We start from the raw sequence: 57,671 nt of genomic DNA, 5'->3' as shown, positions 1-57,671 counted from the left end.
TGTGGCCGGGCACCTCGAGACCGAAGCCGCCGTGCTCGCCGTCGATGGCCACGCGCCGTCCCTCCGGTACGGGTGAGGCGGGCCCCACGTACTGGTGGAAGTCGACGACGTCACCCTTGCCGGAGTCGCCGAGCGAATTGCAGCAGTTGACCCCGGAGTGGGCGTTGACCAGGCGGCTCGGGTCCTGCTTGGCCACGTCGTCGGCGATCCGGCCGGTGGCCTCACGGCTCCATTCGCCCCACCCCTCGTTGAACGGTATCCAGCCGATGATCGAGGTCCAGCTGGCGTGCTGGTCGACCATGGTGTGCAGTTGCCGCTCGAACTCCTGCCGGGCGTCCTCGGGCGGGGTGTTCTCGGCCCGGGACTTGGAGAAGTCGACCTTCATCGACGGCATGTCCTGCCACACCATCAGGCCGAGTTTGTCGGCCCAGTAGTACCAGCGGTCCGGCTCGACCTTGATGTGCTTGCGGACGGTGTTGAAGCCGAGCCGCTTGTGCTCGGCCAGGTCGAACTTCAGGCCCGCGTCGGTCGGTGCGGTGTAGATGCCGTCCGGCCAGAACCCCTGGTCGAGCGTGGACAGCAGGAACGTCTGCTTGCCGTTGAGCGTGATGTGCATCCTGCCGTCGGAGCCCTTCGCGGTGCCGATCTCGCGCATCCCGAAGTACGAGTGCACGTCGTCCACCGGCTTGCCGCCGCGCAGGAGTCGGACCCGCAGGTCGTACAGGAACGGTGAGTCGGGGCTCCACAACTTGGCATGCGGGACTGGCACCTCGAGCGTCGACCCGGCCGGTCCCGTGACCTTGCCCACGGCCTCGTCGCCGTCGTACGCCGTCGCCTGCACCGTCATGCCGTCCGCGCCGGTGAGGCGCGGTGTGACGGACACGGTGCCGGTGTCGAGGTCCGGCGTGGTGCGCAGCGAGTCGATATGCCCGGTGGACACGGGCTCCATCCAGACCGTCTGCCAGATGCCGGAGTTCGAGGTGTAGAAGATGCCGCGGTCGGCGACATTGCGCTGCTTGCCGACCGGCTGCCAGGTCTTGTCGGTCTCGTCGGTGACGCCGACTACGACCTCCTGCGGACCGGCGCCCTTCAGCGCGTCGGTGACGTCCGCGGAGAACGCGTCGTAGCCGCCTCGGTGGGTGGCGACTTGGTGGCCGTTGACCCAGACCTTGGCGTCGTAGTCCACGGCCTGGAAGTGCATGAGGAGTCGCTGACCGGGCACAGCTGTCCAGCTGCGCGGGACGGTGAAGGTCCGGCGGTACCACATCCGGTCCTCGTGGCGCTTGATGCCGGACAGCGCTGACTCCACCGGGTACGGCACGAGGATGCGCTCGTCCAGGTCCTTGCCGAAGGGCGGCGCGTCACCGGCCTGGGCGCCGGCGAACTGCCACACGCCGTTGAGGTTCTGCCAGCTCTTACGCGTCAACTGCGGTCGCGGATACTCCGGGTGGGCGTTACCCGGGCCGACCTCGTCCGTCCACGGAGTCGTGAGCGGTGGCGTCTTGGGCGTCCAGCCTTGGGCGGCCGCGCCGGAGCCGCTGTCAGGACTGGCCGCGGCGGGACCCGCGAATAGCGCGCCGACGAGGCCCATGGCCGCTGCCGTCGACGCCAGCACGCGCCGTCGCCGGCGACCGGGACCCAGGGTGTGCCATGGCTTACGTCGTCTCACAAATCCTCCTGTCACTGCGTCTCAGCGAGTACGGCCGGGCGGGCGGCTATCGCTGTCCGCCTGCCTGACCGGTGGTGCGTGAGCGTCGAGGGCCTACCGGGGCTAGAGGTGACTTACAACGTTGGAAACGTGGAACCGGAAGCATGACAGCACGCCCCCGGGAGCGTGTCCAGACCTCGTGCGTCACTCAGAGCACGCCAAGGGCCTCCAGTCGCCGGGCCGTTGTGGCGGGTTGTCGCATCGGCGGCACAGCGCCCTTGTCGTTTACGCGCTGGTCGGGGTGGGAGCGGTTGTCCTGCGGATCCGCCGGGAAATTCGGGGCGGTATCCCCCAGGCTTTCCGGCGGCTCGACACGAGGAGAGTCCCGATGGCGATCTGTGTATCGAGCCCTGCAGCCCACTCGGCGCGCCCCAGGACGCTGGGGGTGACGCTGTTCCCTGCGTCATCGGCGACGCAGATGAGCCCCCTCGGAGCGATGTCACTCACGGCTGTGCCTTCGTCGGCGAGTGCCGAAAGATCGTCCCACCGTCGGAATGCGCCGTCCGCCCCTCGCGCAACGTGGGAGACGCCCCCCTGGGACGGCTATGACGGGCCCGAAATGTCGTTGACCAGCACCGCTGCTCCGTCGAACCGGCCCGTCTTCAAGTCCCTCAACGCGTCCGGTGCTTGGGACAGGGGATACGGGTGGGTGGTGGCGCGGACCCCGTAGCGCGCAGCCGTCGCCAGGAACTCGCTGCCGTCAGCTCGGGTGTTGGACGTGACGCTGCGCAACTCCTTCTCGTAGAAAAGCTCTCGCTGATATTCCAGAGGCGGTGTGTCGGTGAGATGGATACCCGCGACCGCCAGTACTCCGCCGCGATCCAGGGCACGCAGCGCGATCGGGACCAATTCGCCGGCCGGTGCGAAAAGGATCGCGCTGTCGAGCGGTTCCGGCGGCATGTCGTAGGCTTCGCCGGCGGACGCCGCGCCCAGTTCGAGCGCGAGCCGCTGCGACGCCTCGCCACGTGTCAGAACGTGCACCACCGCGCCCTGCGCGAGCGCCACCTGGGCGCACAGATGGGCGCTGCCTCCGAACCCGTACAGCCCGAGTCGGCCGCCCGGGGGCAGCGAGGCCCGCCGCAGCGCGCGATAGCCGATGATGCCCGCGCACAGCAGTGGAGACTGTGCGACATCCCCGACACCGCCGGGCAGCGGATAGGCGAAAGCCGCCGGAACGGTCGTGTACTCAGCGTAGCCGCCGTCGGCGTCCCAGCCGGTGTACTGCGAGTCCGGGCAGAGGTTCTCATTTCCGCGCAGACAGTACGCGCACGTGCCGTCCGTGCGCCGGAGCCAGGCAACACCGACCCGGTCCCCGGCCGCGTACCCGGTGACTGCCTCACCCATGGCCATCACCAGGCCGACCACCTCGTGACCTGGTGTCACATGGTGCCGGTGCACCGGCAGATCGCCCTCGACGACGTGAAGATCGGTCCGGCACACGCCACAGGTGCGCACTTGTACAAGGAGTTCGTCGGGGCCTGGCACCGGCACGGGTTTCTCGACGAAGCGCAGCGGCGCCGCCTCCACGGGGCCCGGCTCCGCCACCTCCCACGCCCGCATAGTCTCCGATATGTGCCTCGCCATGTGTCACCCCGTCCCGACACGCGTCGTTGCCTTCAGGACCTGGTATCTCTCAGTCTCGTGCGCAGCCGGAAGCACTGCCACACAACCGGGGCTTGACACGTGTACAACAGTGCACCGGGAGTCCGCCGCCGGCGAGGAGAGCCGACCCGGTGATGTATGAGGCGGCCGGGCTCTCCACACGGATCGGCGGCCTGGTGACGTCGCCCGGAGCTACACGAAGAGCGACCGGGCGGCCGAGCTGCTGGGATGGACGCCGATCCTCGGCAGCGACGTTGCAGACCACCGGCAGGGCCTGGTGACCCCGGGCCGGTCAGGTCGTCGGCGGCCGGTGCGATGGCGTCCTCATCGGTGTCGGCCGGGACACTTCCGCGCTTTCGGCAGCGAAGGCCGCCGCGTTTGCCAGGCCCATTCCCGCGCCGGCGCCGGTTACCGGCGCCATCTTTCCCGAGAAAGGATCACTCATTGTCCTATCTCTTTCGATAACGGATCTTGCGTGTACTGCGGATTGGTGCTGGGTTCCCACGCTTCGGGGCGATGGGCACCGCCCGTGCGGGGCAAGATCAGCGCGGCGGCGAGGGCCACGACGGCGGCCAGCAGGAGGCTGATGCGCAGGCCGTGCCCGAACCCGGCCGAGCCGGACAGCAGGGCGCCGAAGACCGCGACGGCCAGGGCTCCGCCGACTTGCCGGCTGGTGTTGAACACGCCGCTGGCCATCCCGGTCCGGTGGCCGGAAACGTGCTCCAGCAGCAGTGCGGTGGTCGGGGACATGACCAGCGGGCCCGCCAGACCGACCGGATGAGCAGCAAGGCGGTCAGCCACACCGGCGCCGACGCAGGTGCGGTCAGCCACACCGGCGCCGACGCCGGAACCACGGCCAGGACAACAGAGCCGGCGGCGATCAGGACCAGGCCAGCGATGACCGGGACACGCGGCCCGGTGCGCTCGGCGATCCGCGCCGAGAACGGGGGCAGGCAGGCGCTGAGCAGCATCATTGGCACGAACGCGATGCCGGCTCCCAGCGCGGACAGGTTGTGCTGCTGGAAGTACAGGCTGAACAGGAACGGCAGCCCGTAGAAGCCGACCATGAACGCGAACCCGATCGCGGTGGCGATCAGCATCACAGGCGAGCGGAACGGCTCCAGCGGCACCATCGGGTGCGCCACCTTGGCCTGCGCGATGACGAAGACGGCGAACGCTACGACCGCCAGGCCCAGTGCTCCGAGCACCCGCGGCGCCGCGAACCCGGCCTCCCCGGCTTCGATCGCACCGAAGGTTCAGCCCGCCCATCGCGATGACCGCGGTGATCTGTCCGATCCAGTCGAACGGCACCGGCCGCGTCGGAGAGTGCGGAGTACGGGTGAGCAGAAGGAGCGTGACGAGCCTGCGGCCGGTACCGTCCGTTGGGGGCACAAGGTCAGCCGCACCCGTGCCCTCGGCGAGGGGCGCCACGAGGTGACGTTCGCCGACGGCACCACCGTCGTCGCCGGCCTGTTGGTCGGCGCGGACGGCGCGTGGTCACGGGTACGGCCGCTGCTGTCCGCCGCCGCACCCGAGTACGACGGCACGTCGTTCGTCGAGACCTACCTGTTCGACGCCGACACCCGGCACCCCGCCGCCGCGCAAGCGGTCGGCGGCGGGTCGATGATCGCGCCTTCGCCGGGCAAGGAGATCTACGCTCCGGGAGAGCGGCGACACCCTGCACACCTACGTGGCGCTCACCAAGCCGCAGGACTGGTTTGCCGCCATCGATGTCACCGATGCCGCCACGGCGACTGCGCGGATCGCGGCGGAGTTCGACGGCTGGGCACCGGAACTCACTGCTCTGATCACCGACAGCGACACCGCGCCGGTCCTGCGCCCCCCACTACGCCCTGCCGGTGGAGCACCGGTGGGACCGGACGCCGCGGGTGCCCCTGCTCGGCGACGCCGCCCACCTCGCAGCCCCGAACGGAGAGGGCGCCAACCTGGCCATGCTCGACGGCGCCGAACTCGGCCAGGCCCTCGTCGCGCACCTCGATGACATCGAGGCCGGGATCACCGAGTACGAGCAGACCATGTTCCACCGCAGCACCCAGGTTGCCGCTTTCGAAGGTGCCGAGGTCCACCGGATCGACTCCGGCGACAACACAGCCCAGGGTCTGATCAACATGTTCACCGAGAAGGGCGAATGAGCCACTCCAGATCCGAACGAACGCCCTCCTTACCGCCCGCCGGCCGTCTGCGGGCCTGCAGAGCAAGGACGGCCGCTGCCGCTCCGGGCGGTCGCCACCCGGTACGGCAAGCGCGGCCACGTCCACATCGGCACCATCGCATCGGCAGCCTGGTCATTCGGCTCCGCACATGATCGGCGGGACAAGTCCTCTCGACGGGCTGGTCCTAGTCGTCGGTCAGGGCGGATTCGTGCACAGTGTGCAGCGTCGCGTCCGAGGTGGTGCGCTGCAGACGGAGGTGGGCCGAGCGGTCGCGCAGAGTCAGGGTCATCAGCTGGTTGCCGAACCAGGGGCCGCCCTGCTTGCGCCAGCTGACCGGAGGCCGGGGACAACGGCCGTGCCGGGTGAGGAGGCGTCCCAGCAGACGGGCCGGAGAGCTCCAGCCGAAGCGGAAGCCGATCCGCATCATCAGGGACACGGAGTTGTGCACGGGTGAACAGGTGAGCTGGACGACGGGGAAGTGGGGGCCGCCCGACCGCCAGGACGCCTTGGCGAGGTAGCCGTGGTGGACGTCGCCCGACAGGACGCACACGGTCGCCGGGGCGGCGGGGGCGGACCCGGCCTCGACGATGAGGTCGGCGAGGCCGGCGAAGGAGCGGGGAAAGGCCGCCCAGTGCTCCAGGTCGGCTCCGCGACGCAGCCATTCGCCGAAACGGGCCCAGCGCTTGCCGCGTTCCCCGGCACACAGGGCGGCGTTCCAGGTTTCGGTGTCGTGGACCAGGTGCGGCAGGAGCCAGGGCAAGGAGGTGCCGATCAGGAGGTGGTCGTAGGTCTGCTTGTCGGACAAGACCTGCTCGCGCAGCCAGGCGGCTTCGCCTGGGTCGAGCATGGCGCGGCGTTCCTCGGCGAGGACTCTCGCGGCCCGGGAGTCCACCATCACGATCCGGACCCGGCCGAAGTCGCGACGGTAACTGAAGCGGACCGAGGCTGAATCGGCGTCGGCTCGCTCGGCCAGCGCGCGCAGTGCCGGCGTGCCGTCCGGCGCGGCGTGGACGGCGGCCCAGGCGGGGTCGTCGGCCAGTTCCGCGGGGGAGAGGTTGCCGAGGTGCTGGTGGACCCAGTAGGACATCAGCCCGCTCAGCAGCCGTTCCTGCCACCAGTCGGTGGTGCGCATGTCGGCGAGCCAGGCGGCGGAGGTGTTCCAGTCGTCTACGACGTCGTGGTCGTCGAAGATCATGAGGCTGGGCACGGTGGACAGCAGCCAGCGGATCTCGGGGTCGAGCCAGGATTCGTAGTAGAGGTGACAGTACTCCTCGTAGTCGGTGACCTGGCCTCCGGGTGGCTGGTCGAGGTCGCGGCGGCCGGCGAGCCAGCGCCGGGTCTGCTCGGAGGTCTCGTCCGCGTAGATCTGGTCGCCCAACAGGAGCAGGACGTCGGGGCGCTCGGCGTCGGGGTCGGTTGCCAGACGGGTCGCGAGGGTGTCGAGGGCGTCCGGTCCGATCGGATCCTTGCCCCGGGCCGGGGGCGCGGCCCAGCGGCACGATCCGAAGGTGATGCGGACGGTGCCGTCGGTGGCGGGCGAACGGATGACCGAGGGCGGGAAGGAGGAGTCGGCAAGGGGCCACACCGTGGTGTCGTCCAGGAGCACCTCGTAGGACGGGGACGCGCCGGGACGCAGGCCGGTCACCGTGACGAGCGCGTAGTGGTGCCCGGCCACCTGGAAGGTGGGGGCCGTGCCCACCGCGCCGTCGGAGCAGCGCACCTGTACCGTGCAGGACTCGCTGGTCTCGACCCACACCGTCGCGAACGAGCCGTCGGTACACCTCAGCAGTGGTCCCAGGCGCAGTTCGGCCACTTGATCGCCTTCCTGATCTCGCGCATAGGGCAAGGAACGACCTTGACATCCTCGCCCACCTAAAGGAGGGCGATTCCCGTCTGCCGCACCGTTGTCGGGTGCGGCTCCGGGCGGGTTCCCGCTTCGCCGCGCTGTGCGGGGACGGGTCCCCGTCTTGCCTGCGCTCCACGGGCTGACACGGCCAGTCCGGCCGCCTTGGCGACGTTGACCGCCGCGTTGATGTCCCGGTCCAGGACGGCCCCGCATGCCCTGCACGTCCACACGCGCACGTGTAAGGGCTTGGGGCCGTCCTGGACGCCGCAGGCCGAGCAGACCTGCGAGGTGGGCTCGAACCGGCCGATCTTCACGAAGGTGCGCCCGTACCGGCTGGCCTTGTACTCCAGCATGGTCACGAACGCCGACCATCCGGCGTCGTGAATCGACTTGGCCAGGCGCGTGCGGGCGAGTCCCTTCACCGCCAGGTCCTCCACGGCGACCGCTTGGTTCTCGCGGATCAGCTTCGTGGAGAGCCGGTGGTGGAACTCGCGGCGCGCGTCCGCGACCCGGGCGTGTGCCCGGGCGACGCGGATCCTGGCCTTGTCCCTGTTCCTACTGCCTTTCTCCTTGCGTGAGAGGGCGCGCTGCGCCTTCTTCAAGCGCTTCTCGGCCCGGCGCAGGAACCGCGGGCTGTCGATTTTCGTTCCGTCCGAGAGGACCGCGAAGTGTCCGAGCCCGAGGTCGATGCCGACTTCTGGTGTCGCCTTTGGCAGCACCTCGCACGGGCCGGTCTCCACCACGAGGGACGGCAGCCCCTCGCTGCGGGCGGTCTCCCGGGCCCTGAGGGCGTCGTTGTAGACCACCCGCGCGCACCCGAACGCCCTCGCCAACGCCATGCGCTGACCGGCACTCGGGTACAAGCGGAAGCCGTACCGAAGCTGCACGCGGGCCATGGTACGTACTGGCGGGTGCAACGCCTATGGTCCGGCTCGTACTTCGCCGAGTCGGTCGGCCGTGCGCCGCTCAGCATCATGAAGCAGTACATGGAGCAGCAGAACCGGACGCTCCCACGCCGGCCGAGGTGACAAGTGCAGATCCATGCCCATAGCTGAGGTCAGAGCAGGCTGAAGATTCGCTTCACCACCGGGCTGAAGCCCGGTGCACTGCGAATAGACCCGGTAGCGCAACAGGGGCAGCCGGGGCCCGTGTCCGTGCCACCCCTGGCACTGGGGCCGAAGTGGCGGTCCCGCAGCATCCTCCGCCCCGGGCGACGCGGCCACGGGCGGACACAAGCGCCCTTTCCCCAGGCGCGGGTGTACGGGACCGCGGGGCGGGGACCCTGCTCCATGAGGGCGGGCGCCTGACGTCGGGGGGCCGGACCGGGGTGACGTCAGCAGAACAGGCCGTCCTGGACCCAGCCGTGGCGGTTTATGTCTCCGTAGGCGAAGCCGTACGCCCAGCCGCTCGTCTTGCTCTCCACCAGGAAGGTCTGGCCCTTGTACAGCGTGCCCATCCAGGCGCCGACCGGTTCGGTGCGGACGTAGAGGTCGGTGGCGCACACTGTCTCACGCACACCGACGGTGCCGTTCGAGTAGGCGAGCGCCGGTCCGGCGCCGAGTAGCAGCGCGGTGCCGACCGCTGTGATGACGGCGGCCGCACGGCCGCCACGGAAGACGGGCATCGAGGAAAGTCCTTTCACTGCCGTTGCCGAGAAGGGCGGCCGTCACCGCTCACCAGGAGTCGTAGCCGCCGATGCACTCGCAACGCACATAAGCCCAGTCGTTGGGGCCGTAGTCGAAGGTGGCGGCCCAGCCGTTGTAGACGGGATGCGCGCCCTGAGTGTGGCCGACTTTGTTGCCGTAGGTGAGGGTTCGCAGGTAGCCGACCGGGCCGGATGCGCTGTCGTAGTTCGCTTAGAAGCTCGCGGTCCGGCACACGATGATCGCGTGCTGCGGTGGGACGTCGGGCCCTGGCCACAGACTGCTGCAGGGCGACGGTGGCGACGGCGGCCACCGTCACGGCGAGGGTCCTGGCAAAGGTTTTCACCGAACATCAACTCCCGTTGTCACAAGGGGGGCAGGGGCTGCTGTGCTCCTCTGGGTCGTGTGCTCCCGTCGATACGGGGCGGAGGGAGGAATCACACGACGCCGCTCTCCCACCACCACGAGCCGGAGCCGTACGAGGGGTACTGCACCCGGCTGTCCGTGTGCTGCCGAGCGGAGGAACCGTCGCTGTTCTCCAGGCTGTTCAGCATGCTCTGCGTCTGCGGTCCGACGACACCGTCGGACGTCAGCCGTAGGCGGACTGGAACCGCCTGACCGCGCTCTCGGTGGCCGGTCCGAAGGCGCCGTCCCAGGCGACACAGGTCTGCTGGGCGCCGGATGCCGCCCACCCGCACCTGCAGTTCCGTCACGTCGGCACCGCTCATGCCCTGCTGGAGGGTGCGCGTTCGGAGACCATCGCCGAGTCCGTCGCCCATCTGCGGGCCGTCGGCGGGGCCGAACCGGACGACTCCAGGTTGGTGGGTCTGGTGAGCGAACTCCAACTTGAGTCGCCTGAGTTCGCGTCCATGTGGGAGCGCTACGAAGTGCGTGAACGTGGAGGCGGCACAAAGCGGTTCGCGCATCCGGAGGTGGGGGACATGACCCTCACGTACGAGATGATGCGACTGGCTCGCACCGGCGGGCAACGCCTGGTCGTCTACCAGGCCCGGCCGGGGACCCCGGACGAGAAGGCGCTGCGGCAGATGGACGCTCTCTGAGGTCGGCCGCCGCCGCGCGGCCGGCGCGGCTCGACGTCGTGCTGGGTGCCGCGGTCGCTGTAAGTAGTGCTTGGGGGGATGTGACGGGACCAGGAACGCGCCGCCCCCGAACCGCGCGGTCTCCTACGGGCGGCTCGCGCGATGCAGGCTGGACGTCGCCAGGCTGCGAGATCCCGTACCGCGGCCGCCAACCGAGCCGTGCGCGTGTGCGTTCACGCGGATGTGCTCGCAGAAAGGACGTCCATGTCGTACCCGACCACGCCTTCAGCCGACCCTGCGATCGAGCAGGTGCCCGTGGCCGGGCCGCGAACCTCGCGGTACCAGCACCGCTCACCAGCGCCGACATGGTGGGTGTGGCTCGCGGCCTGGCCCGTCACCGTTGTCTTCATCCTGTCCAACATGGCTACGCCGCTGTAGGGGCTGTGGCAGGGGGAGATCGGCTTCTCCAAGGGCACCCTGACCGTCGTCTTCGCCGCCTACATCGTCGGGCTCACCCTCTCACTGCTTACGTCCGGAGTGGTCTCCGACCGGCTCGGCCGCAGGAGCGTGATGATCCCGGCCCTCGGCTCGGCCGTGATCGCGTGCGTCGCCTTCGCGACCGCGTCGTCCGTGGCCGCGTTGCTCGTGGCCCGGCTCTGCACCGATATCGCCGTCGGCACCATCGTGTCGGCCGGAATGGCCGCGGTCAGCGATGTGGCCGGGCCAGAGCGCAGGCGCCTCGGCGCTCTGTTCTACGCCCTGGCGCTCACCCTCCTGGCGGTGGCCGGTGGCGCCGTGGTGATCGCCGCCAACCGACGCACCGCGGACCGGTCGCGCTGAGTGAGGTACGCGGTGCCGCGGGCCCCCTCCTGGCAGCCCCTCTACCGACGGCGCACAGCGAGGGGTGTGCGGGAGAGAGCGTGCGGGACTCTCGTCATCATCCCTCAGGTCGGCAGACCTTTTGGTCCGGGCGGTCCGGGCCGGCCGCTCGTGACCCGCCGCATGACACTGCTCCGTCAAGCCCTCCGCCGAAGGCGACTTCAACTGCTCGGTGTGAGCACCGGCAGCACCGCCGTCGGCGACGGGATGTCATCCGTGAGTCAGGCGAGTGATCAGTGGCGAAGCCCGTCGTGGGGCCGCGCGGATGGTCCGGCTGCTGGCGCGAAGGCCGTGATGGCGTCGACGAGGTCAGCCGGGGCTTCCAGCGGGATCAGGTGACCGGTGTGCGGGATCACCATGAAGTCGGCTTGGGAAAGATAAGGGACCAGGTTGCAACGGAGCACATCGACAGGCTCGACCTGATCGTTCTCTCCGGCGACTACGAGAGCGGGAACGCTGACCATGCGCGTGTGCTCGGTGATGTCCTGCGCGATGCCGTGCAGCGGCCACTCGGTGCGGGCGGCTTCGGTGACGGTCCGAGAGTCGGTCACGATCTGTGCCTCGACCGACGCGGGCAACTTGGTCGCGGTGAGGATGTGGTCCCGTGCCCCGGCGACGGACTCGGTGGAGTCGTAGGCGTGGGAAAGTGCTTCCTGGTACTCGTCGGTGATCTGTGCGGCGGGCTTCGCCGGACCGGAGCCGACCAGGACGATGCCGCGCAGGCAGGCAGGCCTGGTTGCCGCGACCATCTGTGCGACCTTGCCGCCCATCGAGTGCCCCACCAGGACGTAGTCGGTGATCCCCGCGTCGGCCAGCACGGCGAGCGTGTCGTCGGCGAGCTGACCGAGCGTGTAGGGGCCGGGCAGGCCGCTCGAACGGCTCCACCCGCGGAAGTCGACTGTGAGCGTGTCACGGTCCGCGAGGCGGTCGACGACGAGGTCCCAGGTGCGGGCGGAACCGCCCCAGTAGTGCAGGAACACCAGGGTCGGCCCGGCCCCGGGCCGGTGGTCGTAAGCGGGCAGGTGCGTCTGCTGCGTCGTGTTCACAGTGGGCTCTTCCATTCGACAGGCTGGGCGATTGCCCCTTGCCTTCATTGCACTCTCCGTACCCGGGCGGGGCATCGGCGCGACTGGTCGACCGATGGTGAAAAATGGACTCGTGAGCGCGATCCGGCAGATGACCTACCAGCCCGCGGGGCACCGCGCCGCCGCGGTTGAGACGTTGACCTTCGACCGCCTCCGCGAGCTGAACGACGGCGGCACACAGCGCGCCGACTTCCATGTCCTCGCCGTCGTCGACGCCGGGCACGGCACGGTCACCGTGGACTTCCTCAACCACCCGCTCAAGAAGCGGTCCGTAGTGTGGATTCCACCCGGCGCGGTACACCGGTGGGACGCCATCGCCGGTGTGGCGGGGCACCTCGTGCTGTTCCTGCCGACCGCGCCAGTCACCCACGCCTCCCGGGACCTCGTTGCGTCCCCGGACCTCGTCGCGCACTGGAGCGTCCCCGACGCCGACTGGCCCTTCGTCGAAACAGCGCGCGACCATCTCCTCCTGGAGGCGTCCGCTCCACCCGAGAACGCCCCGAGCGAGCTGCCTCAGATCCTGCTCTCCGCGCTCATCGCCCGGCTGCGGCCACCGCACGCCCAAGCACGGTTCACTCACCCGGTGTTCGTATTGTTCCGCTCCAGCGTCGAAGCGCACTTCAGGGAGCACCACACCGCTGGCTACTACGCCCGTACCTTGGGATACGCGCCCCGCACCCTTTCACGAGCGGTGCAGCAGGTCACCGGCCGCACCGCGAAGGCATACATCGTCGACCGGATTGTCCTGGAGGCCAAACGACTCCTCGCGCACGACCGCCTCACCGCGGCTCGCTGCGCCGCCACGCTCGGCTTCCCCGACGCATCGAACTTCTCGGTCTTCTTCCGCACGGCGACAGGCATACGCCCGGGTGCGTGGCAGGCGGCGGTAGCCGCCGAGTAGGAGGTGCACTCGAGAACCGCGCTTACATTCAGGGCGCGGTCAGCGGATCCTGCCAGAGTTGGCTTGTGCACAGCAGCCGCGCAGAACCGGGGCCGGGAACAGGGAGAGGTGCCCGCAGAGGTTGATCGGAGACCAAGCAAGCTCGCCTCACGGTCAGGCCCCTCAAGGGTCCACGCAGGTTCGAATCCTGCCTTCTCCGCCGTAATCCCATCTCGGGCCGTGCGGGCGGCCAGGGTGGTCCATCAGCCCTCGAGCGGCGGAGCCACGCCATGGCTGACTCACTTTCGGGTGAACACGATCACGGCAGTGGGGCGGCGGGCCCCGGCGGACGGTTCCCTCAGGCCCGTAATCTTGCTGCTGCTAAGCCTGATACCCCGTCAGACTGGTGTGCCGGGCTTCTGAATGGTTGTTACATGCCCTTTGGAGGTCACCGGCACCAGCAGCGGGGTGATCGCCGAAGCGTTCGGGGCCCCGGAGACGGAGGACGTGAAGGTGACCGACGTGGAACGGAAGCCGAAGCTGGACGCGCCCGCATCCCGTCCCACGGAAGGTAAGCAAGAAAGGGCTTCCGGCGATGCGACACGTGCCGCGCCCGCCGGACAACGGATGACGAGCATAAGGCGGGAGCCGCGTTGGTCCCCGAGCCAGCGCGCGCCCAGCTCCACCATGGGCTGCTCGGTGCGGTGGTCGGTGCGGGGGATGAGCGCGGAGACGAGATCGACGCAGCGGGCGGCTCTGTCGAGGGCGGTATCGAGGGCGGGCATCGGCTGCGGCGGCCGAGGGTGGCGATGGGTGCAGCGGATCCCACGCTCGGATCAACCCTGGCAGGTTTGTCACTCTGTCACCGGCCAGTTGAGTTCGGTGTGCAGGTCACGCGGGTCCATGTCGGGGGACGGCTGCGTGACGTAGGTTTCCCACCTGTCCTCTCCGGCGGACAGACCCCGCTCCTGGATCCAGGAGCCCAGCCGTTCCCAGGAGGACCGGAGACCGTCGAACGATCCGAAGTGCGTCAGCCGGGCGACCCGGCCTCCGGGCAGCGAACCGACCACTGCCCCGGCCTCCGGTCGCACCGTCCGGTCCGTGACGAACCCGACCTCCAAGTTCAAGAACTCTCCTGGCGAACCGTGGTACAGGCCGAAGGCGGGGCTCAGCGTGGTGAGCCGTTGTGTCTCGATGGCCCGGGCCAACACACCGAAAGACGCATCGAAGAAGTGCCGCAAGTCGGCCACCGGGACGACACCACGGACGACCGCTGTTGTCGCCGGGGCCAGATTCACGAGTTCTGGCGAGGCGCTGGCCCCACCATCAGATCTACGACTGTGCATGCCGCTCCCATCCAAGTTCCAGGGCTGCTCATGACGTGTAGACCTGGCGTGCGCCGAGAACTCATCGTCCTGCGTTCAGCGGCGTCTCCTCAGGCCCCGGGCCGGCTCGACCAGCACCGGATCCAGCAGCGCTCCGCCACGACCACACGCCGCGGCGCAGTTGCTCGACGAGTGCGGCCGGACCCTGGCGGCTGGTGACTCTGAGTCGGCGCACATGGTCAAGCTCCTGGCGTCCGACGTCAATGACGGGCTGTCCTTGACCTCCGACTGTCAGTCAGTCGAGAGCGTCCGCAGGGGGACGGTTGCGAAGGCGTGCAGTCCAGGGGTCACCTCGCGCCCGCGAGGGCGGTCCAGCTTGAGACGCTCGTCCGCTCCGGTTAGTTCAGCAGGGCAGCCGTGAAGGTCTTGCGGTGGTCCACCAGCCATGTCTGCATGCGGTCCCAGCGTTCCCATCCACCACGCTCGGCCAGCGCCTGGAGGTAGACGGGGTTGCCCTCGGCAACGCGGCGGGCGACGAAGGCCCGGCAGACCTCCGTGGCTTGCTCGATGACGCCGGGCAAGTCGGCGCGGTCCCCCGCCGAGAGGCCGTAGCTGCTGGCGAGGATCCGCAGCCGTGCGGGCGCATCCAGCCCGGAGGGGTAGAGGCCGGCCGCGGATCCGGGGTCCAGCATGGGCACCCAATAGCGGGCGGTCATGGCGATGTCCCAAAGGGCACGGCCCGGGGCCGCCATGTCGAAATCGATCAGGGCAGCGGCGCGGCCGTCGCGGAAGACGACGTTGTCCGGGCACACGTCGTTGTGGCACAGCATCGCTCCCCCTTCCGGGTCGGCCAGGTCCTGGGGCCACTCGGCACGGGTGTCGACCGCGACGGCCGCGCTGGTCTCATGCAGACGCCGAAGCAGGCTCCCCACCGATTCGAGGGCCGAACTCGTCATCGCCCAATCCGGGAACGGGGGCAGAGCCACGTTGCCGGGGATGAAGGTCAGGTGCTCGCAGCCGTCCGCGGTGAGACCGACGGGGGCCGGCGCCGCGTCGAAGCCGTGCTCCTTCAGTGCAAGGAGATAGGCGTGCAGGGCGCGCGCGTTGCGCGGTGCCGGCCGCTCCACCAACTTCCCCCGGCGGAAGACCGCCCCGGCGTTCACCATCCCGCCGACCAGTGCTTCGCCCTCAGTCGTCATGCCGAACACGCTACTGCCAGAGCGCCCCCGCGCGCGGCTGTCCCAGAAGTCGGCGCGAGGAAACGCCGGGGCCTGCCTCACGACCTGCAAAACAGGGCATGCGGGGCCGTCCTGGACCGGGACATCAACGCGGCGGTCAACGTCGCCAAGGCGGCCGGACTGGCCGTGACAGCCTGTGGAGCGGGGGTAAGACCGGGACCCGTCCCGGCACCGCGCAGCGAAGCAGGAACCCACCCGACACCGCAGCCTTCAACGGCGCGGTAGGCGGGAATCTCCCTCCTTCAGGGGGGAGAGGACGTCAACAGCCTCGAACCACGTCGCCCTCCGACCGCGCGAGCCTACTGAGTATGAGTGGTCTCGGGGTTGCCTATTTCCGCTGCCTGCCCGTTGAGGACCTTAGATCACCGATGACCAAGGCTGTGCAACCTAAAACGCCTCGTGCTGTCTAAGCCTGTCCCCGGCCCGTGAGGCCGCCCACAGGGCGATCCGGGTACGGGAGCGCAGGCCCAGTTTGTCGCGGACTTTGTCCAGGTGGGTGGCGACGGTACGTTCCGAAATGTTGAGGCACTCCGCGATCTGGCGGTTGGTCAGTCCCTCGGCGACGAGTTCGGCGACCATGAACTCTCGTCTTGTAAGGGGGGAGTGGTCTGCGGCGAGCGCAGTGGGTTCCGTCGTCGTACGAGGGTTGCCGCTTCCCCTCCGCAGGGCGTACGCGACGAGCCGGTCCCCGCGTAATTGGCGACCACTGCTGACAGCCGCGTCCCGCGCGGCTGATGACAGCCGGGTCCGCGCACGAGCCGCGGTCAGTTCTACCCGTCGGCGCCATGGGTCCTCCGGCTCGGTGTCCAGCCGGCGGCGGGCTTGCGTGCTCGCCTCGTACAACCGCACGGCTCGGCGCATGTCACCGCTCTCGGCGGCCACGAGGGCCAGGCCCTCGATCGGGTACAGCGCGTGGAAACTGGTCTCGGGGACAATCCGAAGCACCTCGTCAAACAGTGCCGCGGCACTATCCAGACGCCCCAGGGACAGCCGGACTGCACCGGCGGTGTGCAGTGCGGCAGCCGTCCGGCTCCAGTGCGCATGTGCCCTGAGTACCGGAAGGCAGCTGGTCATGAGCACATCGGCCTCGACCTCTTCTCCGGCCTGGAGCAGGGCCCAGGCCAAGTGATGGGTGCACCATGCGGTGTCCTGCGGTCGGCCGAGCGCGGAGACGACGCGCAGGCACTCGCGCAGGTCCGCGACGGCGGCAGGGAACTCGCCGCGGCACAGCCGTGCCGCGGCCCGCGCGTCCAGGGCGTTGGCAAGACCGGCGGAGTGGTCGCGCATGCATTCCTGGTCGACCGCCCGCTCACCCAGGTATAACGCCGCCCTCAGGTCCGCCTGTTGACAGGCGACGCGCGTGGCGAGCGCCGCCGCGCCGGCGAGTTCAAGCTCGGGAGGCTTCTGCAGAAGTCCGTTCAGTAGCGCACTAGCTGCCGATGGCTGTTCTAGCTGGTAGTGCACGCGGGCCAGTTCCAGGGCCAGTCGGTCTCGCAAGGCGCCGCCGCAACCGGTGTCGGCGAGGACCGACGCGAGATTGTCCCGTTCGGCGGTGAGCAGTCCGCCGGCCTGGTCGGCGAACACTTCGCCAACGGCACGTTCCGCGAGGCCGTTCAGCCACTCCAGGGCCCGCTCCCGTACGGCGTCCAGCTCACCCGACGCCACCAGACGCTCCATGGCGCAAGCGCGCACGGTACTTAGCTGACGGAAACGCGCGGGATGTGCGTCGCCAGGCAGCCGCACGATCAGTGATTTGGCCTCAAGTGCGAATACACTACGCAGAATGTGGCCGGGAGCGAGGTCCCCCTCGGTGCAGACCGCCTCCGCTGCACTCGTGTCGAATCCGCCGACGAGTACCGCGAGACGCCGGAAGACCGCCTGTTCTGCCGGTTCGAGCAGTCGATGGCTCCAGTCGATGGAGGCGGTCAGTCCGTCGTGGCGGCGGGGGCCAGTCCTGCTGCCGTCGGTCAGGAGGGACAGCTGAAAGAGCCGGTCGTCCAGTCCTTTGAGGATGTCGCCAAGCGGGAGCGCGCCGACGCGGCGCGCCGCGAGTTCGACGGCCAGTGTCAAACCGTCGAGCCGACGGCATATCTCGGCAACGGCCGCACCGTTGCCCCGCTGGAGGGTGAAACCGGGTGCGCTGCTGGTGGCACGCTCGACGAACAGTCGGACGGCATCGGAGCGCAGGAGGGCAGCAGGGTCGTCCTCGGTGCCGGTGGGCGGCAGGGACAGCTCCCGGACCCGGAACACGGTCTCACCGGGAACCCGCAGCGCCTCCCGGCTGGTGGCCAGGATCCGCATGCGGGGGCAACGGCTCAGCAGGGTTGCGACGAGCTGCGCGCACGGCTCCGCCAAATGTTCACAGTTGTCCAGGATCAACAGACGGGAGGTGTCATTGATCGCGCGGACTAGAGCGTCGGGGCCAGTCCGCCCCGCCTGCTTGCCCACGCCCAGCGCGGCGGCCACGGACTGCGCGAGCGGGGCGTTGTCGTGCAGCGAATCGAGTTCGACCAGATGCACCCGAGCGTGGCGCTGGGGCAGCCCTTTGGCGAGCTCCAGCGCCAGCCGCGTCTTGCCGACGCCGCCGGCACCGGTCAGCGTGAGCAGACGCGACGTCCTCAGCAGAGTGCGCAGCTCGGACAGTTCCTGCCACCGCCCCACGAAGGAGTCGAGCGCCAGCGGCAGCCCGCGGCCCGGTTCCGGTGGAGAGGCAGCGGGCGTGGTCAGCCGCTGCCTCCCCTGTTTCGAACGCTCTCGGAACGCCCGCTGGCGGCACGCATTGGAGCAGTACCGGGCCGGCCGACCGCCGTGTGACCCGGTCGACAGGCCGGCTCCGCACAACTCACACGTTTGATGCCCTGCCATCCTCGATTCCTGACCGCTGGCTTCCACGGCGAAACCACCCGGTCTCACCGGTTCGGCCCTCATAGGGCGTGCGTCAGGGCGTTGCGGCGGGATCGACTCCGAGTACGACGGTGCCCGTCACCCCCTTGCTGAGATCGCTGCCATTCTGCGTGATGGCCAGCAGGGTTGAAGATCCGCCGTTGCGGTAAATGCCGTCCCGCGCGTTGAGAGTGCGGGTGGACGTGTTGTTGCGGTAGGGGGTCAGAGCGGCGATCTTGGCGTTGAAGGTCTCGGGGAAGTAGAGCTGGCCCGTGTGCGAGACGTGTCCTCCGTGGTAGGTCCCGTTGGAGACGGTGCCGCCAGCATGGGTCTTGACGTGGATGTGGAGCGCGCGGCCGACGTACCAGCCGGGGTAGACGGTGGTGAACTCAGCGACGCCGGCGGAGTCGGTCAGCTGTACGCCCCGCAGGAAGGTGGTGTCAGGGGTGGAGCCGCCCGCGACATACCCTGAGTAGATGCCGAGCGCGTCGCACTGCCAGATGTCGACCGCCGTGTTCGACAACGGCAAGCAGGTCGCGGCGTTGACGACTGTCACGCGGAGGGTGAGTGGCACGCCCGCCTTGCCCTCGGTGATGTTCTTGCGGACCGTCTCCAGGTCCAGATAGTAGGGACCCTCGGTCTGTTCGGGCGTCAGGACACAGGCAGCAACGACCGGTCCGCCGGCAGCACGGGGCGTACTTCCTCGGCCCTCGGCTGCGGCCTGCGAGGCTGTGAATCCGAGGGCTGCCACGCCGAGAGTCGCGCCGCCCAAGGCGGCGATGACGGATCTGCGGGTGGCGCCGGCCTGCTCCGCGGAGTCGTGGTGGGGGGTATCAGTCATGCCGTCACGATGACGCGCCCAGCGCATGTTGGGATCGGCCATACGATCGGCGAATCGAGCGCGTTACGAAACCCGCCGCGTGGCCGTTCACCGCCCCGGATGGGCGAGCGCGGCGCCGGCATAGGATTCGCCGCGGCGGGGAAGGCGAGCACTTCTCGATGACCTGGAGCTCTACCAACCCCCGCAGCGTGGGAACGTTGAGCCAACGTGTCCTACGCGCACGACGTGCGCCGGTCTGAAGGGCAATCAGCGTCTGGACGGAGGTGGCGGTTCTGCGACGGTATGCCTGCGGGACCAAAGGGCGGCGAGGCCGAAGGCCAGTCCTCCGGCGATGAACCAAGGGTTCCAGAGGGCCAGCGTCCAGGCCCGCTGCCCCGCGCTCACGGAGGTATCCAAGCGTGTTGGGTTGGTCACCAGTAGCACCTCGACGCCGATGCCACGGGACAGTAGGAGGGCGCTGACGCCCCACCCCAGCCACCTTGCCAGCTGAGCGGGAAGCCTCCGGAGGCTGGACCGGGCAAGCAGCCATGCCAGTAGGGCGCCGAGGAGGCAGAGCGCACCCACACCCCACAAACCGGCTACCACGAACCACAGTGGGCGCTCGATGGCCAGCGGACCGGCGGAGATGCTCAGCCCCACATCACCGCCGACGGCCCAGTAGAAGTGCAAACCGGCGAACGCGGCCGCCCACACGCATGCGATACGCCCCCATAGCGTGGACGGTTCTGCGTCCGCCCCCTCCTGTTCGCGGTTCACCGCCGGCCCTCACGGGCATCGCGCCTGTCAGCGCACGGGCTGTCCGCTTCCTGTGGCAACACGATGAACGCGGTGCCTTTGGTCAGGTCGATGCTGGAGCGGGGTGGCGCACCGTCGCTCTCGTCGTCCCGCAGCAGCAGCTCCACCCGCCGCTGCTCCATCTCCACCGTCTTGTTTCCGTTCACGGTCGCCGTGAATTCGTCGAAGGCGATGCTCGACAAGGACCGCCCCGTGCGCCTGCGCAGCCACGGGATCAAGCCCAGCCCCGTGAACCATCGCCACGCGCTCTCCATCAGGGCGAACATGATCAGCAGACACGCTAACGCCGGAAACGACATGGCCCACATCGCCACAGCTGGCCCCCATCAGCCTCAACACGGTTGACTGCCGGAAAACGGCGGGGGCGTCGGCGTCGTTCCCGTCACAGGTGCGGACTGGGAGAACTCGAGGCCCCCGACGTGGGTCCGCGCATGGACCGCGCGCACAGATCTCGCGGGCAATACGCTCCGCCCAGAGCGGCACAGGTCGGCCGGTCCCCTCGACCGCCGTCGTTGGACTCGTCTCGCTGATTGCCATGGGATCACTGTTCCGGATCCGCAGCGCGCAGGGATCAGGCCGGCGTATGACCCGCTTCCCCCATGCGGCGGAGGCGCCGCCTTGGAGATCCACCGCATGGCGGAGTGCCGTGGGAACAGGCCGGATTCGGTAGATGTGTCGGACAGCACATCTAAGGGCTGTCTGGCGGATCACTGACGGATCCACAGCCGGATCGCGGCGACGGTGACTGTGCCGTGAAAGACGAACGCTCTCTCGTCGTACCGGGTCGCCACAGCTCGGAAGCCCTTGAGCGCGTTCATGCTCCGCTCAACTTCGTTGCTGCGGGTATAGAGCGCCCGGTCAAAACCAGTGGGACGACCGCCTCGGCTGCCGCGCCGCCGGCGGTTGGCCTGCTGGTCCCCGCGCTCGGGAATGGTGTGCCGGATCTGCCGCCGCCGCAGGTAGATGCGGTTCCGACGGGAGCTGTACGCCTTATCGCCGCACAGATGGTCAGGGCGGGTCCGCGGGTGCCCACCAGCTGGGCGTGGGACACGGATGCGGTCCAGGACCGGGATCAACTGCGGCGCATCACCCCACTGTCCGGGAGTGATCAATATGGACAGCGGGCGGCATCCGCCGTCACCCGCCAGGTGGATCTTGGTGGTGAAACCCGCCGCGTGAGCGGCCCACCGCCTCGTCAGGCCGGTGCTGGACTGGCGGCCTGGGGCATCCAGGTGCCCATGCCGGCCGGTGACGGGCCCCAGCGGCGTGCTGTTGGCGGTCGACTCGCGATGTCGGACGAATCCGCAGAGCTGCGATTCGTCTTGGCGGAGGAGCTAAACGAGCTGCCCATGCACCACACGCAGCGTCTACGGCTTCAGCACTTTCTGGAGCACCGAGAGCGACCCTATCTTGGCTGATCGCACCGGCGCCCCTGTCCTACCGTGCACGAGCTCGTTGGTTGTGCATCTTCAGAAAGGTCCGCACCCCAGTCACCGGGGTGCGGGCCGCTGGCACCCCACTGCGGTGGTGAGGCTGAGGGCTCTGGCCGATCGCTTGTCGACCCGTTTCCGCAGGCACTAGGTTGGCGTATTCACCGCATGTGGTTCAGGGGGTTTGCAGCGTCGTGCAACGCCGTGCATTGCCAGGAACCGTACTCGGCCTGCTGCTGGCCGTCGCGCTCGGCGCCGGCGCGAGCGCGTGCCGAAGCAGTCCGGAGCAGGATGCCAAGGCGGTGGCGACGGTGTGCGATGGGCTGCTGACGAAGGCCGTGGCGGAGGCGTACACCGGCGCGAGCAGCGCCGGCGTGCGGCCGGAGTCGGCGGGTGGCACACCAGCGCCGCGGCAATGGTGCACGCTGTCCCCGACCACACTCGTGAGCGTCACGGCCTCCGGTCGGAAAGAGTTCCACAAGACGAACCCCGGCGACGTGTGGGGTATCTCGGGCGCGCAGGGCTCTATCCCGCTCGGCCACGGCTGGCTAGGCGGCTACTACTCGTTCAACAACGGAGTCGGACCCTCGGGTGACCAGTTTCGGACCGAGGTAGCGGTACTGCTGGACTGCCCGCAGGTGGCCGGTGGCGGACTACTCGTCGCGGCGAGGGACTCGGTGACAGCGCACGGCGAGGTGCCCGCCGTCTTCCGCACGAAACTAGCCGGGCTGGCCGCCGACGCGGCCCGCCACACCGCGGCCCGCTGGCACTGCAGGGGTGGGCTGGGCCGTACGCCGAGCGGGATTCCCGCGGCGGAGCCGCCCCCGACGGACTTGACGCACACGACCGGTGTCTGCCGGGGCGTCATCACGCCGGGCCTTGCGGAAATGACCGGGGCAGTCCAGGCGCAGGGCTCGACCCCGGGGCTGGCCCTCAGCGAGGGGTGTGCGCTCAAGGGCGCCAAAGGCAGCCTGGTTCTGTCGCTGCGGGCCCGTTACGGGCCTGCGGCCAGTGTGGCTCGAAAGGCACCGGCCAGGTTCCCCGAACCGGGCCGGACCGAGTCCCCGTTTCCGGGGCTGGATGCGGACCTTCAGGACGGCACCGCCGGTCTGCAGACGGTGCTGTGGATGAGCTCGCGGTGCGAGCGCGGGCAGGGCACGGCGCACTACACGCTTGGGCTTCCCGGCTCGTACAGCAAGGCACCGGTCCCCGACACCCACTGGGCTCAGATGCTGCGGACCTTCGCGCAGAGGTCCGCGACCCGGCACGGCTGCTCCCTGCCCGCCGAATTGTCGACGGTGGGCGAACCGTGACTCAGCCCGCTCCCGCCGAGGTGCGGAACGGAGGCGAACATCACGCTCCACCCCAACAACTTCACCACTCGTTCGGCAGCGCGACGCCCATGCTTAGGTTCACGACGCACCCCGGCCCGGGAAGACCAGATTCCCCGCAGACAGATAGGCCATGACCGCCGCGGCCTGGCTCCCCCTGATGATATTGTGGAAATCGGTCCTGCCTGGCATGTTCCCAACGAAGGCTGTCCTGGTGCGGCCGAGGGGGAGGCGTTCACTTATATGCCCGATGGGCTGATCGTGTTCTTCGACGAGAGTCTCGCAGCTTCCTATAGGATCCCAGCGAGTGATACTTCTTCACGCGGATATGTTGAACCGAGTCAGGGGTTTCGGTAAGCGCCTGGTGCGGGACGGCTAATAGCCGGGCATCTCCATTTCTCGGGAAAATAGATCAAACAGGCCCCGCCGGAGTGATCTCCGGCGGGGCCTGGCGTCTTGTGACGGCAATGGTGACGGCAACGTCAGCGGACGATGACTGCCGAGGGCGGCGGCTCTTCGGAGTCGTCGCCCTCAGTCAGGATGCTGCCCAGAGTGTCGATGGCTTGGTGTTGGAGGCGGAGTCGTACGTGGGCGTACGCCGGCGGTGACGCCGATGTGGGCGTGGCGGAGCAGTTCTTTGATCACGACGAGGTCGATGCCCTCCTCGCCGCGCTCGGCGACCACGGGCAAGGCGCTGCCGAAGCCATCGTGGCCCGAGGCTGCGCAGGCGACGGTGGACTTGTCACAGTCGGCTCCTGGCGACCCCGGGACACGCCGCCCGCTTGGGCCCACCCGCTCGGCCCGCCGCCACCCACCCGCACCCCCCCGCCGCCGCCACGCCTGGGTCACCACCGCCGCGCTCGTGGAACTCTGGCGTACCCGCCATGCCATCACCGCGGTGCCCGGACTCGGCCCGCGCCCCGCCGACCCGGATGGCGCCGCCGCCTGGGACGGCCTGGACGCCCGGGTGCGCGCCCTGACCGGACGCCGCCGCCCGCTGCACCTCCCGCCACCCGACGCCCCCGCCTCGGGCGTCATCGCCGCGGCCCTCAGCCACCTCGATACGCTGCCTCCCACCGGACCCCTGCCCGACCAGCCGGCCCTGCGCGACTCCCACGGCGTCGCCCGCATCTCCTATGGCGCCCTCCACGCACGCCTTGCACAGCGCGCCCTGGCCGCCGTGCTCGCCGGCCAAGGCCTGCCCGAAGGCTGGATGGAGGAGATCACCGCCCCCGCAGGGGACGACGAAGACGAACAGCACACTTACACCAGGCTCCTGACCGCCATCGGCCACTACCGGCGCCGCCACCACGGCGCCGGCCCCGACGTCCTGGGCCCGCGCCCCCAAGGCCTCGACGGCGACGAGTGGGAGCACCTCACCGACGCCATCGACCTCTACACCCACGCCCGCGTCCAACGCCGCCGGGGCCAGATCCGGGCCCGCACCGCCGCCGAATGCGCCACCCTCCTGCAGCCCACCTCGCCACTGCACCGGCAGCCTCGCACGCCCATCCACGGCCCTGGCCACCGTCCCCCAACCCGGTGGCAGCGGAGCCACGTCGCCAGCGCGTCTTGCTCGGCCGGTGTCCGGGGCCCGGTGCGCCGCCGAAGCTCGGGCCGGCAACGCTGCATCCGATCAAGGGGCGCAAGGCCGCTGCCGCCGCCGCGACGCGGCGTCCGGAACGGCACCGGCGGCACTGCGGGCAACCGCCTGATGGTCAGGCCGGGGCGTGTGTTTGGATGCCGCGGTGGACGGCTTCACGTGGACTGCGGCGCACCGCGCGGTGGAACTCGAGGACGCGCAGACGCTGGCCTAGCAACGTGTACTACGGCGTTATCTGTTGCATCAACGGCGCAGCTGGTCCTGAGGCAGTCATCGGTCATGGGAGTGGCCAGGAGCGTCGCCCGGGCTGCTGGCCCACGGCACCGAGGCAATGTCATGCCGCGATCGCCTGATTCCGGCCTCGCCTCGCTGCGGCATCCGAACGCGATGACCACAGTAGGTCCCGGGCATCTCCGCGTGGGCGGAGCAGATGCCACTACGGTAACGCCCATGACTGGCAACGGATTCTGGACTGTCCCCGCAGACCGCATGACGACCGGTAGTGGGACCCGCTACGAACTCACCGTCGTGCGGCCTCCGGTCAGCGTCGATGTCGGGGGCCTGCCGCCCAACGACGCTGCGGCGGCTCTGGAGTTCGCTCGCTCTCTTGACATGATCGATGAGGTGCTGGAGGAGCTCGGGTCGCGCCAGGGCAGCGACAGGCTCACCGTGCGCACACGTGCCGACCTGGACATCGTGCAGGTGGGGGTATGGGGAAACGTCATGTCGGTATCGGACCCCGGCTTTGCGGATGACGGCAATGACACCCCGATGCTGTATCAGGCCGAGCTGCTGCGTGAACGCTTCCCCGATGCACTCGTCGTGGGTCGAGTGGAGGTGCACTGCGGGGCCGAGCACACCGAAGACCTCGTGATGCTGCCGGGCGGCCCCATGTTCCACGCGTGCGGATGGCCGGGCGATGAGCCGTTCGTCGTATCGGGTGATCCGGCCGCCGTCATGGCGGCCTGCGGTGTCACCGCCGAGCGGCTGGAAGACCTGGACGTCATCTTCGACCTGGACGACGACCCGAACCTGAACGACTGGGGCGCGCTGGCGACGGCGTGCCTGGGCGAGGCGGATCCGTGGGGGCGGTCGGGTCTCTTCTCGTCGTCGCTGCGGGTGAGGCGCACCGACGTGGCGACCAGCCGCATGGAGTCCTTGTTCTTCAACCGCTGACATACCGTCAACTCCCTCTGTACCGTCGGGGTGACGCACCGACACGGCCTTAACTGCTTCTTAGGTGACGGCAGTTGAGGCTAGGGTGGCAGCGCGACGCGTACATGCCACGGGGGCCCCATGACGTCGCCCACACCCCTGGCCCCACCAGAGGGAAGACCACACTTTTGAATACAGCACTGCGCATACCCGAGCGGTGGCGCCTGGCGGGCCGCGTCCTGGCCGCGTTCGGGATCGCCTCGGCGGTCACCGTGACCGGCCTGCCCGGCGTCGACACCACTGGCACCGCAGTCGCCGCCGGTCCCGCCGTCACCACAAAGATCCGTCCCGGCGCGAAGCGCTGCGACGAACGCAACCTGGGCAAGACCTACGGCACCACGCCGCGCGACTCCGGGTTCCCCAACGACCCACTGGGTGGGAACTTCAACGCCTCGTCCAGCCTGCCGAAGAACTTCAACTACAAGCTCCCCGGACGAGCGTACGACGGGCTCAGGCCCCCGACGGCGGCGGACAAGGCCAAGGCCATGTCCAAGTTTCCCAACAACACGGAGAAGAACTACAAGGCGTGGCAGAAGGTCGCCGACGCGTCCGGTGACCCCGCTGACCGGGCCATGGAGATCTATGCCCGGTTCTTCAACAACAACGAGGGCCTGACCTTCGACCACTGGTTCGAGAACCGGTACATCCGCAATCAGACCAACAACTCCAAGGGCTCTGCGTTCGAGCGCCAGTTGGTCAAGGACTTCCGTCTCATCGGTCCGGACTGGCTGTGTGAGGTCACCGTCGACCTCATCGACGCGCAGGGCAATGTGGTCGACTCGCGCCGCTATGACGCCTACAACAAGAAGTCCAAGGAATTCAACGAGTTCAAGTCCAACAGCGAGCTGACGAACAAGCAGCTCGGCAAGGACCGCAAGATCGCACGCCTGATGCCGGACCACAAGTTCCGCTTCACCGGCGCCAAGCCTTTCACCGACGGCCAGAAAAAGAAGATCAACGACTTCAACCGGTACGTCTCCCGGCTGCGTCCCGGCGCCGTCAACCCGGTCCGCGGCAATCAGCGCCTGTACAACTCGATCCCGCAGACCACCCCGATCCGCGGCTACTCCCGCTACGACCGGTGGTTCGCCCCCGGATGCCAGGGCGCCGGCACCACCACCCTCGCCTCCCTCGGCTCCGCGTCCACCTGCGGAACCCGCGGCCCGCTGAACGAGCGCATCAACAACTCCGGCCGCACCCTGAACGAGGCCAAACAGATCCAGGCCGGAGCACGCCGCTTCGACCCGCGCGGCACCCTCCCGCGCGGCGGCCCGGGCGGCGTCGACTTCACCACCATGGAGCTCCGGTACGTCGGTGGCCTCGGCAAGGGCAAGGGCATGCAGTACTCCATGCGCGCCGACCAGATGCCCGACCCGGACAACAACCCCGGCTACGGCGGTCAGACCCGCATGAACCTGTCCTCCGACGCCCTGTTCACGTGGCTGGCGCTCACCCCGGACAAGTTCTGGGTGAACCTGAACCCCGACCAGCCGGACAAGGTCATGGACGCCACGTTCGGCAAGACCGACGCCGGCCGCGTCCTCCTCGAAGCCGACCTCATGATGAAGTACGACTTCGCCGAGGCCCTCAACCCGGACAAGCACGTGGAGGGCAAGCGCTACTGGGACACCGCACCCCGGCGTAACGGCATCCCCTGCTTCCCGGGTACCCGCTTCTGGATCGAGCCCGAGCCCGCCAAGGTACGCGAGCAGGACGGCGGCATCTACATCCTCGACTCGCCGATGAAGGTCTCCGACCAGTGGCTCGATGTCGACTACCACGTGCCCGGCTCGACCGAGTGCACCGACCTGACCAAGGCCGAGAAGACCGCGATCGAGGACAGCGTCCGCCTCAACGTGATCCCGCTCATCCAGGACCGCGTGAACAAGGACCCCAAGTACGCCGACCTGCGCGCCGTCTACAACGCCCGCGTCGCCGCCGAGTACATCCGCCAGCAGGACGCGAAGTCCCCCAACGACTTCCACAAGATCATCAACTCGAACGACGTGTCTGCGTGGCCGTTGCGAGCCCCGAACCAGAACTGGACCCGCGAGCAGGTCTGGAACCGGTACATGGACTCGATCAAGAAGGGCATCGAGTGGTTCGAGCTGAAGTACGGCGGCAAGGTCTACCAGCAGGGCGTCGGTGGCGTCGACTTCTCAAAGCAGCCCAAGCAGAACATCACCCGCACCCGCTTCAACGTCGAGAACCGCGACCTGGACAACACCACCCGCAACTCCACCAAGTCGGATGACACGTCGTACCGGGACACCGACACCCTCTACCTCGGCGGCGGCCCGGCCAAGGCCACCAGCAGTGACCCGGGCGGCGACCCCACCCCGACGCCGACCCACAGCGGCGGCGGCAAGCCCACCGGCAAGCCGACCGACCCCGTCACCCCGCAGCCGACCCGGAGCGGCGGCGGACAGGCACCGGCCACCTCCGCGCCGAACACGCCCGATCCGGACGGCGACCTCGCCCACACCGGCAACACCGCCCCCATCGGCCTGATCACCGGCATTTCCGCCGCCCTCGTCGCAGCCGGAGGCACCCTGTGGTGGTGGATGCGCCGCCGCCGCACCACCGGCTGAAATCCACCACCAGCGTCCCAGCGCGCCGACCACGCGAAGGGGCTCCCTCCGGCGGCACGGGACGCTGCCCATGAATCCGCCCCGCTGGATCTCATCCAGCGGGGCGGATCGCCGTGTTGGGGGAGGTGCGGGTGCGGGCGTTCGCTGCCGAGCGCGAGGCGGAGCAGGGCTCAACGCTCTCGGACAGTCCTCGTGCCACAATGCCGTCCGCCTTCCTATGAGCCCCTGTGACAGGGGCTTCCGTGAGACATGAGAGGGTCTGACGGGTGAGCGAGACACCACCGAACACCCTGCAATAGCTGGGCACCACATGGCACATGTCGTAGAAACCGTCCGCAGGCGTCAAGCTGATCCAGGGTGAGCGCGTAAGTCCAGGTCAGAGCCTTGTGACGTGAGTGCGTCCGTGGAGTTGGTGATCCACCTGTGATCGCTCGTGACATGTGAGGACCCCCGTCGGCTTGCTGCGGCGGGGCGTCGTCGTGTAGTTGGTCATGATGGAGCGGGGCTTGCACTGGAGGCTCCGTTGTCCTCGGGCTCACCGCTTTCGAGTACGCGGAGGAGCGAGGCGGTGACGACGCGGGCTGCGCGGCCGATCTGCAGTACGCGGCAAGGGAACTTCCCGCGACGCACAAGGTCGTAGCCCTTGGATCTCGACATGCCGAACGCCTGGGCGGCGTCCTCGACGCTTTCAGTACCACTCCACGTGGCACGGATGTGCTCGGAGCTGATTCGTGTTGCAATTCGCTGTTCTGGCTGGGTATTCCTGTCAGCATTGCCTTTCGGGTTTGGCTGCTTCTGGGGCAGAGGGGAAACGCGGTGGACTGCCAATAATCCGAGGAATCACCGGTTTCGGTAACCGGCCATTGACGCCTCCCAGGCTCCGCTCGGCGCTGTTCCCGATCACGTACCCTGTGTAGGGGGCGGTCTGTGGTGATCGGTCGCACCAGGGGGGCGCGGAGGGGGCCCGAGAAGGGCCCCGGCACCAGCAGGTACTGGCCCACCGCTCGCTCAGCCGCGATGTAGAAGGTTGGCTGCATCCCTGACGATCAGTGACACCACGCCGGCCACGAACGCGCCGAGCGCCCGAGGTCGAGCCGCGCCGGATGTGACCGACGGGCATGGCCGCACTCGGTGTCGACCTCAAGGGACGCATCCCGGCCGGGGAACAGTGCTCCACCGGCCGTGCCCTCGGGCGGCTCTCGGACATCGGCTGGGGCAACCGGCTGCGCCCGCTGTTGGCCGAGGGCGCGCCCGACGGTCCGGTCCCGGACGACGTCCTGCGGGCGGCGGTGGCGGTCCTCGCCGACTGGAGGCGCTCACCGGGCGGCTGGGCGTCGCACGCTCCGGACGCACCGGGCCGGCCGGTGCGGGTCGTCGCCGTGCCGTCCCGGACCCGGCCGCAACTCGTGGGCTCGCTGGCCGAGGGGCTCGCGGGCATCGGCCGCCTTCCCACCCTCGGCACCCTGACGTACACCGGGCCGGGCGGCGCGCAGTCGGCGCGCCGCAGCAACTCCGCGCAGCGCCTCAGTGCACTGTCCGGCGCCTTCACCGTTTCCGAGGACCTGGCGGCTGCCCTGCGGAGCACCCCGGCCCCGTCCTGCTCGTGGACGACCTCACGGACTCGGGCTGGACCCTCGCGGTCGCCGCTCGCCTGCTCCGCCGGGCAGGCGGCGAACAGTTACTCCCGTCCTCGCCGCGGCAGGCTGAGCCGCCCGCATTTCCGACCCGCCGGCCCGCTCCACCGTTCAGTCGGGAGGGAGCCGTGTCACGAGCGGAGGTACCCTGCTCCGGCCGGCCTGGCGGTCCGTCAGGACGGGGCGTCGTCCGGATCGGACCTTCGTGGAAGAGGAGCAGCATGAACGTCGCAGAGAGCGTGGCCCTGGTGACCGGTGGTGCCTCGGGGCTCGGACTGGCCACGGTGAAGAAGTTCTTACGGGCCGGTGCCGGAGTCGTCATCGCGGACCTGCCCTCCTCCCGGGGCGAGGAAATCGCGGCCGAGCTCGGGGGACGAGTCGTTTTCCAGGCCACCGATGTGACGAGCGAGGCACAGGTCACCGCCGCGCTGGACGCCGGGCGGGAGCTCGGAACCCTGCGTGCCGCGGTGAACTGCGCCGGGGTGGGCAGTGCGGTGAGGACGGTGAGCAAGCGCGGGCCCTTCCCGCTCGCCGACTTCAACCAGGTCATCCAGATCAACCTGGTGGGCACGTTCAATGTGCTTCGGCTGGCGGCGGAGCGTATCAGCGAGGCCGAGGAGGTCGACGGGGAGCGGGGCGTCGTCATCAACACGGCGTCCATCGCCGCGTTCGACGGGCAGTCCGGGCAGACCGCCTACGCCGCTTCCAAGGGCGGCATCGTGGGCATGACCCTGCCGGCCGCGCGCGACCTCGCGCCCCTGATGATTCGTGTCGTCACCATCGCGCCAGGGCTCTTCCAGACCCCGTTGCTCGCCGGCGTTCCCGAGAAGACCCTCGCCGCGCTCGGCGACCAGGTGGCCCACCCCGCGCGGTTCGGGCGTCCGGAGGAGTACGCGGATCTGGCCCTGCACATCGCGGAGAACGCGATGCTCAACGCAGAAACGATTCGTCTGGACGGTGCCGTCCGGATGGGATCGACCCGATAGCAGGCGGGCCACGGCACGGACAGGGCCGGGGGGCGCCCGGTCCGGTCCCCTCTCAACAGCGCGGTGCCACCCGGGGCGAGACAGGGGCGTCCGACGCCGCTCCCGGGGGTACGTGCAGGCGACCGGCCGCCATGACGAGTCGGACGGCACGCAGAGCCTGGAGATCGTCGAACGGATCGCCGCCCACGACGAGGAGATCGGCGCGGTACCCGGGCGCGATCAGCCCGGTGTCGTGGCCGATGCCCACGGCGTGGGCGGCTCCGCACGTGGCCAGGTCGACGACCTCGGTGGCGGAGAAGCCGATGTGCTCGAAGAACTCGAGACTCGAAACGAAGTCGTCGAAGACGGCACCGGACACGCCCGCGTCCGTGCCGGCGATGAGGCGTACCCCCTGTTGGCTCATCCGGCGAAGGCCGATGAACATCTCCTCGGCCCGCTCGGCGCCGAAACGTTCGGCGAAGCCGCGCCAGTCGGGGCTGGCCGCCGGGCACACCCGAATCCCCTTGGCCGCGATCTCGGCGACCAGGTCCTCCCGTACGTCGAAGCCGTCCTTGGTGATCCAGGTGCAGTGCTCCAGCGTGTCCACACCGGCGGCCACCGCCGCGGCGATGCCCGCGGTGCCGTGGGCGTGAGCGGCGACGGGCAGCCCGGCCCGCTTCGCCTCCTCGACCACGACGAGCAGTTCCTCGGTGGTGAACTGGGCCTCCCAAATGGGAGGACCGCCTTTGGTGATGCCTCCGCCGGTGGCCATCACCTTGATGACGTCCACGCCGCTCTCGGCGTTGCGGCGGGCCAAGTCCCGGATGGCGTTCTTCCCGTCGACCTCGCCGCCGAGGAACCAGCAGTGTCCACCCGGCCTGGTGAGGGGAGTGCCCGCGGCCAGGATGCGCGGCGCGGGGGTGGTGCCGGCCGCGAAGGCATCGCGCAGTCGCAGCGTGAGCCCGTTGCGGTCGCCCAGGTCGCGCACCGTGGTGACGCCGGTGTTCAGCGCCCGCATCGCCCTGTCGGCCATGCCGGGCAGCAGATCGGCGTCATCCGCCTCGCCGAGCGTGGACACCGGGTCCGTTCCGGCGTCGAATGCCAGATGGACGTGGCAGTCGATCAGGCCGGGAAGCAGGGTGGCGTCCGGGTGTGCGATGCGGGGGACGTCCTCGGATGCCCTGCGCTCGACCTCCGCGCGGGGCCCGACCTCGGTGATGACGCCCTGCCGGACCAGGACCGCTCCGTCGACGACATGCCGGCCGAGGGGGCCGGTCACCACCCGGCCCGCCGTGATGAGTGCATCCATCAGAGGTCAACTCCTGTTGTGCGCGAGCGTCCGTGGGGCGGCTTTCAGGGCGTCGGAGAGTGCCGTGAGCTGACGCAGGTCGTCCTCGAAGTCGTCACTGCCGGGCAGGACCACCGGGACCGCCTGGGAGGGCGCGGGGTCACCGGCGGCGTACGCGCTCAGGGCTGTGCGCAGGTGCCGTGCGGCCACGTCGAGTCCGACCTCGTCCAAGGGCTCCTGCGGCGCCGCCAGTTGCGCGATGTACGGGCTCACCCGCACCAGGCCGTCCCGGCACTCGATGACGCGCCGGTAGCAGCGGCGGTGCACCCCGGTGAGCCGCAGGGCGTCGCGCCAGGTGCCGGTCGGCGCCTTGCCGAGGGAATCCTCGGGAAACGTCTGGTGCAGTGCGGCCCACAGCGGATTCAGGCGGTGGTAGGCGCGGTAGCGGTGGTACCACAGGCGCGCGCTCGCCCACCTGACCGCCATCGGCGGGTAGATCAGCCCCAGGACGAAGAGGGGGATCGCCAGGTCGAGTACGAGCTTGGCGCCCATGAGCACGGGTGAAGGAACCTCACTGCCGAGCCGGCGGACCACGTTGAGCGCGGCGCGCACGGAACCGGCCATCACCATGCCGGCCAGTGCGACGGCCACGATCCGCAGCCCCGTGGCCAACGGGCCGGTGGCCGAGCGCAGGTGACGCACCGTCCACCACAGGCTCATGGTGAGCGCGTAGACGAGGTAGAGCCCGGCCGCCAGGTAGAAGACGAAGACTCCGGTCAGCTGCATGTTCGCCGTGGCATACACATGGCCGCGTTCGCCCCGCGGCGTCGCCACCATTGCCAGAGTGATGACGACGACGGTGACTCCCAGCGGGATCAGTTGCCTCCGGGCGCGTCTGCTCCCGGTGCCGCGGTCCGCCGCAGACTGGAGGAAGAACCAGCTCAGGCAGTAGAGAGCGATGAGCAGGAAGACGTTCTGGAGCAGCTTGGCGGTTCCGGTGCCGATGAGCGCGTCGAGCCATCGCGTGCCGCCCTTCGTACCCAGGGGGAAGGACAGGGACGCGCAGACGATGCACAGGGTCAATGCATGGAGCAGCTTGTCGGAGGGGGCTTTGACGAGCTGGCTGATCTTCCAGACCAGGGTCAGGCACAGGACGGCCCCGAGTACGAAGGACAGCACCGTCACATCCACCCTTGCCGGTCCACCAGGGCCGACTGCACGAGCTCCGTCATGGGATCCGGCGACTTCCGCGGGCTGACGAGATCGAGCACGGACGCCCACTCCAGGATGATGGTGGCGACGAGCTCGGCCTCGCGCTCACGTTCCTCGTCGTACGACGTGCGCCGCAGCGCGCTCATGATGACCTTCAGGGAGATGTCGGGCAGCATGCTCTGCCAGAACTCCTGGTCCGTCTCATCACTCTGGTGGCCGGCCAGGATGTGGCCCACTTCGTGCAGGATGATGTGATCTTGGTGGGCTTTACTCGTCTCGCTCTGGAAGAAGATGTAGTCGGCCTTCTTCGTGGCGATCCAGAGGCCGAACGGGCCGGGGACCGGCAGCGAGTAGGGCATCAGATGAATGGGCCGGCCACGGTGTTCCCCCAGCAGTCGACAGAGGACATGCACCTGCAAGGGTGGCTGGATGCCCAGGGCGCGGAGAGTGCGCTTGCAGTGCCGTCGTAATTCTCGCTCTTTCAAGGAACCTCTCCGCCGACACACGCGCGTCCTGTCTGGTGTTCACCGTGAAGTCAACATCCGGCGGCGCGCGGGATGCCAGCAGGAATCTGGCCATTCACTCCTGACTTCACCCCTGACCGTCGAGACGCTCGGCCTGCTCCAGCCGGTAGACGATGTCGAGGAGGTCCATGACCTGTTTGCGGTGCTCCGGGGAGAGCTGCCCCGCCCGCATCGCCATGAGCTTGACGTCATCGCCGTCGGAGGCCTGCTGCAGCCGAGCCTGCTCCGCGGCGAGGAGCTCCAGCTGGGCCGTGATGCGAGCGGTCGTCTGATCCTCGAAGAAGTAGGCGGCGGGCACGCCGAAGAAGTCGGCCAGCGCCTCGAGGTGCTTGAGGCTGGGGTTGGTCTTCTTGCCCTTGCGCAACTGCCAGATGTAACTTTGGGAGATGGAGACGCCGGTCTTCCGGATGGACGCAGCGACCCGCTCGTTGCTGTACTCGTGGCTCGCGTCGGGGCGGACGGTCGCGAAGAGTTGGTTGAGCTTGTCGGCGAGGCTACGGCCCGGAACTTGTGACATGGCACCCACTCCGCCGCAACTGCGGCTTCCACTCTGGTGAATTCGTGTGTCTGGGAGTGTCCTCAAGAAGGTTGGGGCCCGTCAACTACACGGCTACGGCTGCGTCAGCCAAGCCCTGCGCCATGGCGTGCGCCGAGCGCCGGCCGGCCCGGTCGTCGTGACACGAGGGTCCCTGTGCGGTTGCCGCCGTGCGGCACGCCGCAATCGCGCCCTGGAACCCGAGGTCGGGTCTCCCCGAGTGCAAGCGAGCGGAGGCCGGACGGCAGCGGTGAGTCCTGTGTCGCCGTTCAATATGGTCCTCAACTGATCCTCAAATAGGCCCAGTTGGTACGGGTCATGGTGGAGTAGGGTGCCGCAACGTCCGGATCTTCGACTGTGGTGAAGGCCGTTGACATCGATATCTGGTACGTGAGTTGATGCTGGGGCATCACACGAATCATGCCTCCGGTCGCGACTGACTCATCGCGACGGTGCGAGGCAGGGCCTGTGCCCCGGGGGAAGATGCCTGGTGGCTCGTCTCCTGGTGCCGGGCCCCGGGGGAACGGCCTGAGAGGGAAGGCGCGGATGAAATCGACACTGGGGCAGACCGAGGCCAAGGCGGGACACCTTCGACGTACCGATAAGAAAGTGCCACCTGCGTTACGCACGGACGGGGCGCCGAGTTCCTGCCGCGACTCCCCGTCCTTCACGGACCAGGCCAACCCGTTCGCACCGAACGCGGAATTGCCGGTATACGTTCGAATAAAGAACAGACTGCGGTGGGAAATCCTGACCGGTGCGTACGCGGAAGGGAGTCATCTTCCATCGGCGGGTGAGCTGGGGAACACCTACGGGGCGAACAAGAACACGATACTTCGGGCCCTGCGCATGCTGCGCAGTGAGGGAATGATTGATTTCGGCCGGGGGCGAGGAGCGGTCGTCACCCGCTCGGCACGCCCCGTGGATCTGGCCGATATCTCCGAACAGCTCCAAGCGGTGGTCAACCTTGCGGACGCCTCGGGCATACCCCGCTCAATGATCATCTCTGCCGTGCAGCGCATACCGCGGGCGACGTCCGCGCGCGCCGTGGTGGGCCACGGGGCTCGCGCCGCCTTCACCTGACCTCGGGGGCGGCTCGACCGTAACTCCGTGGTACGCGGCGCCGTATGTCTCCGGTGCGGACGCGGTCGGCGACCCGTACCAGTCCTACTTGATGCCCGTCGGGTGTCGGCGACCAGTTGGTTGCCGGTACCCGGCGGGCATCGCTGCGTTCTCCCGGGGCAGTTGTCGGCGGGGCCCGCGGATCGCCGGCCCGGGGAATGACGACTGGAGCTAGTACAGAGGGTGAGAAAAGTGCTAGTGGAGCCAGACCGTTTCCCGCCGGCGGGCGTCGTGAAAGGCCGGGGAACCGGCTGCCCGAGGGTGGGTTCTCGCAGGTCGGGAGATCCGGAACGGGCATTCGGACACAGGTCCGGACCGGGTCACGGAACGTGCTGGGAACAGGATCGCACTTGATCCCCGAGAGGTGTACGGCCAAAGATGGTCGAGGCAAGCACGGATCATTCGAAATGACGCCGGGTTTGTTTCTGCAAGAGTTCTCATCGCACTCCGCGCGTTCTGTCCCGAACGCGCGAAATCTAAAGAGGAGTTCTCCTATGAGCGCCACCGAGATCGTGGTCGAGGATGTTCTGGCCGAGCTGCTGGACGGCGACGACGTCGCGGCCCTGACCGAGCTGGAGGCGGACCCGTCGCTCATGCCGACCGCCGTCGGCTCGGTCATCTACACCGTCATGATCCACTGCTGATTCCGAGTCAGTGGTAGGTGGTCGGCAGGCGACAGGAACCAACGCTGCCGCTTGCCGACAACACCGTTCAACCAGTACGAGGCGGCGGTCCCTGCCCATTGCCTGGAGGGGGGGCCGCCCCTTGCACAGCGAACAACTGCCCGGAATGAACCCCCGGAACGCAGCTGTCCAGCACTACGCCCGCATGCTACCGGTATCTCTGGAGGCCACGCGTCATGACGGTCACCGAATCCTCGGTTCCCCTATCCGAGGAAGAGGTCGTGCGCTGGGCCGCCGGCGTCAAGGTATCTCCAGGGGCCTCGCTCTCCCCTCAGGTCGCAGCCGCCGGAAGCGGGCGTCCCGTCCTGACCGAGGTCCCTGGTCCTCGTTTCGACGCACGCGTCCGGGACGGCAGTGTGACGGACCATCATCTACGCTACGTCGGTCGGGCGTTGGCGGTGCTGCACGCGGCGGACCCGCCGGGCGACAGCCCCGTTGTCCTGGAGTCCCTGCCCTGGGAGCCCCTTCCCCTGCGGGTCTGGGCCGGACTGACGGGCGCGCAGCGCCAGTTGACCGGAACGCTCCACCGCGAAGAGGTGCTGCGGAACCGGGGTCGTACCGTCCAAGCTGACCTGACGGCGGGGGACGTCTGGTGTCACGGCGACGCCAGGACGAACAACATCGTCGTGGCGGGCGACACCCCGATGTTCATCGACTGGGAGTGCTCGGGGCTCGGCCGCCCCGAGGCGGACCTGGGCTCCCTGTGCGGCTCGCTGATGTTCGATGAGCTCAATCCGATGGATGCCCCCGCGGGAGCCGAGGCCCAGGCGGAACTCCGGGCGTCGCTGGGCCGGGCGACGGGGCACATACGGGTCGTCCTGGCGGCCTACCGGTCCCACAGTGACCGGCGGCTCGACCCGGCGCTACTCGGAGGCGCCGTAGGCGGCAGCCTGCTGTCCCGCGCGTTGATGCGTGCCTCGCAGACCCGCTTGGACCGGGTCGTCACGGTTCTCGCCGGCATCGGCCGCGGACTGCTGCTCGACCCCGCACGCTGGAGGGCCATCGATGCACACGCCTGAACCGACGCGGACGCCTGAACCGATGGGCACGCCTGAACCGACGCACCCGCACGACGCCGACAGGCTCGCCCGCATCCGCCGTACCGTCGGCCGGTTGCTGGACGAGGACGCACACCGGGAAATGTCCGAAACCCTGCGCGAAAGCCTCGCCGACCGGATCTATCGGACGGTCCACGCGGTACCGGGCCGACACGGCGACGCGTTCGCCTCGGACCGGGTGGCCTACGCCGCCATGGTCGCCGAGGCGGAGCGGCGGCTCAGCGACCTGACCCATGACCGCACCGGCTTCACCCTCGTCTCGCGCGACGCCGGGGGGACCGTCGTGACCTGCCCCGACGGCGTCGACGTGGCGCTCGACGAGCGTCACGTACGCATCTCCGCCGCGGGTGACGTGACGGTCACCGCCAGTGGGCTCTCCACCCAGGTGGGTGCCCGCTGGGTGTACTGGACACCGCCCCAGTCCGGCGACGGCATGGACGCGCGGGTCTATCTGCACGCCCGGCCCGACGACGCGCTCGACGCGTGGTCCGGCGCCGTCCGCACCCTGCACGGTGCCGGCATCGAGTTCGCGGCCAAGGTCGGCGGATCGGCCGCGATGCTCGACCGGACGGACTGCGTCGTCCTGTACTGCGCGGCGGACGACCTGGCGCGGGTCGCCTCGGCGGCCGCGGCGAACTGCGCGGACCCGGTCGAGTCCGTACCCGGATTCAGTGTCGCGCTGTACCCCGGTGTCGGTGTCGCGCTCACCCCCGAGGCGGACACGGGCGCAGTGGCCATGAGCATCGGCTACTACTGGGCCCGGACCCTGGTCGAGGCGTGGGACGCCAACGGCACCCCGGGCCTGGAGGCGGGGCTCACGCGGCTGGCCCGGTCCTGGGAGCGGACGCGGCGGCAGCTGCGGGTTCCGGAGGCGGTATGACTGCCGGGCCTGCCCTTCCCCCGCCCGGGCGCCGGTCCAGACCGCCGGGAATCGAACGCATTCTGCTGATCGGCACCGGAGCGATCGGTGTGTCGCAACATCCGTCTTTCATCGGTCTGTTGAAGTTCGGCTACGGCTTCGACGTCGCCGTGTGCCTGACCGCGGCCGGACGCGACTTCGTCTCCCCGCGGGCCCTGGCCACCCTGACGGGACGGCCGGTAGTGCCGCCCGTCTGGCCCGCCGAGAGTGGCCCCGAGCACGTGGAGTGGGCCGAGTGGGCCCAGGGAGTCATCGTCTGGCCCGCCACATTGGACTTCTTGTCCCGGTGCGCGTTCGGCCTGGCCGACAGCCTGCCTGCCGCCATCGTCCTCTCCACCACGGCCCCGGTGGTCTTCGCGCCGTCCGTCGCGGCCGGCGCGGCTCAGGGCGGGCCGCTCCGCCGCGCCCTGCGGATCCTCCGGCAGGACGGGCACGGGGTCGTCGGGCCGGTCATCGGGCACGCGGTGTCCACCGGGGAGCTGTCGCCGGGGGCATGCGCGCCCCCGGAAGCCGTCGTTGCAGAGCTGATGGCACGCCTCCGCCCAGCAACGTCCGTAACTGCCACAGAGGAGAGTGTGATCGATGTCCGGCACCCCATCCCGTCTGCTGCCGAGCGAGCTGAAGGCACGCCCCACGACGCCGGCTGACCAGCCCCTGGTCGACGAGATCTTTTCCGACGAGCGGCTGGCCGCGATGGGCGAGACCGCCTTCCCGCAAGGCTACGAGCAGGCCCGGGAGCAGCTGCTGACCCTGATGGAGCAGGGGGTGATGAAGGGCTGGTTCATCGAGCTGCCGGGGTTCGGCGTACTGTCCGCGCAGTTCTACGCGCCGACCGGCTTCGACGGCACCTGGAGCGGCGACACGGTCACCGCCCCGGGCATCGAGCCGCTCGGCCGCCGAGGCATCGGCACCGCCTGCATGGCGGTCGCCCTGGACGCGCTCTTCGCCGACGAGTCGGTACAGCGCCTCTCCGGACAGGTCGCGGTCATCAACCCCGCCGCCCTGGCCGTGTGCGACCGGATGGGCTTCACCAGGGAGGGCCTGGCCCGCTCCCACATGGTGACGCCCGCGGGCGAGCGGGTCGACGCGGTGATGATGGGTCTGCTCCGCGCGGAATGGGCCGGCGCGGCCGCCGTGGAACAGCAGCTCCTGGCGGAGTCATGAGCGCCGCCGTCTCCACCGGCGCGGCGGGCGGCATCGTCACCGGCATGCTGCACGAGATCTGGACGCTGGGCCACTTCGAGGCGGTATCCCGCTTCATCCACCCGCAATACACGATGCTGGACGAGCGGGCCGAGGTCAGGCTACGCGGCCGGGAGGCGTTCACCGAGACGGTCGCCGCGTTCCGTGGCCTGTTCGACGAGCCCCGGATGAACGTCAGCCACCTGATCTCCGGCCAGGACATGGTGGCGTACCGGTGGGAGTTGACCGGCCGCATCTCCGACGCCAAGCTCCTGACCCCCGCGCTCCAGGCGATCGAGCGGCACGTCCCGGACATACGGCTGATCAGCCATCGGGGACTGAGCATCGCCCACCTCAAGGACGGAATGATCCTCGAGGAGTGGTCCGAGGCCGACAACACCGCCATGAGCCAGCAGTTGGGGTGGTGGAAATGACCGCGACGGGCGTCGTGTCGCTGGGTCTGTACCTGCCCGGCACCCCCGTGGGCAACGAGAGCATCGCGGCGGCCAGCGGGGCGGATCCGGCATGGATGGAGGACCGGATCGGCATCCGGGCGCGGCACCACGCGCCCCGGCCGCAGACGGCGACGGACCTCGCCGTCGGAGCCGCCGAGAACGCGCTGGCGGACGAAGCGGTCACCCCCGACCTCATCGTCGTGGCCACGGTGACCGCCGAGCGCCCCGTACCCTCCACCGCCTGCTTCGTCCAGGACCGCCTCGGACTGGCGGGCGTACCGGCCTTCGACGTGAACGCGGCCTGCTCGGGTTTCGTCTACGCCCTCTCCTGTGCCTACGGGATGACGCTCACGGGCCACGTCCGTACCCCGCTGGTGATCGGCGCGGACACCTTCACCCATGTCGTCGACCCCACCGACCGGCGTACCGCACCCCTGTTCGGCGACGGCGCCGGGGCGGTCCAACTCGGACCCGTCCCGGACGGATACGGAATCCTCGCGGTCGAACTGTGGGCGGAGGGCTCCCAGGCCATGTACGCGACCGTCCCCCGCGAGGGCTGGTTCGCCATGGACGGGCGGAGCGTCTCCGGCGTCGTCATAGACATGGGCCCCAAGATCCTGCAGGGCGCGCTGGACCGGGCCGGGGTACGGCTCGACCAACTGGACCGCGTCATCGTGCACCAGGCCAACCCGCGCCTGGTGCGGCGGCTCGCGGACCACGTCGGGCTGGACGAGAGCAAGGCACCGGCCTACGGGTCGGTCACCGGCAACACGGCGTCCGCGTCGATCCCCGTCGCGCTCGCCATGGCCGACCGTGAACGGCCCTTCCGCCGGGGGGATCTCGTGGCGCTGGTGGCTGTAGGCGCCGGCATGACAGCGGGCGCCGCAGTGCTGCGCTGGTACTCAGAGGAGCGAAAGTGAACGTCCTAGTCGCAGGTGGCGGGACCAGTACGCCGCCCGCGGGCTGCGAGCAGGTGGCCGACATCGAGGTGCGCGGCGAGCGCGTGCGGTTCGGCCTGGCGAAGCGGCCCGACACGGCCTTCGACCGGGCCGCCGACCACAATCGCGCGTACGTGCTCATCCGCGTGCGCGCGTTCTCGCTCGGCGAGGGCCTTCCCGGGTCGCCGGAGGCCGGCCCCGCCGCGTCACGGTGGGTGGAGTTCGGGTCCGACTTCGTCGCCGACGTCCTCGCCGTGGGGTCCGCCGTCACCACCCTGGCGCCGGGGGACCGGGTCGTACCCGTGCTGCAGTGGCCACCCGTACGGCCCGACCCCGTGTCGGCCCTGGAGAATCCCGGCCGGGCGTCACGACAGGTGCAGCGCGTCCACCACGCCCGGCTGCTGCGCCTGCCGTCCGGCCTCGGTGACGCCGAGGCGGCGTGCCTGCCGACCGCGGGCGCCACCGCGTACGCCATGGTGCGGCGTGCCGCCGTCGCGCCGGGCGACTCGGTGCTGGTCACGGCGGCCGGTTCGGCGACGTCCCTGGCCGCTGTCCAGGCGGCCCGGCTCGCCGGCGCCCAGGTGTACGCCCTGTCGCGGAGCGGCGCGGCGGCCACCGTGCTGGAGAAGCTGGGCGTCACCCGGTCCTTCTCCTCCGCCGAGCCGGAAGACCTGGCGGAGTGCGTGGAGCTGGCACGGCGCCTGCGGGGCTTCGACGTGATCATCGACCCGCTGTGGCGCAGCCACTTCCGGACCGCCGTGAAGTTCCTGGGGTTCTCCGGCCGGTATGTCGCGGGACACGACCCCTCGGGAGAGGACGCGGCCGCGGACTGGGCCGCGGCCACGGGAAGCCTCGTGGCGAAGAACGCGTGGTTCGCCGGGCAGCGCCTGGGCACCCGCGACGATCTCCAGGCGGCCGTCGACGACTTGACGGCCGGCCGGCAGGAGATGCCCGTCGACGCACAGTTCCGGGGAGCCGACGTCGGCCCCTTCGTTCTCAGCAGCCTCGATCCGCACCGGACCGGCGGGGTCATCTATGCCTTCACGGAGGAGTGAGAAAGACATGGCGGACATTTCCAAGGACCTCTTCGGCCCGTTCGCGGGGATCGGCGCACTCGATCTGCCGAACACGAAGCTCGTCGACCCCTTCGACGGAATTCTGGGCATGTTCTACACGAAGATCGTCAACCAGGCTGAACAGGACAACGCGTGGTTCGCCGAACAGGCGGTGCCCGCCGGTCCGGGCAGGGTGCTCGACCTGTGCTGCGGCGGTGGCCGGTCGGCGGTCGAACTCGCCCGCGCGGGACACGAGGTCACCGCCGTGGACATCTCGCCCATACAGCTGGCCGCGGCCCAGAAGCGGGCCGCGGAGTTCGGCGTCACCGACCGGATGACCTTCGTACACGCGGATGTGACCACCCTCGACCTCGACCGCGTCTTCGACGCCGTGGTGATCGGCGGGCTGAGCGTGACGCTGTTCGACGGCGAAGCGCGCACGGCTCTGCTGCGCGCGGTGACCCGTCATCTCGCCCCGGGCGGGCGGCTGTTGTTCGACCACGCCCCGGCCCAGCCGGACGAGCAGGAGTCCGAGAAGGTGTTCACGGTGCCGATCCGGCTGCGTGAGCGCTCCGGCTTCGTGCTGGTCGGGATGTTGCGCCGGCCCGCCGACCGGACCCAGTTCACCAACATGAGCGCCGAGTTGACCGACGGCGAAGGACGTACCACGCGCCATCTGACCGGATTCAGGTTCTGGATCGACAGCACCGAGAGCGTCACGGCGGAACTGGGCCGGCACGGTCTGACCGTGGCCGCGGCCCACCGGGACCCGGAAGCCCGCGACACCACGTCGCCCGCCACCATGCGGGAATTCATCGTCGCCGAGACACTCCGGTGACAGCCGACCCCGCCCTCGCCGCACGGTTGCGGGAATGCGCCGTGCGCGACCAGGAGCTGGCCAAGGTCCCGGGCAAGACGGCACAGGACGTCGACCGCTGGATGCGGGTCGCGGCCGACAACGAGCGCTTCCTGTGGGACGTCCTGCAAGCCCATGGCTGGCCGGGCCACACCCTCGTCGGCGAGCAGGGATCCGCCGACGCGATGGTCATCGTCCAGCACGCCACGCGCGACCGGAAGCTCCAGCGCTTCGCCCTCGGCTGTCTCGTCGAAGCCGTCGACGCCGGTGACGCGGACCCCGCGCACGTCGCTTACCTGACCGACCGCATCCACCTGCACGCCAAAGTGCCCCTGCGCTACGGCACCCAGTACACCCGTAACGAGCGGGGGCAGTACCGGCGGCTGCCGGTGGAGGACCCGGAAACGCTCGACGGCCGCCGCCAGCGCGCGGGACTGGAGCCGCTGGACGTCTTCGAGCGGCGGCTCCTCGAGGTCGCCGGCGGGGAAGACGTCTTGGAGGAGCGCCCGTGAAGCCCTTGCGGATCATGGCCACCCCGAGCCCGGCCGTCGGCCACTTTTTCCCCATGGTGCCGATGCTGTGGGCCCTGCGCAGTGCCGGGCACGACGTACGGGTCGTGGTGCCGGCGTTCTTCGTGAACACGGTGCTGCAGGCCGGGCTGGCCGCCGTCGCCACCGCTCCGGTGTCGGAGGAACAGGCCCTCGACGCGCGCGACGACATCGACGACGACCACACGACAGGCACGTACCGGCGACTCGCGCGCATCGCGAACGCCATGGCGGGGGACGTCGAAAGGATCGTCGACGGGTGGCGGCCGCACCTGGTGATCTCCGACCCGATGGACTTCACCGGGCGGCGCGCCGCAGCCGAACACGGGCTGGCCCACGTAGAGCACTGGATCGGCCGCTTCCTGCGGACGGAACCCCGGACGAGCGCCGCACGGCATGTCTTCGGCGCGTGGCACGAGGCGTGGCCGGGGATGGGATCGGTGCCGGACGTGGTGATCGACCCGTGTCCGCCGGGGTTCCAGAGCGCCGGGGCGCCGTCCGGGATACGTACGCGCTACGTCCCGTACAACGGGCCCTCGGTGGTGCCGGCCTGGCTGACGGACAGGGACCGGCCCCGGCGGGTGCTGATCACGCTGGGCACCATCGTGTCGCAGGGGCCCGAGGCCCACCAGTTGCTGGAGCGGACGCTCGACGCGACGGCACGGCCGGACGTCGAGGTGGTGGTGGCGGCCCGCCCGGGGACCGTGCCGCGGGAGCTCGCCCAGCGGGCGAAAGCGGTGCGGTGGCTGCCCATCGGACTGGCCGCGCAGCACTGCGACCTGATCGTCCACCACGGCGGATCGGGCACCACGATGGCCGCGCTGGCGAACGGAGTCCCGCAGGTGGTCTGCCCCTCGGTCCTGGACCAGACGGACAACGCACGGCGGCTAGAAGAGCTGGGGGCGGGGCGACTGGTCCCCGTGCCCGCGGCCCTGGCGGGTGACGGAGAGCTTGTCCGGGCCGTCGAGGACGTTCTCGGCGACCCCCAGTACGCGAAGTCGGCGGGTGTCCTGCGGGACGAGAACGACGCGGCGCCGGCCCCCGCCCGCGCCGCCGAACAGCTGCTGCGCACCATGGGTGAAAGGTGAAAGCAATGCCGACGCTGGCACAGCGACAGACCGAGGGGTTCGAGAAGAACGGCTTCCTCTTTCCCGTGGAAGCCCTCACGGAGAGTGAGGCCGCCGAGCTGCGGGACACCGTGCTCCAACACCTGGCCGATTGCCGGCGCCTGGGCGGCGCGCGGGCCGCACTCGCCTTCGGGCCGAAGGTCCATCTGCTTGCGCGGTGGGCGCACCGCCTGGTGCGGCACCCGGCGCTGCTGGAGATCGCCCAGAGCATGCTCGGCCCCGACATCCTGGTGTGGGGAACCCAGATCTTCGTCAAGGAACCCGGCGGCACGACCGACCTCGCCTGGCACCAGGACGCGCTCACCTACGACCTGGACTCCGACGGCCGGCTGGCGGCCTTCCGGGTCTGGCTCGCCCTGACACCCACGTCGGTGGAGAACGGCACCCTGCGCTTCGCCGCGGGAACGCACCGCGACGGCATACGCACGCACCGCAGGACGTCCGGACTCAAGGGCATGATGCGCGGCGACGAAGCCACCTTCGACGAGTCGGAGTTCGAACGGCACGACGTGGTGCTGAGGCCGGGACAGTGCTCGCTGCACAACATGCTGGTGGTGCACGGATCCGGCCTGAACAGGACCGAGGAGACCCGGGTGGCCTTCGCCATCGACTACCTGGCGCCCTCGGTGCGCCCCAGCCGCGGCCAGGACTCGGCGCTGCTGGTCCACGGGGAGGACACCCAGGGGAACTTCGTCCTCGAACAGGCCCCGCAGGACGACCTGGGCGACGAGGCCCTGGCCCTGTGCAGCGACGCCGTCCGGGCGCGCATGGTCCGTCTCCAGGCGGCGGAGGAGGAGCGCAAGAAGTCGGGGGCCCTGACCCATGGCTGACCCGGCCGACCGGCCGCGCGAGGGGCGGGTGGGCGTCTACTACCCGCTCCAGCCGCGCGACCCCCGGCAGCTGGCACCCTTCGCCCGGCTCGCCGCCCAGCACGCGGATCGGCTCTGGGTGGGCCAGTCCCTCACCCTGGACACCCACCAGACGCTCGCCTACCTGCTCGGACAGGGCATCAGCCCGGCCCTCGGCGTGGGCCTGTCCCTCATGCCGCTGGCCCACCCCTACCAGGCGGCGGTCGCGGCGCGGTCGCTGGCGGCGCTGTCGGGCAAACCGCTCACCGCGGTCTTCGGCACCGGTACGCCGGCGTTCCAGCGGGCGATGAACGGCGTGCCCTATGACAGCCCGTTGAAGGCCGCGCGGGAGTACCTCACCACGGTCTCCCGGCTGCTCAAGGGCGCGCCCGGGGAGGAGCGGGAAGCGGACGCGACCGTCGCCACCCGGCTCGACCCCTCGCTGGCCGACGTCCCCGCGGTGGAGACGGGTCTTGGCGTGCTCCGGTCCGGGATGGCCCGGCTGGCGGCGGAGCACGCGGACGTGGCGCTCACCTGGATGACCCCGCTGTCGCACGTACGGGACACCCTGCTGCCGGTGCTCGGCGGAGGGGGACCGGGCCCCCGTGTGGTCAGCGTCGTCCACGTCGTCGTACGGCGGCCCGGCCGGGACCTGGCGCGTGCCGTCCGGCTGGCCACCGGCAACCATCTGAGCAGCCCTCATTACCAGCGGGCACTGGCCGCGGCGGGGCTGTCGCTGACCGGAAACGATCAGGACAACGCCCGGAAGCTCGTCGATCACGGTGTGGTACTTGTGGGTACTGCTGACGAAATCGCTTCAAATGTCGGCAAGTACTGGGCTGTTGGCATCGACGAGGTGGTGCTCAACCCCTGTGTGCTCGTGGCAGAGGGCCCTGCGGAAGCTCTGCGGGACCTGCTGGAGATCACCGCGGCGTGCCGGGGGGCGGCGGAGCCTCAGATGGAGGAAACACCATGAGCGACGCGAAGTTGATCACTGGGGGAGGGGCGAGCATCGGCGCGGCCGCATGGGCGCCGTGGAAGGCACTGGGCAGGGGCGAGGGTGGAACGGCGATTCCCAGCCAAGACGGCAGCGCCGTCGGCGTGGGCGTGATCCTCTTCCTGTCCGCCGTGGAACTCGTCCTGGTCGACCTGATGCTGTCCGCCCCGTGGGCCCGCGTGGTGGCGCTGGCCGCCGGGCTCGCCGCCGCCTACCTGATGACGGGCTTCGCCGTCGCGCTGAGGGCCTACCCGCACCGGGTGGGGGGCGGGGTGCTCACGGTTTCCTACGGGGCATCCTTCCACGCGCGCGTGCCGCTGAGCCTGATCGAGGAGGTGGCCGTGCGGCGCATCGTCTCCGATCAGCAGCGGACGGCCGCGATCAACGAGGGCGTGTTATCGGTCCCGGTCATGTCCACCACCAACCTGGTGCTGAAACTGCACGAGCCCGCCCGGCTCGAAGCGGGCAAGACCGTCGGAGAGGTGCGGGAGATCCGCATCCACGCGACCGACCCCGCCGCCGCCGTGACCTCGGTCCGCAACGCACTGGAGGGCAACGAGCAAGCACAGGAGCAGGAGACCGCCCGGCCGCCGGCCAAGGCTCCCGGCCAGGTGCCGACGTGGCTGCGCCGCCTGCGGTGGGCCGGACTCCTCGTGCTGCTGATCGAGATCGTGCTGGTGACGACCGGGCTGCTGGACTGGCGCATCGCCGCCGGCATCCTCGTGGTCACCGAAGGCACCCTGTCCGTGCTGGGCCTGGTCTTCGGCGTTGCGTTCATCAGCCAGTACCGCAAGCTTCGGCGGACCGGCCTCGGGCGGCGGGCCGCCCTCGGCGAGGCGTTCTACTCCCTGATGCCGCCGCCGATCGCGGAGATGGTGCGCCACGAGGTCTCCGTATGGGGAATCCTCGCCCGGGCCGTCACCTTCCGCACCCAGGCCGGGCCCGGCGACACCCCCCTGGGCCGGGTCGGCTTCGCCTGGCAGTCCGGTGCCCTGGCGCTCCTGCTCGCGGCGGGCGGGGTATCGCTGCTCACCCTGGCTGGGGTGAGCGCGCTCACCATCGCCGGGACCGTCGCCCTGCTGTACGCGGCCGCCGCGGCTGCCGCCTTCGCCGTGGCGGGCAGGGTGCGACCGCACACCCTGGGCCGGGACGACGTCGTCCTGCGGTGGGGCCTGCACCACAGCGCGCGGGTCCCCCTCACGGCCGTCAGCCGGGCCCGGGCGGCGGAGCAGTCCGACCACCGGCCGGCCGAGGACGGATTCCGCGTACCGGGCCGGGCGTCGGGCGCCCTCGAACTCCATCTCGGTGAACCGGTAGAGGTGCCCGCCCGCATGGGCGTCCTGCGGCCGGTCACCACCATCGTGGTGCCCCTCGCGGACCCCGCGGCCGCCCACGCCCTCATCGAGGCCCATCAGGTTGAGGAGGCACAGTGAAGGCCCTTGTCCTCGCAGGCGGATCCGGCACCCGCATGCGTCCCATCACGCAGATGTCCGCCAAACAACTCGTCCCCGTGGCCGGCAAACCGGTGCTGTTCTACGGGCTGGAAGCCATCGCCGCGACCGGCATCACCGACGTCGGTGTGATCGTGGGGGACACGGCTGACGCCATCACGGCCGCCATCGGCGACGGATCTCTCTTCGGTCTGCACTTCACGTACATCCACCAGGACCGTCCGCTGGGGCTGGCCCATGCGGTTGCCGTGGCCAGGGACTTCCTCGCCGACGACGACTTCGTGATGTATCTGGGCGACAATTTCCTGCTCGGCGGCATCACCGAGGTCGTCGACGACTTCCGTACGTGCGGAAACCGCGATGCGCAGATCCTGCTGAGCCGGGTGGCCGATCCGACCGCCTTCGGCGTGGCCGAACTGGACGTGCTCACGGAAGCAGTCGCCCGATGAGCCGGCTGGTGACCGGGGCGGGCGGGATGCTGGGCCGGCACCTCGTCCAACACTGCGGGGACGAGCACGTGGTCGCACTCGACCGCCGGGACCTGGACATCTTGGACGCGGACGCGGTGGACGGGGCGATCGCGCACCACCGGCCCCGGGTGGTCATCAACTGCGCAGCCTGGACGGCCGCCGACGCCGCGGAGAAGGACCCCGACCCGGCGTGGCGCGTCAATGCGACGGGCACGCGCAACCTCGCTCGGGCGTGCCGCCGGAACGGGGCGATCCTTCTGCAGCTGTCCAGCGACTACGTCTTCTCCGGCCTCTCCCGCACCCCGTACCCCGAGGACGCTCCGACGGATCCGATCAACACGTACGGGCGCACCAAGGCCGCCGCGGAGAGCGCGGTGCTGGACACGCTCCCCGGCACTGGGTACGTGGTGCGCACGGCCTGGCTGTACGGCGTCGGCGGCCGCAACTTCGTGGACACGATGATCGGCCTGGAGCGCACGCGCGAGAGCGTGCGGGTCGTCAACAATCAGACGGGCCAGCCCACCTGGGCCGACGACCTGGCCGGACTCCTCACCCGCCTCGCCGGCGCCGCCGAGGCCGGCACTGCCCCGCCGGGCGTCTACCACGGCACCAGCAGCGGGGAGGTCTCGTGGCACGGTCTCGCCCAGGAGGTCTTCCGGCTCCTGGGCGCGGACCCCTCGCGGGTGCTGCCCGTCACCAGCGGCGAATTCGGGCTCCCGGCCGCACGCCCCGGCTACAGCGCGCTGGGCCACGGCCGCTGGGACCAGGCGGGGATCCCTCCGCTGCGGCACTGGCGCAGCGCCCTGCACGCCGCTTTCCCCCTCCTTCAGGAGGCCCATGCGCAGAAAGGAAGAACGCGTGAATCCATCAGGAATTGAGGGCCTTTGGATCGAGAGGTCTTCCGTCCACCCGGACGACCGGGGCAGCCTCCACGAATGGTTCCGCGCCTCGCGTTTCCGGGAGTTGACCGGACAGGCCCCTTCCGTCGCCCAGGCGAATTGCACGGTCTCCAGGCGCGGCAGTGTCCGGGGCATCCATTTCGCCGCCCCGGGTCAGGCCAAGAGCGTCGCGTGTGTGCACGGGGCCGTGCTCGACGTGGCCGTCGACATCCGGACCGGCTCTCCCACGTACGGGCAGTGGCACGCGGTGCGGCTGGACAGCGAGAGCCCGGCGACCGTCCATCTGTCCGAGGACCTCGGCCACGCGTTCATGGCGCTCAGCGACAACGCCGTCGTCGTCTACCTGTCCTCTACCGAGTACGACCCGGGGCGGGCGCGCGCCATCAATCCGCTCGATCCGTGGCTGGGCATCGACTGGCCCCTGACGCCTGTCCTGTCCGATCAGGACCGCTTCGCCCCCACCCTCGCCGAGGCACGGGCGCAGGGGCTGCTGCCGACCGGGACACCGGGTGCCGGGACACTCACGAGCGGGTCGTTCACCACCGGGTCACTCACCACCGGGATACGGAGGCCGGCATGACCGACATGACAGACGCCCTCATCGAAGCGGCGGACCGCGGCCGGGCCGACGTGGCCGCGACGGTGGAAGCGGCCGGCCTGCCCACCGTGGCCGCGACCTTGATCAACGAGGTGCTGTTCCGCGCGCACCTCGACGAGCTCGCCGCGGCCGAGGGCGCCGGGGAGGGTTCCCTCGTCATCACGCTGACGCACGGTGGCCAGGAGACGTCCGTACTCGTCTCCGTGGGCCCCAAGGGCGTGGAGATCGGCAGGGCCGCCCGCCCTGCCGACCTTCCCCCGACGGTGATCGTCCAGGACGTGTGCGAGACGGCGCTCGCCCTGTACGGGCCGCGTAAGCGCGTGTCCTCGGCCGGCCGGGAAATCCGCTGGCCGAGTCCGCGCACGATGGTTCCCCGACTGGTGAACGGCCCGGCCGTCCCCCGTCTTTTCCATGCGGTGGTGCAGCGCGTCGTGCAGGTGCTCGACCGCGACCAGCCGGCCCGTCTGACGGAACTCGCGGTCCGGCACGGTACGGACAAATGGAGTTTCCTGCACCAGTACACGCAGCACTACCAGCGCCACTTCGGTCCCCTGCGTGACCGTCGCCTGAAAATATGCGAGATCGGCGTCGGCGGATACGGCGACACCGACGCGGGCGGCGGCTCGCTGAGCATGTGGAAGGAATTCTTTCCGCGCGGACTCGTGTACGGCGTGGACATCGCCGACAAGCGGGCACTCGACCGGCCCCGCATCACCACGATCCAGGCGGACCAGTCCGACCCCGAAGCGCTCCGCTCGATGGCCGAAAAATACGGCCCCTTCGACATCGTCATCGATGACGGCAGTCATATGAGTCCGCATGTCATCACCTCTTTCAAGACGCTCTTCCCCTGTCTCGCCGAGGACGGCATCTATGTCGTCGAGGATCTTCACGGATCGTACTGGCCGCAACTCTTCGAGGGGTCGGAAGACGATCTGAACGCTCCCGAGTTCACCGTGGGATTCCTCAAGGAAATGGTGGACGGGCTCAATCACGAAGAATTTCTCAGGAGCGAGACGCGGGTTCCCAAGCCGACCGACCGGTCGATCAAGGGAATTCACTTCTACCACAATCTCGCTTTTATCGACAAAGGTCGGAACGAGGAGGGAGGCCCGATCGCCTCTGTGCTGCGCGAGGCTCCGGAACTTCTCGGAGTCGAAGGCCTCCGGTGAATTGAAAGGAATGAGGCACGTGACGGCAGCACAGGTTTCCGCGCTGTTCTCCCGGGAATGGGAGAGTGATCCCAGGCCCACCTACCGGCAACTGCACGCCGACGGCTCCATCCACCGGATCACGCTGCCGAGCGGATCGCAGGCATGGCTCGTGACGCGGTACGAGGACGCCGTGGCGGCACTGGCGAACCCTTCGCTGATCAAGGACCCGCTCCGGTTCGGCAAGCGCTCCCGCGGCATCCTCTCCCGACTGCCCGACCGGCTTCGTACGGTGTTGTTCCGCAACATCCTGGAGATGGACCCGCCCGAGCACACCCGGGTACGAAGGCTGGTGGCGCGTCCCTTCAGCGCCGCCCGCATCGGCCGCAGGCTGGCGGACGTGGAGAGCCGTGCGGTCGCGATGGTGGACGCGCTGCCCTCGCGCGAGCCCGTGGACATCGTGAGCGCGTTCTGCTCCCCGTACCCCTTGCGCATCGTCTGCGACCTGCTCGGTGTGCCGGACAGCGAGGAGAGTCGACTGCGGGTGCAGCGCTGGGCCCGGGTGCTCAACGCCGGCCACGCCGCCGACGTCGACGCGTACGTCCAGTGCGCCCAGGAGGCTATGGATCACCTGGAGGACCTGGTCGCCCTCAAACGACGCGAGCCCGGCGACGACCTGGCCGGCGCCATGGTCGCGTCCCAGGACGAGGAGGACGGCCTGAGCCTGGAAGAGATCATCGGCACGCTCTTCATGCTGATCCTCGCGGGGCACGAGTCGACCGCCCACCTGCTGAGCATGTCGCTGCTCGAACTGGCCCGGAACCCGGAGCTGCGCCGGGACCTGGCCGACCACCCCGAGCTGCTCCCCAACGCCGCGGAGGAGCTGCTGCGTTACACCTCCCCGGTCAAGCTCGCACCCTGGCGGTACGCCGCCCACGACCTGGAGCTCGCCGGTACGGACATCCGCGAGGGCGAGGGCGTGATGGTGGGGGTGGCGGCGGCGAACATGGACCCGGACACCTTCCCCGACCCGGGGCGCCTGGACGTCCTCAGGGCGGAAGCGGCCCGGCACCTCTCCTTCGGGCGGGGGATCCACTTCTGCCTGGGCGCGCAGCTGGCGAAGATGGAGACGGTCGCGGCGCTGCGCGCCGTACTGGCCCGCTTCCCGGACTTCTCGCCCGCCGTACCGGCGGACTCCATCGAATGGCAGCGCGGCGCGATGATCAGAGGGCCACTGGCCCTTCCCTTGATCTTCGAGGGCCGGTGACGACGGGCTCCGGTACCTGACCCGCTGTCGGCCCGCTCCCGCGACCTGCCCCAAGCCCCTTCCCCAAGCTTCCCCCGGCTCCGCCATGCCGGCTGCCCACAGAGGCCGGCTTCGCCATGCCCCCATCCGAGTGAGAAACGCGAGCGCATGTCCGAGAACAGAGAACCCATAGCGATCATCGGCATGGGATGCCGGTTCGCCGGCGGGGCGAACTCGCCCGAAGAATTCTGGAAATTGCTCATCGAGGGCCGCGACGGCGTCTCGGAGATACCGGGGGACCGCTGGGCAAGGTACCTGGAAGCGGACGCCAGGAACGCGGCCGCGCTGCGCGACACCACCCGCATGGGCGCCTTCGTCGACGACATCGCCGGATTCGACGCCGGCTTCTTCGGCATCCTGCCGCGCGAGGCGGAGCAGATGGACCCGCAGCACCGGATGATGCTGGAGGTCGCCTGGGAGGCACTGGAGCACGCGGGCATCCCGCCCCACCGGCTGGCAGGCGGGGACGCGGCCGTGTACGTCGGCATCGGCACCGAGGACTACGGACGCCGTCTCATGGAGGACCTGCCGGAGGTCGAGGCATGGACCGGCATCGGCTCGGTGCACTGCGGGGCGGCGAACCGGATTTCGTACCACCTGGACCTGCGCGGCCCCAGTATGGCCGTGGACACGGCCTGCTCCGCGTCGCTGGTGGCCGTGCACCTGGGATGCCAGGCACTGGCGTCGGGCGAGACCTCGCTGGCCATCGCGGGCGGCGTGAACGCGATGCTGCACCCCGCCGTCACCAAGATCATGGATGACGCCGGTGCCTGCTCCCCGGACGGGCGCTCGAAGTCCTTCGACGCGACGGCCGACGGATACGGACGCGGCGAGGGCGCCGGGGTGCTGATCCTCAAGAGGCTGGCGGACGCGGAACGCGACGGCGACCGCGTGCTGGCTGTCGTCCGGGGCTCGGGGATCATGCAGGACGGCCGCACCAACGGCATCATGCAGCCCAGCGCCGAGGCCCAGGCGGACCTGCTGCGCCGCACCTACCGGGACGCCGGCGCCGACCCGGCCTCCGTCGGATACGTGGAGGCCCACGGGACCGGCACCAGCGTCGGTGACCCCATCGAGGCGGCGGCGCTGTCCGAGGTGTTCGGCGCGGCCAGGCCGGCCGACCGTCCGCTGCTGATCGGTTCCGTCAAGACGAACATCGGCCACCTCGAGGCGGGCGCCGGCGCCGCCGGGATCATCAAGGCCGTACTGACGCTCCAGCACGGCGAGATCCCGCCCAGCCTGAACTGCGCGGTGCCCAATCCGGCCATCCCCTGGGACACCAACGGCCTCAAGGTCGCCACCGAGCCCACCCCGTGGAAGCCCACCGCGGACGGCCCGCGGCGCGCCGGCGTGTCGGGCTACGGCTTCGGCGGCACGATCGGGCACGTCATCCTGGAAGCGCCCGACACCGCGACGGCCCACGCCCCGGCATCGGCGGCCGCCCCCGCCGAGTTCGTCGGCACATCCTCCAACGGCCCCTGGCTCTTTACCCTTTCCGCCGCCAGCCCGGCCGGCCTGGAGGCGAACGCCGGCCGTCTCGCGGACTGGCTGGAAGGGGCCGGGGAACAGGTTTCCCTTGAGTCGGTGGGACACACCCTGGCCGAGCGCCGCTCGCCGCTGTCCCACCGGGCCGCGGTGGTCGCCGCGGACCGGAGCGAACTCGTCGCCTCGCTGCGCGGCCTCGCCGCGGGGGAGGAGCGGGCGGACGTGACCACCGGCACCGCGGCCGCCGAACCCGTCCGGGCCGTCTGGGTCTTCGCCGGCCAGGGCGCGCAGTGGATCGGCATGGGCAGGGAACTGCTCGCCACCGAGCCCGCCTTCGCCGAGGTGATCGACGAACTCGGCCCCGTGTACCAGGAGGAGCTCGGCTTCACGGCCCGGTCGATCCTCGAAGGCGACACCCTGGACGGCCCCCAGGTGGTCCAGCCGGCGACGTACGCCGTCCAGATCGCGCTCGCGGCCACCTGGCGTGCGTACGGGATCGAGCCGGCGGCCGTCATCGGCCACTCGATCGGCGAGTTGGCCGCGGCCGTCACCGCGGGCGGACTCTCCCTGCTCGACGCCGCCAGGCTGGCGTGCCGCCGGGCGCTGCTGCTGCGCCCGGCAGCAGGCACCGGAACGATGGCGCTGGTCGGCCTGCCGTTCACGGAAGCCCACGAGCGGCTCGCGGGAGAGGAGCGGGTGGCCGCCGCCATCGCGTCCTCGCCGATGTCCACCGTGATCGCGGGCGAAGCCGGGGCCGTCGCACGGATCTGCGAGCGCTGGGAGGCCGAGGGCCTGGTCGTACGCAAGGTACAGGCCGACATCGCCTTCCACACCGCGGAGATGGACGCGTATGCGGCCGAACTGCCCGCGGTGCTGGCGGACCTGGACGGCGGCAAGCCTTCGCTCGGCTTCTACTCGACGTCGCTGGAGGACCCGCGTGCCGAAGCGGATCTGGGAGCCGGGTACTGGCCGGGCAACCTGCGCAACCCCGTGTACTTCGCGCAGGCCGTGACCGCCGCGGTCGAGGACGGCCACCGGCACTTCCTGGAGATCTCCAGCCATCCGATCATCTCGCACTCCATCAGCGAGACCCTCGGAGAGCTGGGAGTGGACGACGCGCGGGTGGTCAGCACCCTGCGGCGCGACACCTCCGAGCGGCGGACGCTGCTCGGCAACCTCGGCGCCCTGTACTGCGCGGGCGTTCCCGCCGTACTCGGGGCGCAGTTCGGCAGCGGGGCGGAGCCGGCCGACCTGCCCGCCACGGCCTGGCAGCACCAGACGTACTGGAAGGACTCCCGGCCCGGCGGCGGGCGCGGGGTCCTTCAGCACGACCCGCACACCCACACGCTCCTCGGCGATGTGACCCGGATCGCGGGCAGCACTCCGCTCTGGCTGTGGCAGACGTACCTGGATATGGAAAGCCGCCCCTACCCGGGCAACCACCCGGTCCACGACGTGGAGATCATCCCGGCGGCGGTGCTGATGAACACCTTCCTGGAGGCTCTCGGCCGGGCCGGAGTGGCCGGGCCGGGCCACAGGCGTCCAGCGCTGGTGGACGTGGCACTGCGTGTGCCCGTCTCGGTGTCGGTACCGCGCGACATCCAGATCTCGTACCAGGACTCGACGCTGCGGCTGGCCTCCCGGATCAGCGACGAGGACACGCAGGAGAGCGAGGAGTCCTGGCTGACGCACACCACGGCCGCCATCGACCCGTTGGGCGGGGTCCTGGAGGACCGCTTCGACGCCGATGCGGTACGGCAGTGCTGCGCGGAAGTCGTCAGCCCGGCCTACGTGCAGGAACGGGTGACCCGGATCGGTGTGGCCGGCATGGGCTTCCCCTGGGAGATCGAGGAGCTGCGCCGGGGCGGCCCCAACGAACTGTTCGCCGTGATCGACACGGGCGCCGAGGGGACCGCGACGTGGGCCTCTCTGCTCGACGGCGCGATGACGGTCACCTCCGTGCTCTTCCTCGGCGAGCCGGTCGTGCGGATGCCCTCGAACATCGCGCGCCTCGCCCTCCTCGGAGACCCGCCGCAGTGGGCCCAGGTGCACGTACGGGCCGCTGAACGGGCGGACGGCACCGACACCCTGGACGTCGTGGTGGCGGACCTGGAGGGGCAGGTCATCGCCAATGTCACCGGCATCAGGCTGACGGTGCTGACCGGCGACCCGACCGCCACCGCCTCGCCCCGCCGGCTGGTGCACGAGGTGCTGTGGCGACCGCTGGCACTGCCCGCTGCCCGCCCGCTGGACACCGTGGTGGCCGTGGGCGCCGACCCGCGGGGCCTCGCCGCCGCGTGCGCCGATGCCGGCCTCGATTTCCTCGCCGTGGGCTCCCCCGAAGAGCTGGCCGCGGTCGGCGAGCGGCTCACCGGCACCACCGCCGTCCTGGTGATCGCCCCGACCCGCTCCGACCAGCAGCAGGAGGTCGGACGGGCAGCACATTCCACTGCCTGGGCGGTGAGCCGTACCGTGCAGCAAATCCTCGCCCACGCGGTCGACCAACCGCGGGTGTGGGCGGTCACGACCGGAGTGCGCGAGAGCGCGGACCACGCTGCACTCGCCCAGTCGCCCGCCTGGGGCATCGGCCGGATCGCCGCGGCCGAACACCCCGACCTGTGGGGCGGGATCGTCGACCTGGACCCGGCGTCCCCGGAGGATTACGGGCCACTCCTGGAGGGGGTGCGGGCACGCCCCGAGGCCGATGTGCTCTCCGTCCGCGGCGGTGCGTACGAGGAGTCGCGGCTGGTGCCCGTCGCCGGCGCGCCCGAGCGCGGCTCCGTCGAATGCCGTCCCGAGGGCACCTACCTGATCACCGGAGGCCTTGGCGCGCTCGGCCTCGAAGTCGCACGCTGGCTCGCCGGCCGCGGCGCCCGCCGCCTGATCCTCGCGGGCCGCCGCCCCTTCCCGATCCGCTCGGAGTGGGATCAGCAGCACGACCCGGTGGTGCGCGGCCAGATCGAGACGCTGCGAGCGCTGGAAGGCCTGGGAGTCACCGTCGCCGTGGTGTCGCTCGACATCGCCGACGCCGAGCAGGCCCGCAAGGTCCTCAGCGCCGCGGAGCTGGGACTGCCGCCGATCCGCGGAGTGGTGCACGCCGCCGGTGTCGTGGACGCACGGACGGTCGCCGACATGGACGCCGAGTCGCTGAGCGCCGTCCTTCAGCCCAAGGTGGCCGGAGCGATGGTCCTCGACAAGCTGTTCCCGGCCGGCAGCGTCGACTTCATGGTGCTGTTCTCGTCCTGCGGCTACCTCTTCCGCTTCCCCGGCCAGGGTGCGTACGGATCGGCCAACGCGTTCCTGGACGCTCTGGCACGGCACCGCCGGGCGGCCGGGCACGACGACACGATCAGCTTCGGCTGGACCTCGTGGCGCGGCCTCGGTATGTCGGCCTCCTCGGAGTTCATCGCGGCCGAGCTGGCGGCCTTCGGCCATGCGGAGATCTCCTCCCTCGAGGCGCTGCGCTCCTGGGAGTACGCCGAGCGGTACGGCGCCGCGCACTACGCCGTGTTCCGGCTGGTCGCGACTGACGGCGGGCCGCGCCGGATCCCGCTCACCGCGGAGCTGGAGGTCGTCGCGGACGCGTCCGAGGACGCGGAGGCGCAGGGCCGGGACTGGACTCGTCTCTCGCCGCAGGAGCTCATCGATCTGCTGGTCGAGGAGGTGCGCGGAGAAGTGGCGAGGGAGATCAAGCTGACCTCCGAGGAGATCGGAGTGCAACGCCCGCTTCTTGAGACGGGCATGGACTCGGTGATGACGGTGGCGGTCCGCCGGCGGCTGGAGCGGCTGTTCCGGCTGACGCTGCCCGCGACCCTGCTGTGGAACCGGCCCACCGTGATGGCGATCGCCGAGTACCTGGCCGAGTGCCTGGCACCGCGGGAGGCGGTGGGCGACAGGGGCTGAGGAGGCGCTGCCGGCCGCATCGACCGCGGCTGTCCTCCATGCAACCCGATGGGTCGGACATTGCGCGAACGAGGAGTCCGCCCTGTGGATAACGGGGCGTCCGAGTTACCCACAGGGGTCGCGGAAATCCGGGGAGGCTGCGGGACGGTCGTGACCATGAACAAGCACCACGTAACCAGCGAACCGTCCGACGAGCAGCAGATCACCCTGCGCGGCCCCGCCGAGCTGGCCGACGCGCTCCCGTACGTCCTTGGCTTCCAGCCGACCGACTCCATCGTGCTCGTCGCACTCCACGGCGAACGCGGCCGCTTCGACGGCCGCAAGACTCGGCGTCCCGCGCTCGCCGCGGGAGT

At 69.9% G+C, this 57,671-nt stretch carries 46 protein-coding genes, 1 tRNA gene and 9 pseudogenes (2 of these 56 running past the window's edge); 35 read left to right on the top strand and 21 right to left on the bottom strand.

The window, feature by feature from the left end; translation table 11 throughout:
* The 3 genes from AB0924_RS26735 to AB0924_RS26725 all read right to left on the bottom strand — a co-directional run.
* On the bottom strand, window positions 1–1,426 hold the 5' portion of the coding sequence (locus AB0924_RS26735) for a LamG-like jellyroll fold domain-containing protein (RefSeq protein ID WP_366912727.1). 905 nt of this gene lie to the left of the window's left edge; 1,426 of the gene's 2,331 nt are visible here — the first part of the coding sequence; it begins with the start codon at window positions 1,424–1,426; its stop codon lies beyond the left edge, outside the window.
* A gap of 825 nt (window positions 1,427–2,251) precedes the next feature.
* Window positions 2,252–3,268: a zinc-binding alcohol dehydrogenase family protein gene (locus AB0924_RS26730; RefSeq protein WP_358940632.1), complete on the bottom strand. Its 1,017-nt coding sequence runs from the start codon at window positions 3,266–3,268 to the stop codon at window positions 2,252–2,254.
* Window positions 3,269–3,852: 584 nt separating this feature from the next.
* A complete protein-coding gene (locus AB0924_RS26725) occupies window positions 3,853–4,443 on the bottom strand; it encodes an MFS transporter (protein WP_358940631.1) in 591 nt (196 codons plus the stop codon).
* A gap of 235 nt (window positions 4,444–4,678) precedes the next feature.
* Here AB0924_RS26725 and AB0924_RS26720 point away from each other — a divergent pair.
* A pseudogene (locus AB0924_RS26720) lies at window positions 4,679–5,463 on the top strand (FAD-dependent monooxygenase); the annotation flags it as partial.
* A gap of 205 nt (window positions 5,464–5,668) precedes the next feature.
* On the opposite strand, the gene AB0924_RS26715 reads toward AB0924_RS26720, so the two are convergent.
* Together AB0924_RS26715 and AB0924_RS26710 are read right to left on the bottom strand one after the other, a co-directional pair.
* Entirely contained in the window at window positions 5,669–7,297 is a 1,629-nt protein-coding gene (locus tag AB0924_RS26715) for an alkaline phosphatase D family protein (RefSeq protein WP_366912726.1), read from the bottom strand.
* Between the two features lie 59 nt (window positions 7,298–7,356).
* The gene (locus tag AB0924_RS26710) at window positions 7,357–8,217 is read right to left on the bottom strand and encodes an RNA-guided endonuclease TnpB family protein (RefSeq protein ID WP_366912725.1); all 861 of its coding nucleotides are present in this window, start codon (window positions 8,215–8,217) and stop codon (window positions 7,357–7,359) included.
* Between the two features lie 15 nt (window positions 8,218–8,232).
* On the opposite strand from AB0924_RS26710, the pseudogene AB0924_RS26705 reads away from it, so the two are divergent.
* Window positions 8,233–8,358 (top strand): annotated as a pseudogene (locus AB0924_RS26705) (transposase); the annotation flags it as partial.
* 305 nt (window positions 8,359–8,663) lie between these two features.
* Here AB0924_RS26705 and AB0924_RS26700 read toward each other — a convergent pair.
* Complete coding sequence (locus AB0924_RS26700; protein ID WP_358940687.1) at window positions 8,664–8,954, bottom strand: hypothetical protein; 291 nt, start codon at window positions 8,952–8,954, stop codon at window positions 8,664–8,666.
* A 648-nt stretch (window positions 8,955–9,602) separates the two neighbouring features.
* On the opposite strand from AB0924_RS26700, the gene AB0924_RS26695 reads away from it, so the two are divergent.
* Both AB0924_RS26695 and AB0924_RS26690 read left to right on the top strand, forming a co-directional pair.
* Window positions 9,603–10,034, top strand: coding sequence for a hypothetical protein (locus tag AB0924_RS26695; RefSeq protein ID WP_358940686.1), 432 nt, complete (start codon window positions 9,603–9,605; stop codon window positions 10,032–10,034).
* A 420-nt stretch (window positions 10,035–10,454) separates the two neighbouring features.
* Window positions 10,455–10,853 carry an MFS transporter gene (locus AB0924_RS26690; protein WP_366912737.1) on the top strand — a complete coding sequence of 133 codons (399 nt, stop codon included), beginning with the start codon at window positions 10,455–10,457 and terminating at the stop codon, window positions 10,851–10,853.
* A 272-nt stretch (window positions 10,854–11,125) separates the two neighbouring features.
* Here the strand turns inward: AB0924_RS26690 and AB0924_RS26685 are convergent, their stop codons facing one another.
* Window positions 11,126–11,938, bottom strand: a complete 813-nt coding sequence (locus AB0924_RS26685) for an alpha/beta hydrolase (protein WP_366912724.1) — start codon at window positions 11,936–11,938, stop codon at window positions 11,126–11,128.
* A 112-nt stretch (window positions 11,939–12,050) separates the two neighbouring features.
* Here AB0924_RS26685 and AB0924_RS26680 point away from each other — a divergent pair, with 112 nt between their 5' ends.
* Window positions 12,051–12,878: a helix-turn-helix transcriptional regulator gene (locus AB0924_RS26680; RefSeq protein ID WP_366912723.1), complete on the top strand. Its 828-nt coding sequence runs from the start codon at window positions 12,051–12,053 to the stop codon at window positions 12,876–12,878.
* 102 nt (window positions 12,879–12,980) lie between these two features.
* Window positions 12,981–13,077: transfer RNA gene (locus tag AB0924_RS26675), tRNA-OTHER, on the top strand.
* A 178-nt stretch (window positions 13,078–13,255) separates the two neighbouring features.
* On the opposite strand, the gene AB0924_RS26670 is transcribed toward AB0924_RS26675, so the two are convergent.
* The 3 genes from AB0924_RS26670 to AB0924_RS26660 all read right to left on the bottom strand — a co-directional run bounded on the left by AB0924_RS26670 (window position 13,256) and on the right by AB0924_RS26660 (window position 15,381).
* Window positions 13,256–13,642 (bottom strand): hypothetical protein, encoded by a 387-nt coding sequence (locus AB0924_RS26670; RefSeq protein ID WP_366912722.1) that lies wholly within the window; start codon window positions 13,640–13,642, stop codon window positions 13,256–13,258.
* 69 nt (window positions 13,643–13,711) lie between these two features.
* Window positions 13,712–14,203 carry a GyrI-like domain-containing protein gene (locus AB0924_RS26665; protein ID WP_366912721.1) on the bottom strand — a complete coding sequence of 164 codons (492 nt, stop codon included), beginning with the start codon at window positions 14,201–14,203 and terminating at the stop codon, window positions 13,712–13,714.
* A 377-nt stretch (window positions 14,204–14,580) separates the two neighbouring features.
* Window positions 14,581–15,381: an aminoglycoside phosphotransferase family protein gene (locus AB0924_RS26660; protein WP_358940683.1), complete on the bottom strand. Its 801-nt coding sequence runs from the start codon at window positions 15,379–15,381 to the stop codon at window positions 14,581–14,583.
* A gap of 96 nt (window positions 15,382–15,477) precedes the next feature.
* Here AB0924_RS26660 and AB0924_RS26655 point away from each other — a divergent pair.
* A pseudogene (locus AB0924_RS26655) lies at window positions 15,478–15,645 on the top strand (RNA-guided endonuclease TnpB family protein); the annotation flags it as partial.
* Between the two features lie 162 nt (window positions 15,646–15,807).
* Here the strand turns inward: AB0924_RS26655 and AB0924_RS26650 are convergent.
* The 5 genes and pseudogenes from AB0924_RS26650 to AB0924_RS26630 all read right to left on the bottom strand — a co-directional run.
* Window positions 15,808–18,081, bottom strand: a complete 2,274-nt coding sequence (locus tag AB0924_RS26650; protein ID WP_366912720.1) for a LuxR C-terminal-related transcriptional regulator — start codon at window positions 18,079–18,081, stop codon at window positions 15,808–15,810.
* 277 nt (window positions 18,082–18,358) lie between these two features.
* A complete protein-coding gene (locus tag AB0924_RS26645; RefSeq protein WP_366912719.1) occupies window positions 18,359–19,186 on the bottom strand; it encodes an intradiol ring-cleavage dioxygenase in 828 nt (275 codons plus the stop codon).
* 204 nt (window positions 19,187–19,390) lie between these two features.
* Entirely contained in the window at window positions 19,391–19,837 is a 447-nt protein-coding gene (locus AB0924_RS26640; RefSeq protein WP_366912736.1) for a DUF3995 domain-containing protein, read from the bottom strand.
* Window positions 19,838–19,896: 59 nt separating this feature from the next.
* Window positions 19,897–20,247: a DUF6191 domain-containing protein gene (locus AB0924_RS26635; RefSeq protein WP_358938421.1), complete on the bottom strand. Its 351-nt coding sequence runs from the start codon at window positions 20,245–20,247 to the stop codon at window positions 19,897–19,899.
* A 399-nt stretch (window positions 20,248–20,646) separates the two neighbouring features.
* Window positions 20,647–21,211, bottom strand: a pseudogene (locus AB0924_RS26630) (IS5 family transposase); the annotation flags it as partial.
* Here AB0924_RS26630 and AB0924_RS26625 point away from each other — a divergent pair.
* Window positions 21,205–21,357 (top strand): annotated as a pseudogene (locus tag AB0924_RS26625) (DNA mismatch repair protein MutT); the annotation flags it as partial. The pseudogenes AB0924_RS26630 and AB0924_RS26625 sit on opposite strands and share 7 nt — an antisense overlap.
* A gap of 164 nt (window positions 21,358–21,521) precedes the next feature.
* Window positions 21,522–22,682, top strand: coding sequence for a hypothetical protein (locus tag AB0924_RS26620; RefSeq protein ID WP_366912718.1), 1,161 nt, complete (start codon window positions 21,522–21,524; stop codon window positions 22,680–22,682).
* A 500-nt stretch (window positions 22,683–23,182) separates the two neighbouring features.
* Here AB0924_RS26620 and AB0924_RS26615 read toward each other — a convergent pair.
* Window positions 23,183–23,366 (bottom strand): annotated as a pseudogene (locus AB0924_RS26615) (site-specific integrase); the annotation flags it as partial.
* A 1,387-nt stretch (window positions 23,367–24,753) separates the two neighbouring features.
* Here AB0924_RS26615 and AB0924_RS26610 point away from each other — a divergent pair.
* The gene (locus tag AB0924_RS26610; RefSeq protein ID WP_366912717.1) at window positions 24,754–25,479 is read left to right on the top strand and encodes a DUF6333 family protein; all 726 of its coding nucleotides are present in this window, start codon (window positions 24,754–24,756) and stop codon (window positions 25,477–25,479) included.
* A 167-nt stretch (window positions 25,480–25,646) separates the two neighbouring features.
* Window positions 25,647–28,109, top strand: coding sequence for a hypothetical protein (locus AB0924_RS26605; protein ID WP_366912716.1), 2,463 nt, complete (start codon window positions 25,647–25,649; stop codon window positions 28,107–28,109).
* Window positions 28,110–28,598: 489 nt separating this feature from the next.
* Here the strand turns inward: AB0924_RS26605 and AB0924_RS26600 are convergent, their stop codons facing one another.
* The gene (locus AB0924_RS26600; protein WP_366912715.1) at window positions 28,599–28,937 is read right to left on the bottom strand and encodes a helix-turn-helix domain-containing protein; all 339 of its coding nucleotides are present in this window, start codon (window positions 28,935–28,937) and stop codon (window positions 28,599–28,601) included.
* 257 nt (window positions 28,938–29,194) lie between these two features.
* On the opposite strand from AB0924_RS26600, the pseudogene AB0924_RS26595 reads away from it, so the two are divergent.
* Both AB0924_RS26595 and AB0924_RS26590 read left to right on the top strand, forming a co-directional pair.
* A pseudogene (locus AB0924_RS26595) lies at window positions 29,195–29,796 on the top strand (recombinase RecQ); the annotation flags it as partial.
* A 168-nt stretch (window positions 29,797–29,964) separates the two neighbouring features.
* On the top strand, window positions 29,965–30,729 hold the full coding sequence (locus tag AB0924_RS26590) for an SDR family NAD(P)-dependent oxidoreductase (protein ID WP_358938322.1): 765 nt from the start codon (window positions 29,965–29,967) through the stop codon (window positions 30,727–30,729).
* A 52-nt stretch (window positions 30,730–30,781) separates the two neighbouring features.
* Here the strand turns inward: AB0924_RS26590 and AB0924_RS26585 are convergent, their stop codons facing one another.
* The 4 genes from AB0924_RS26585 to AB0924_RS26570 form a co-directional block, all read right to left on the bottom strand.
* Window positions 30,782–32,017, bottom strand: a complete 1,236-nt coding sequence (locus AB0924_RS26585; RefSeq protein WP_358938324.1) for an amidohydrolase family protein — start codon at window positions 32,015–32,017, stop codon at window positions 30,782–30,784.
* 6 nt (window positions 32,018–32,023) lie between these two features.
* Window positions 32,024–33,175 (bottom strand): MAB_1171c family putative transporter, encoded by a 1,152-nt coding sequence (locus AB0924_RS26580; protein WP_358938326.1) that lies wholly within the window; start codon window positions 33,173–33,175, stop codon window positions 32,024–32,026.
* Window positions 33,176–33,177: 2 nt separating this feature from the next.
* Complete coding sequence (locus tag AB0924_RS26575) at window positions 33,178–33,567, bottom strand: hypothetical protein (protein WP_358938328.1); 390 nt, start codon at window positions 33,565–33,567, stop codon at window positions 33,178–33,180.
* 232 nt (window positions 33,568–33,799) lie between these two features.
* Window positions 33,800–34,249 (bottom strand): helix-turn-helix domain-containing protein, encoded by a 450-nt coding sequence (locus AB0924_RS26570; protein ID WP_358938330.1) that lies wholly within the window; start codon window positions 34,247–34,249, stop codon window positions 33,800–33,802.
* Window positions 34,250–34,813: 564 nt separating this feature from the next.
* Here AB0924_RS26570 and AB0924_RS26565 point away from each other — a divergent pair.
* The 22 genes and pseudogenes from AB0924_RS26565 to AB0924_RS26460 form a co-directional block, all read left to right on the top strand.
* The gene (locus AB0924_RS26565) at window positions 34,814–35,350 is read left to right on the top strand and encodes a GntR family transcriptional regulator (protein ID WP_358938333.1); all 537 of its coding nucleotides are present in this window, start codon (window positions 34,814–34,816) and stop codon (window positions 35,348–35,350) included.
* A 533-nt stretch (window positions 35,351–35,883) separates the two neighbouring features.
* On the top strand, window positions 35,884–36,033 hold the full coding sequence (locus tag AB0924_RS26560; protein WP_358938335.1) for a hypothetical protein: 150 nt from the start codon (window positions 35,884–35,886) through the stop codon (window positions 36,031–36,033).
* A 215-nt stretch (window positions 36,034–36,248) separates the two neighbouring features.
* Entirely contained in the window at window positions 36,249–37,091 is an 843-nt protein-coding gene (locus tag AB0924_RS26555; RefSeq protein ID WP_358938337.1) for a phosphotransferase, read from the top strand.
* Between the two features lie 22 nt (window positions 37,092–37,113).
* A complete protein-coding gene (locus AB0924_RS26550; protein WP_358938339.1) occupies window positions 37,114–38,010 on the top strand; it encodes a T3SS effector HopA1 family protein in 897 nt (298 codons plus the stop codon).
* Window positions 38,007–38,696, top strand: a complete 690-nt coding sequence (locus AB0924_RS26545; protein ID WP_358938341.1) for a flavoprotein — start codon at window positions 38,007–38,009, stop codon at window positions 38,694–38,696. The genes AB0924_RS26550 and AB0924_RS26545 overlap by 4 nt, the downstream gene beginning before the upstream one ends.
* Entirely contained in the window at window positions 38,632–39,213 is a 582-nt protein-coding gene (locus tag AB0924_RS26540) for a GNAT family protein (RefSeq protein WP_358938344.1), read from the top strand. Before AB0924_RS26545 ends, AB0924_RS26540 begins: the two co-directional genes overlap by 65 nt.
* Window positions 39,210–39,665, top strand: coding sequence for an ester cyclase (locus AB0924_RS26535; protein WP_358938346.1), 456 nt, complete (start codon window positions 39,210–39,212; stop codon window positions 39,663–39,665). The genes AB0924_RS26540 and AB0924_RS26535 overlap by 4 nt, the downstream gene beginning before the upstream one ends.
* Window positions 39,662–40,606, top strand: coding sequence for a ketoacyl-ACP synthase III (locus AB0924_RS26530; RefSeq protein ID WP_366912713.1), 945 nt, complete (start codon window positions 39,662–39,664; stop codon window positions 40,604–40,606). The genes AB0924_RS26535 and AB0924_RS26530 overlap by 4 nt, the downstream gene beginning before the upstream one ends.
* Entirely contained in the window at window positions 40,603–41,679 is a 1,077-nt protein-coding gene (locus AB0924_RS26525) for a medium chain dehydrogenase/reductase family protein (RefSeq protein WP_366912712.1), read from the top strand. The genes AB0924_RS26530 and AB0924_RS26525 overlap by 4 nt, the downstream gene beginning before the upstream one ends.
* A 7-nt stretch (window positions 41,680–41,686) precedes the next feature.
* On the top strand, window positions 41,687–42,517 hold the full coding sequence (locus tag AB0924_RS26520; RefSeq protein WP_358938352.1) for a class I SAM-dependent methyltransferase: 831 nt from the start codon (window positions 41,687–41,689) through the stop codon (window positions 42,515–42,517).
* Window positions 42,518–42,558: 41 nt separating this feature from the next.
* Window positions 42,559–43,047 (top strand): DUF6624 domain-containing protein, encoded by a 489-nt coding sequence (locus tag AB0924_RS26515; RefSeq protein WP_366912711.1) that lies wholly within the window; start codon window positions 42,559–42,561, stop codon window positions 43,045–43,047.
* Entirely contained in the window at window positions 43,044–44,171 is a 1,128-nt protein-coding gene (locus AB0924_RS26510; protein WP_358938356.1) for a glycosyltransferase, read from the top strand. The genes AB0924_RS26515 and AB0924_RS26510 overlap by 4 nt, the downstream gene beginning before the upstream one ends.
* A 5-nt stretch (window positions 44,172–44,176) precedes the next feature.
* Entirely contained in the window at window positions 44,177–45,040 is an 864-nt protein-coding gene (locus AB0924_RS26505; protein WP_358938358.1) for a phytanoyl-CoA dioxygenase family protein, read from the top strand.
* Complete coding sequence (locus AB0924_RS26500; RefSeq protein WP_358938360.1) at window positions 45,033–46,034, top strand: LLM class flavin-dependent oxidoreductase; 1,002 nt, start codon at window positions 45,033–45,035, stop codon at window positions 46,032–46,034. The genes AB0924_RS26505 and AB0924_RS26500 overlap by 8 nt, the downstream gene beginning before the upstream one ends.
* Window positions 46,031–47,488, top strand: coding sequence for a hypothetical protein (locus AB0924_RS26495; protein WP_358938364.1), 1,458 nt, complete (start codon window positions 46,031–46,033; stop codon window positions 47,486–47,488). Before AB0924_RS26500 ends, AB0924_RS26495 begins: the two co-directional genes overlap by 4 nt.
* A pseudogene (locus AB0924_RS26490) lies at window positions 47,485–47,928 on the top strand (sugar phosphate nucleotidyltransferase); the annotation flags it as partial. The gene AB0924_RS26495 and the pseudogene AB0924_RS26490, both read left to right, overlap by 4 nt.
* Before the next feature lie 23 nt (window positions 47,929–47,951).
* Window positions 47,952–48,854: a dTDP-4-dehydrorhamnose reductase gene (rfbD, locus tag AB0924_RS26485; protein WP_366912710.1), complete on the top strand. Its 903-nt coding sequence runs from the start codon at window positions 47,952–47,954 to the stop codon at window positions 48,852–48,854.
* Entirely contained in the window at window positions 48,814–49,455 is a 642-nt protein-coding gene (locus AB0924_RS26480; protein ID WP_358938369.1) for a dTDP-4-dehydrorhamnose 3,5-epimerase family protein, read from the top strand. The genes rfbD and AB0924_RS26480 overlap by 41 nt, the downstream gene beginning before the upstream one ends.
* Window positions 49,452–50,645, top strand: coding sequence for a hypothetical protein (locus tag AB0924_RS26475; RefSeq protein WP_366912709.1), 1,194 nt, complete (start codon window positions 49,452–49,454; stop codon window positions 50,643–50,645). The genes AB0924_RS26480 and AB0924_RS26475 overlap by 4 nt, the downstream gene beginning before the upstream one ends.
* 19 nt (window positions 50,646–50,664) lie before the next feature.
* Window positions 50,665–51,891: a cytochrome P450 gene (locus tag AB0924_RS26470; protein ID WP_366912708.1), complete on the top strand. Its 1,227-nt coding sequence runs from the start codon at window positions 50,665–50,667 to the stop codon at window positions 51,889–51,891.
* A 147-nt stretch (window positions 51,892–52,038) separates the two neighbouring features.
* Complete coding sequence (locus AB0924_RS26465; RefSeq protein WP_366912707.1) at window positions 52,039–57,318, top strand: type I polyketide synthase; 5,280 nt, start codon at window positions 52,039–52,041, stop codon at window positions 57,316–57,318.
* Window positions 57,319–57,474: 156 nt separating this feature from the next.
* Window positions 57,475–57,671: pseudogene (locus AB0924_RS26460) on the top strand (DUF4192 family protein) (its annotated part continues 125 nt past the right edge of the window); the annotation flags it as partial.

The organism is Streptomyces sp. NPDC047869, assembly GCF_040704065.1.
Taxonomy (GTDB): Bacteria; Actinomycetota; Actinomycetes; order Streptomycetales; family Streptomycetaceae; genus Streptomyces.
Note: the sequence above shows the minus strand (reverse complement) of the source record. Positions and strands in the feature narration are given on the sequence as shown.

What these genes read in the sequence shown, in the direction of transcription:
- AB0924_RS26730 (WP_358940632.1), bottom strand. Translation starts at nt 3,268, where the DNA reads ATGCGGGCGTGGGAGGTGGCGGAGCCGGGCCCCGTGGAGGCGGCGCCG.
- AB0924_RS26725 (WP_358940631.1), bottom strand. Translation starts at nt 4,443, where the DNA reads ATGGTGCCGCTGGAGCCGTTCCGCTCGCCTGTGATGCTGATCGCCACC.
- AB0924_RS26700 (WP_358940687.1), bottom strand. Translation starts at nt 8,954, where the DNA reads ATGCCCGTCTTCCGTGGCGGCCGTGCGGCCGCCGTCATCACAGCGGTC.
- AB0924_RS26670 (WP_366912722.1), bottom strand. Translation starts at nt 13,642, where the DNA reads ATGCCCGCCCTCGATACCGCCCTCGACAGAGCCGCCCGCTGCGTCGAT.
- AB0924_RS26665 (WP_366912721.1), bottom strand. Translation starts at nt 14,203, where the DNA reads ATGCACAGTCGTAGATCTGATGGTGGGGCCAGCGCCTCGCCAGAACTC.
- AB0924_RS26660 (WP_358940683.1), bottom strand. Translation starts at nt 15,381, where the DNA reads ATGACGACTGAGGGCGAAGCACTGGTCGGCGGGATGGTGAACGCCGGG.
- AB0924_RS26645 (WP_366912719.1), bottom strand. Translation starts at nt 19,186, where the DNA reads ATGGCCGATCCCAACATGCGCTGGGCGCGTCATCGTGACGGCATGACT.
- AB0924_RS26635 (WP_358938421.1), bottom strand. Translation starts at nt 20,247, where the DNA reads ATGTGGGCCATGTCGTTTCCGGCGTTAGCGTGTCTGCTGATCATGTTC.
- AB0924_RS26610 (WP_366912717.1), top strand. Translation starts at nt 24,754, where the DNA reads ATGACTGGCAACGGATTCTGGACTGTCCCCGCAGACCGCATGACGACC.
- AB0924_RS26590 (WP_358938322.1), top strand. Translation starts at nt 29,965, where the DNA reads ATGAACGTCGCAGAGAGCGTGGCCCTGGTGACCGGTGGTGCCTCGGGG.
- AB0924_RS26585 (WP_358938324.1), bottom strand. Translation starts at nt 32,017, where the DNA reads ATGGATGCACTCATCACGGCGGGCCGGGTGGTGACCGGCCCCCTCGGC.
- AB0924_RS26575 (WP_358938328.1), bottom strand. Translation starts at nt 33,567, where the DNA reads ATGCCCTACTCGCTGCCGGTCCCCGGCCCGTTCGGCCTCTGGATCGCC.
- AB0924_RS26570 (WP_358938330.1), bottom strand. Translation starts at nt 34,249, where the DNA reads ATGTCACAAGTTCCGGGCCGTAGCCTCGCCGACAAGCTCAACCAACTC.
- AB0924_RS26565 (WP_358938333.1), top strand. Translation starts at nt 34,814, where the DNA reads ATGAAATCGACACTGGGGCAGACCGAGGCCAAGGCGGGACACCTTCGA.
- AB0924_RS26560 (WP_358938335.1), top strand. Translation starts at nt 35,884, where the DNA reads ATGAGCGCCACCGAGATCGTGGTCGAGGATGTTCTGGCCGAGCTGCTG.
- AB0924_RS26555 (WP_358938337.1), top strand. Translation starts at nt 36,249, where the DNA reads ATGACGGTCACCGAATCCTCGGTTCCCCTATCCGAGGAAGAGGTCGTG.
- AB0924_RS26550 (WP_358938339.1), top strand. Translation starts at nt 37,114, where the DNA reads ATGGGCACGCCTGAACCGACGCACCCGCACGACGCCGACAGGCTCGCC.
- AB0924_RS26545 (WP_358938341.1), top strand. Translation starts at nt 38,007, where the DNA reads ATGACTGCCGGGCCTGCCCTTCCCCCGCCCGGGCGCCGGTCCAGACCG.
- AB0924_RS26540 (WP_358938344.1), top strand. Translation starts at nt 38,632, where the DNA reads ATGTCCGGCACCCCATCCCGTCTGCTGCCGAGCGAGCTGAAGGCACGC.
- AB0924_RS26535 (WP_358938346.1), top strand. Translation starts at nt 39,210, where the DNA reads ATGAGCGCCGCCGTCTCCACCGGCGCGGCGGGCGGCATCGTCACCGGC.
- AB0924_RS26530 (WP_366912713.1), top strand. Translation starts at nt 39,662, where the DNA reads ATGACCGCGACGGGCGTCGTGTCGCTGGGTCTGTACCTGCCCGGCACC.
- AB0924_RS26520 (WP_358938352.1), top strand. Translation starts at nt 41,687, where the DNA reads ATGGCGGACATTTCCAAGGACCTCTTCGGCCCGTTCGCGGGGATCGGC.
- AB0924_RS26505 (WP_358938358.1), top strand. Translation starts at nt 44,177, where the DNA reads ATGCCGACGCTGGCACAGCGACAGACCGAGGGGTTCGAGAAGAACGGC.
- AB0924_RS26500 (WP_358938360.1), top strand. Translation starts at nt 45,033, where the DNA reads ATGGCTGACCCGGCCGACCGGCCGCGCGAGGGGCGGGTGGGCGTCTAC.
- AB0924_RS26495 (WP_358938364.1), top strand. Translation starts at nt 46,031, where the DNA reads ATGAGCGACGCGAAGTTGATCACTGGGGGAGGGGCGAGCATCGGCGCG.
- rfbD (WP_366912710.1), top strand. Translation starts at nt 47,952, where the DNA reads ATGAGCCGGCTGGTGACCGGGGCGGGCGGGATGCTGGGCCGGCACCTC.
- AB0924_RS26480 (WP_358938369.1), top strand. Translation starts at nt 48,814, where the DNA reads ATGCGCAGAAAGGAAGAACGCGTGAATCCATCAGGAATTGAGGGCCTT.
- AB0924_RS26475 (WP_366912709.1), top strand. Translation starts at nt 49,452, where the DNA reads ATGACCGACATGACAGACGCCCTCATCGAAGCGGCGGACCGCGGCCGG.
- AB0924_RS26465 (WP_366912707.1), top strand. Translation starts at nt 52,039, where the DNA reads ATGTCCGAGAACAGAGAACCCATAGCGATCATCGGCATGGGATGCCGG.